This window comes from Nocardia gamkensis NBRC 108242, assembly GCF_001612985.1.
Lineage (GTDB): Bacteria > Actinomycetota > Actinomycetes > Mycobacteriales > Mycobacteriaceae > Nocardia > Nocardia gamkensis.
Genome location: NZ_BDBM01000065.1, coordinates 1 through 43,180 on the forward strand (window position 1 = coordinate 1; position 43,180 = coordinate 43,180).

The 43,180-nt window shown below is 68.6% G+C and carries 38 protein-coding genes; 25 read left to right on the forward strand and 13 right to left on the reverse strand.

Going from position 1 to position 43,180, the window contains the following annotated elements; translation table 11 throughout:
* The first annotated feature begins 126 nt into the window (after window positions 1-126).
* The 3 genes from NG1_RS31550 to NG1_RS31560 all read left to right on the forward strand — a co-directional run bounded on the left by NG1_RS31550 (window position 127) and on the right by NG1_RS31560 (window position 2,380).
* On the forward strand, window positions 127-438 hold the full coding sequence (locus NG1_RS31550; RefSeq protein ID WP_062977007.1) for a hypothetical protein: 312 nt from the start codon (window positions 127-129) through the stop codon (window positions 436-438).
* A 466-nt stretch (window positions 439-904) separates the two neighbouring features.
* Complete coding sequence (locus NG1_RS31555) at window positions 905-1,822, forward strand: hypothetical protein (RefSeq protein WP_062977009.1); 918 nt, start codon at window positions 905-907, stop codon at window positions 1,820-1,822.
* Between the two features lie 93 nt (window positions 1,823-1,915).
* Window positions 1,916-2,380, forward strand: a complete 465-nt coding sequence (locus tag NG1_RS31560; protein WP_062977011.1) for a hypothetical protein — start codon at window positions 1,916-1,918, stop codon at window positions 2,378-2,380.
* A gap of 150 nt (window positions 2,381-2,530) precedes the next feature.
* Here NG1_RS31560 and NG1_RS31565 read toward each other — a convergent pair whose 3' ends face one another.
* The 7 genes from NG1_RS31565 to NG1_RS31595 form a co-directional block, all read right to left on the reverse strand.
* Window positions 2,531-3,457 (reverse strand): hypothetical protein, encoded by a 927-nt coding sequence (locus NG1_RS31565; RefSeq protein ID WP_062977013.1) that lies wholly within the window; start codon window positions 3,455-3,457, stop codon window positions 2,531-2,533.
* A 71-nt stretch (window positions 3,458-3,528) separates the two neighbouring features.
* Window positions 3,529-4,965: a cutinase family protein gene (locus NG1_RS31570; RefSeq protein ID WP_062977015.1), complete on the reverse strand. Its 1,437-nt coding sequence runs from the start codon at window positions 4,963-4,965 to the stop codon at window positions 3,529-3,531.
* A 27-nt stretch (window positions 4,966-4,992) separates the two neighbouring features.
* Entirely contained in the window at window positions 4,993-5,994 is a 1,002-nt protein-coding gene (locus NG1_RS31575; protein WP_062977017.1) for a C40 family peptidase, read from the reverse strand.
* 7 nt (window positions 5,995-6,001) lie between these two features.
* Window positions 6,002-6,916 carry a replication-relaxation family protein gene (locus NG1_RS31580; protein ID WP_168434091.1) on the reverse strand — a complete coding sequence of 305 codons (915 nt, stop codon included), beginning with the start codon at window positions 6,914-6,916 and terminating at the stop codon, window positions 6,002-6,004.
* A gap of 83 nt (window positions 6,917-6,999) precedes the next feature.
* The gene (locus tag NG1_RS38895; protein WP_062977020.1) at window positions 7,000-9,504 is read right to left on the reverse strand and encodes a type IV secretory system conjugative DNA transfer family protein; all 2,505 of its coding nucleotides are present in this window, start codon (window positions 9,502-9,504) and stop codon (window positions 7,000-7,002) included.
* Complete coding sequence (locus NG1_RS31590; protein ID WP_062977022.1) at window positions 9,501-10,532, reverse strand: TRM11 family SAM-dependent methyltransferase; 1,032 nt, start codon at window positions 10,530-10,532, stop codon at window positions 9,501-9,503. The genes NG1_RS38895 and NG1_RS31590 overlap by 4 nt, the downstream gene beginning before the upstream one ends.
* A 49-nt stretch (window positions 10,533-10,581) precedes the next feature.
* Window positions 10,582-11,229: a hypothetical protein gene (locus NG1_RS31595; protein ID WP_062977024.1), complete on the reverse strand. Its 648-nt coding sequence runs from the start codon at window positions 11,227-11,229 to the stop codon at window positions 10,582-10,584.
* A gap of 474 nt (window positions 11,230-11,703) precedes the next feature.
* Here NG1_RS31595 and NG1_RS31600 point away from each other — a divergent pair, with 474 nt between their 5' ends.
* Window positions 11,704-12,639: a hypothetical protein gene (locus NG1_RS31600; protein ID WP_062977026.1), complete on the forward strand. Its 936-nt coding sequence runs from the start codon at window positions 11,704-11,706 to the stop codon at window positions 12,637-12,639.
* A complete protein-coding gene (locus tag NG1_RS31605; protein ID WP_245660139.1) occupies window positions 12,636-13,040 on the forward strand; it encodes a pilin in 405 nt (134 codons plus the stop codon). Before NG1_RS31600 ends, NG1_RS31605 begins: the two co-directional genes overlap by 4 nt.
* On the opposite strand, the gene NG1_RS31610 is transcribed toward NG1_RS31605, so the two are convergent.
* Window positions 13,027-13,398 carry a hypothetical protein gene (locus NG1_RS31610; RefSeq protein WP_062977028.1) on the reverse strand — a complete coding sequence of 124 codons (372 nt, stop codon included), beginning with the start codon at window positions 13,396-13,398 and terminating at the stop codon, window positions 13,027-13,029. The genes NG1_RS31605 and NG1_RS31610 overlap by 14 nt on opposite strands.
* A 10-nt stretch (window positions 13,399-13,408) precedes the next feature.
* Between NG1_RS31610 and NG1_RS31615 the strand changes: the two genes are divergently transcribed.
* The 6 genes from NG1_RS31615 to NG1_RS31630 all read left to right on the forward strand — a co-directional run bounded on the left by NG1_RS31615 (window position 13,409) and on the right by NG1_RS31630 (window position 20,800).
* Window positions 13,409-14,938, forward strand: coding sequence for a TrbL/VirB6 family protein (locus NG1_RS31615; protein ID WP_062977030.1), 1,530 nt, complete (start codon window positions 13,409-13,411; stop codon window positions 14,936-14,938).
* Window positions 14,935-17,883 (forward strand): PrgI family protein, encoded by a 2,949-nt coding sequence (locus NG1_RS31620; protein WP_084499344.1) that lies wholly within the window; start codon window positions 14,935-14,937, stop codon window positions 17,881-17,883. The genes NG1_RS31615 and NG1_RS31620 overlap by 4 nt, the downstream gene beginning before the upstream one ends.
* A 45-nt stretch (window positions 17,884-17,928) precedes the next feature.
* Window positions 17,929-18,081 (forward strand): hypothetical protein, encoded by a 153-nt coding sequence (locus NG1_RS37230; protein WP_157114355.1) that lies wholly within the window; start codon window positions 17,929-17,931, stop codon window positions 18,079-18,081.
* Between the two features lie 17 nt (window positions 18,082-18,098).
* Window positions 18,099-18,542, forward strand: coding sequence for a hypothetical protein (locus NG1_RS31625; RefSeq protein ID WP_157114356.1), 444 nt, complete (start codon window positions 18,099-18,101; stop codon window positions 18,540-18,542).
* A 667-nt stretch (window positions 18,543-19,209) separates the two neighbouring features.
* Window positions 19,210-19,440 carry a helix-turn-helix domain-containing protein gene (locus tag NG1_RS36120; RefSeq protein ID WP_084499347.1) on the forward strand — a complete coding sequence of 77 codons (231 nt, stop codon included), beginning with the start codon at window positions 19,210-19,212 and terminating at the stop codon, window positions 19,438-19,440.
* Between the two features lie 79 nt (window positions 19,441-19,519).
* The gene (locus NG1_RS31630) at window positions 19,520-20,800 is read left to right on the forward strand and encodes a site-specific integrase (RefSeq protein WP_157114357.1); all 1,281 of its coding nucleotides are present in this window, start codon (window positions 19,520-19,522) and stop codon (window positions 20,798-20,800) included.
* A gap of 254 nt (window positions 20,801-21,054) precedes the next feature.
* Here NG1_RS31630 and NG1_RS36125 read toward each other — a convergent pair whose 3' ends face one another.
* Complete coding sequence (locus NG1_RS36125) at window positions 21,055-21,525, reverse strand: putative phosphothreonine lyase domain-containing protein (protein ID WP_084499345.1); 471 nt, start codon at window positions 21,523-21,525, stop codon at window positions 21,055-21,057.
* 242 nt (window positions 21,526-21,767) lie between these two features.
* On the opposite strand from NG1_RS36125, the gene NG1_RS31640 reads away from it, so the two are divergent.
* From NG1_RS31640 to NG1_RS31680, 9 genes are all read left to right on the forward strand, one after another.
* Window positions 21,768-22,910 (forward strand): restriction endonuclease-related protein, encoded by a 1,143-nt coding sequence (locus tag NG1_RS31640; RefSeq protein WP_210750135.1) that lies wholly within the window; start codon window positions 21,768-21,770, stop codon window positions 22,908-22,910.
* Complete coding sequence (locus tag NG1_RS31645) at window positions 22,907-26,143, forward strand: ATP-dependent DNA helicase (protein ID WP_210750136.1); 3,237 nt, start codon at window positions 22,907-22,909, stop codon at window positions 26,141-26,143. The genes NG1_RS31640 and NG1_RS31645 overlap by 4 nt, the downstream gene beginning before the upstream one ends.
* Window positions 26,140-28,920, forward strand: a complete 2,781-nt coding sequence (locus NG1_RS31650) for an RNaseH domain-containing protein (RefSeq protein WP_062977038.1) — start codon at window positions 26,140-26,142, stop codon at window positions 28,918-28,920. The genes NG1_RS31645 and NG1_RS31650 overlap by 4 nt, the downstream gene beginning before the upstream one ends.
* A 533-nt stretch (window positions 28,921-29,453) precedes the next feature.
* Window positions 29,454-30,683, forward strand: coding sequence for a cysteine desulfurase family protein (locus NG1_RS31655; protein WP_062977040.1), 1,230 nt, complete (start codon window positions 29,454-29,456; stop codon window positions 30,681-30,683).
* Window positions 30,683-31,798, forward strand: a complete 1,116-nt coding sequence (gene mnmA / locus NG1_RS31660; RefSeq protein ID WP_062977042.1) for a tRNA 2-thiouridine(34) synthase MnmA — start codon at window positions 30,683-30,685, stop codon at window positions 31,796-31,798. The genes NG1_RS31655 and mnmA overlap by 1 nt, the downstream gene beginning before the upstream one ends.
* A 186-nt stretch (window positions 31,799-31,984) precedes the next feature.
* A complete protein-coding gene (locus NG1_RS31665; RefSeq protein ID WP_062977065.1) occupies window positions 31,985-33,022 on the forward strand; it encodes a methionine synthase in 1,038 nt (345 codons plus the stop codon).
* Between the two features lie 479 nt (window positions 33,023-33,501).
* Window positions 33,502-35,616, forward strand: coding sequence for an NAD-dependent DNA ligase LigA (gene ligA / locus NG1_RS31670; RefSeq protein ID WP_062977067.1), 2,115 nt, complete (start codon window positions 33,502-33,504; stop codon window positions 35,614-35,616).
* Between the two features lie 69 nt (window positions 35,617-35,685).
* Window positions 35,686-36,381, forward strand: a complete 696-nt coding sequence (locus NG1_RS31675) for an SDR family NAD(P)-dependent oxidoreductase (protein WP_062977044.1) — start codon at window positions 35,686-35,688, stop codon at window positions 36,379-36,381.
* The gene (locus NG1_RS31680) at window positions 36,378-37,427 is read left to right on the forward strand and encodes an S-adenosylmethionine:tRNA ribosyltransferase-isomerase (RefSeq protein ID WP_062977046.1); all 1,050 of its coding nucleotides are present in this window, start codon (window positions 36,378-36,380) and stop codon (window positions 37,425-37,427) included. The genes NG1_RS31675 and NG1_RS31680 overlap by 4 nt, the downstream gene beginning before the upstream one ends.
* Here NG1_RS31680 and NG1_RS31685 read toward each other — a convergent pair.
* From NG1_RS31685 to NG1_RS38900, 3 genes are all read right to left on the reverse strand, one after another.
* Window positions 37,414-37,743, reverse strand: coding sequence for a hypothetical protein (locus NG1_RS31685; protein ID WP_062977048.1), 330 nt, complete (start codon window positions 37,741-37,743; stop codon window positions 37,414-37,416). The two genes, NG1_RS31680 and NG1_RS31685, sit on opposite strands and share 14 nt — an antisense overlap.
* A 152-nt stretch (window positions 37,744-37,895) precedes the next feature.
* Window positions 37,896-38,240 (reverse strand): Uma2 family endonuclease, encoded by a 345-nt coding sequence (locus NG1_RS31690; RefSeq protein WP_062977050.1) that lies wholly within the window; start codon window positions 38,238-38,240, stop codon window positions 37,896-37,898.
* A 54-nt stretch (window positions 38,241-38,294) separates the two neighbouring features.
* The gene (locus NG1_RS38900) at window positions 38,295-38,423 is read right to left on the reverse strand and encodes a hypothetical protein (protein ID WP_281218376.1); all 129 of its coding nucleotides are present in this window, start codon (window positions 38,421-38,423) and stop codon (window positions 38,295-38,297) included.
* Window positions 38,424-38,648: 225 nt separating this feature from the next.
* Between NG1_RS38900 and NG1_RS31695 the strand changes: the two genes are divergently transcribed.
* The 3 genes from NG1_RS31695 to NG1_RS31705 all read left to right on the forward strand — a co-directional run bounded on the left by NG1_RS31695 (window position 38,649) and on the right by NG1_RS31705 (window position 41,152).
* Window positions 38,649-39,893 (forward strand): AAA family ATPase, encoded by a 1,245-nt coding sequence (locus NG1_RS31695; RefSeq protein ID WP_062977051.1) that lies wholly within the window; start codon window positions 38,649-38,651, stop codon window positions 39,891-39,893.
* 20 nt (window positions 39,894-39,913) lie between these two features.
* The gene (locus NG1_RS31700) at window positions 39,914-40,237 is read left to right on the forward strand and encodes a hypothetical protein (RefSeq protein ID WP_062977053.1); all 324 of its coding nucleotides are present in this window, start codon (window positions 39,914-39,916) and stop codon (window positions 40,235-40,237) included.
* Between the two features lie 387 nt (window positions 40,238-40,624).
* On the forward strand, window positions 40,625-41,152 hold the full coding sequence (locus NG1_RS31705) for a GNAT family N-acetyltransferase (RefSeq protein WP_062977069.1): 528 nt from the start codon (window positions 40,625-40,627) through the stop codon (window positions 41,150-41,152).
* A gap of 199 nt (window positions 41,153-41,351) precedes the next feature.
* On the opposite strand, the gene NG1_RS31710 is transcribed toward NG1_RS31705, so the two are convergent.
* Window positions 41,352-42,002 carry an ACT domain-containing protein gene (locus NG1_RS31710; RefSeq protein ID WP_062977055.1) on the reverse strand — a complete coding sequence of 217 codons (651 nt, stop codon included), beginning with the start codon at window positions 42,000-42,002 and terminating at the stop codon, window positions 41,352-41,354.
* A 311-nt stretch (window positions 42,003-42,313) separates the two neighbouring features.
* On the opposite strand from NG1_RS31710, the gene gatC reads away from it, so the two are divergent.
* Both gatC and NG1_RS31720 read left to right on the forward strand, forming a co-directional pair.
* Window positions 42,314-42,613, forward strand: a complete 300-nt coding sequence (gene gatC, locus NG1_RS31715) for an Asp-tRNA(Asn)/Glu-tRNA(Gln) amidotransferase subunit GatC (RefSeq protein WP_040868555.1) — start codon at window positions 42,314-42,316, stop codon at window positions 42,611-42,613.
* Window positions 42,610-43,180 (forward strand): amidase (locus NG1_RS31720; protein ID WP_245660140.1); only part of this gene is annotated, 571 nt, incomplete at its 3' end. The genes gatC and NG1_RS31720, both read left to right, overlap by 4 nt.

The following is a 43,180-nucleotide window of genomic DNA, read 5'->3' on the forward strand; positions in this document are numbered from 1 at the left end:
CGGGTGCCCCGGGCGCACACCGCGCCCGGGGCACCCGGACAGGGCCGCCACCGGGCCACCGGCACGGCCCAACCACCACCAACCCCCACCCCGCCCCGACCGGGGCGACAAACCAGAGGAGACACGATGACCGAGCCCGCGATCCCCACCACCGCCGCCCTCGAGCCGATCTACGTGATCGCCAACGCCATCACGGGCGATCAATTCATCATCTACGCCCCCGGCCCGCACGACGAGCGCGGCATGTACACCGTGGCCCACGTGACCGGCGGTACGGGTGGCTACGTCGCCCCCCGAATTCACCTCGTGCACCCCGACGACATCGCCGCCTACGCCACCGGTGCCGCCGACCTGGTGCGCCGGAGCGGGCGCGGGCACGGGGCGAGTGTGTGGCTCGACCGCACCACCGGCCCCCTGCACGAGCGCCTCACCCGATGAACCCGCCAGCGACACAACCGACCTCAACTCAGCCCACGAACAGCAGACCCTCATGCGCCTGATGAAGAACACCCAAGGTCACGACGAGGGCGGCGTAATCAAACCCGGAGCCAAACTCAGCGGCAACGCGGTAGCGGGCGCGACCCGCAACCGGCCGCGTGCTCCGGAGTGTGTCCTCGTCCGCTGTGGCACCGCGGCGAGGTCGCCGGCGTGAGTCCACCTGGTCTCGCGCAAATGAATAGTGGCGGGTCGAATTCCTCTCGTGCCGTTTCCATTCCAGAAATGGAAGAGAGGAATCCGGGGCCGGAACTATTTTCCACATTCCGCTTGACATCACACGCCCTATCGAGCGGTCATGGAAACCGGAACGGCACCGACCCCCTGGGGAATCGCCCCGATCGGTGCGCATTCCGCCCCATCCGGGACATCACCGAATTCACCAAACCCAATGTTGGAAGGAACCCCCATGTCGAAAAAGAAGAACGCCGCCGTGGCCACGGAAACGGCCGAACCCGCCCCGGAACACGGCACGCGGTCGGGCGTGGTGCCGGTGCTGTCCCGCGACAGCGACAGCGCGTTGTGGGCGGCGCTGCGGGCCCACCCCGGCAGTACCACCGCCGCACTGGGCGACATCGCCGGGATCGGACAGACCACCGCGCGGCGTCTGCTGACCCAGTGGGAAACCGCCGGGTGCGCACAGTCACACACCAACCCCGATTCGCCCCGGGCCGCCAAGACCTGGACCCAGGGCGCGGGCGCGCCCGCCACCATCGAACCCGACCCGGCCGCGCCCGTTGACCCGGTCCCCGCGCCTGCCGACCCGGCCCCGGCCGAACCGGCGACGCCGGAAACCGCGACACCGGACCTGGTTTCGCCCGTGCCGGTCACCCCGGCGGACCCGGAGTCCGTCACCCCGGCCGCCGACCCGGACCCGGCCGAACCCCCGACACCGGACCTGGTCTCGCCCGAGCCGGTCACCCCGGCCGAACTGGAACCCGTCACCCCGGCCGCCGACCCGACGCAGGAAGTGGCGGTCCCCGGCTCGGACGTGCCCGCCGACCCCGAACCCGACGCCACGGCGGAGACGGCGCTGGCGGCCCCTACGGGCGACGATTGCGCCGACCCGGCCCCTGTCACCCCGGCCGCTGACACGACAGCGGCGAACGCGGAGTCGACGGTGGAACGGCTGCCCGCCGGTGCGTTGCGGGGACAGGTCGATGACTTCCTGCGCGACAACCCCGGAAAGGAGTTCACCCCGCACCAGATCGGTAAGGAACTCGGGCGGTCCAGCGGTGCGGTGCACAACGCCCTGGTCACCCTGACCAAGAACGGGATCGCTCACCAGACCAGCACGGCCCCCAAGAGATTCACCCTCGCGTCCTGACAAAAGGGGCGATGCCGGAATCCCCGGAGGATCTAGCTCCGGGGAGTCCGACACCGCGCCTCTCAATGTATCCCCTGAGAAAGGTGTTCGATTATGTACTCCACTCCTACCCCCGCCATCCTGGCCTCGGCCCTGTATCGGGTGTTCGCCGCCTCTACCGAGGCCCCCGACAGCCTTGCGTTGTGGGTCGAGATCGCGGACGCGGCCGTGCGTGAGCTGAACATGCCCGTTCTGCCGTCGCTGGTGCCGTGGGTGCCGATCGTTCTGCGGTACCGGCTCAATCGGACCGAGGGCGAGTTCTTCCCGTTCACCGGTTCGGTGCGGATCATGACCGGGCCGCTGACCGGCACGCTGTACCCCGACCGCGACGCCGCCGCACGGGCGGTCGTCGCCGCGACCCCGGCCACGGTGACCGGGCGTGACGAGGGGGACACCAGTGACGGCGGCGACGGTGAGCAGACCGAGGCGGTGCCAGAGGGGCTGCCGTCGTGGCGGTTCCGCAACGGTGGTGCCCCGACCGTGTTCACCCCGCGCGCCGTGCCGCCGCTCGTCTCCTAGCCCGCCTACCGACTGAAACGGCCGGTGGTGCAGAGCAATTCGCTCGGCACCACCGGCCGTTTCCTGCGCGCTGTGCGGGACAGCACGGTGCGGCGGCTGCCGCCGTTCGTCGCGCGACCGCCGCCGCTGCCGACCAACGGCGGTTGTGGCCTAGACGGTGGGCACAGAAGTGTCGGTGTCCGTGGCGGCCCCCGTAGGCGGTGGCTGGGTACGGTACCGGTGGTACCAGTCCGTCAGATGATCGGTCTGGCCATGGAGGTAGCCGCATGCAGCGTTCGCGGCGACGTGTAGCAGGTCGCCCGCGAGCTGAATGGTTGCACTCCAGTCTTCGGGGTCCGTCCGGTAGTTCATCTTCAGGTATCCGCCCGCATCTACGGGCTCGACTGCCATTGTCAACGTGATGATATTAGGGTGAGAGCTCAGCGAGAGCGTGTCATAAAGACTTGCCACGTTGATCGCGCCGAACTTGGAAAGCAACCTCGTCTGCTGTCCGAAGGTTGGGTAGCTCTCGCCTGCGATCTGCCATGGAGGCAGGGGATGTTCAGCTGGGTCGTTCCACTCGACGTCTGTATCCGGGAACCGCAGTAGTAGTTGTTCGCGGATCGAATCCCGAATTTCCTTGGCGGCGCGCTGTTGCGGCTTTGATCCGTTCCTCGCCAGAAACCGAAGGCGTTGTGCTCCTGCAAGTCTGGCCATCCACCTCCGCGCCATGCGGGCTTCCGGTGCGATGTCGGGCTCGAGAAGCCACACGGCATGCGCGACATGTTCACAGATCGCGCGGGCAATCGGCCAGGGCGCGAGTGCCATCGCTCGGGAGTGCACAAGAGCGCGCAGCCCGTTGAGGTGCTGTGCTGCGGCGTCGATCATCTGCACCGCGTCGATACCCGCCCCGAGGCCCTCGGGCTTGTATGGCTTAGGGGAGCTGGCCTCTAGCGCCGCGTCGTCGTGCGAAGCCGGGGACCCCGGCCTCGCACCAGCCCCGAACTGCACATTCGTCAGATTCCACGTGGAGTAGAGGTCGCCCAGTTCCGAGCTCCAAAGCTCGAACAAGTCGTCGATGTCTCCGTCGAAGGGCATCAGTCCAGGATAATCACGGGTGACCGGGCCGACCACTAGGTTTTCTGCCTCCGATGCCCTCGTGGCGGCGGCTATTTCGTGCGGTCGATGGCCTGGAGGATCCAGTCAGTCAGCACGGGCGCGGCGGTGTCGTAGCCGGTGGCCGGAAACACGGCCGTGTCGCCGTTCTGCGGGGCCGCAGCACCTGTGCCGGTGGCGGTGCCCGCCCCGGCGGTGGTGGCGGTGTTGTAGGTCTGGGTCAGTGTGGGGAACTGGGTGCCGGTGAACGCGGTGGCGGTGGCCGAGAGGAGATCGGCGGCGATCGGTGCCAACCCCGTCAGGGCGAGGAAGGCGGCGACGGGGTCGCCGTTCGCAAGGGTTTCTGCGGCGGTCCAGGCGATCTCTTGGGCTCGGCCAACGTCGTTGGCGATGCGGGTGATGTCGAGACCGGCGAGGACACCGACGATCTCGGCGGCGATCGTGGCGACCCCGGTGCTGTCCAAGGGTGCGGCCAACTTCAGTGCGCGGGCCACGAGGCGCAGGTCGAGTCCGGCGGCCATCTGCACGAGCGGGTTGAACTGGTTGTTGAGGTCGCCGGAGACTCGGTGCAGGCCGGGCACGTCGCTGGTCGCGAGCAGGCTCGGCAGCTGGGCGAGGTCGGCCACGATCGCGGGCACGTTCGCGGTGAAGCTCGCCAGCCCGTTGAGCACGGTGACTACCGGGGCGAGAACCTGGGATGCGCTGAGCTGCCCGGTCGAGGTGGTCGTGGCCGGTGCGGTCGTTGTTGCGGTCGGCACCGTCGCCGAGGTCGTGGTCGAGGTCCGCGTCGGGGCTGGGGTGGATGTAGCCGGGATCGAGGTGGTGGTGCCGAGGGCGCGGCCCACCGCGGCGAGGACCGGCGACTCTTGCGCGGTGGTCGAGCAGTAGCTGTCGCCCTTGGCGCAGAGCGTACGGACCCGGTCGGTCAGCTCGCCGAAGCTCTGCGAGCGCGGCCCGGTGACGCCCTGCCCGGAGACCGGGGTGCCGAGCTGGGTGGTGGCGGGGTCGCGGCGCGGGTCGGAGACGAGTGCGACGGCCACGACGCGTGAGGCCGGGATCAGGCCCTTGTTGTTGCCGATGGTGGTGGCGAGGTCGCCGGTGACCTCGGCGCCCTGGCCGTAGCCGGCCAAAACGGCTCGCGTGTCCGAGCACAGCTCCGAGACCGCCGCGGTGAGTTCCCCTCCGCTCGCGGCCCCGGCACCTGTAGTCGGTGCGGCGAGTGTTCGGACCTCGATGTCGCTGCCGTAGCGGGCGGTGAGCGATTCCCCGAGCTGGGTGAGGACCCCGGGCGTGGTCTGGCCGGTGGCGATGGGGGTTGTCTCGTAGGTGCCCGGTACCAGCAGCGCGGTCCATCGCGGGCACTGTGCCGCGTTGCGGCCGGATGTCGGTTCTGCGGCGGCGACACCGGCCGTCACGGTGGTCGCGGTGATGGCCGCGCACAGCGCCATGTGGGCCGCGTGGTGCGCGATTCGAGTGTGGTTGTCGTGCATGAGTTTTCTCCGTTCGTGCAGGGGTGGTCAGCGGGCGGCGCGGGAGTCGTCGTGGGCGGGTGTGGGTCGGGTGGCGGTGTAGTAGTCGTCGCCTGACCAGCGGTAGGCCGAGATCTGGACGGGCTCGTTGAAGGTCGGCGCGTGCACCATCTGGCCGCCGCCGAGGTAGATACCGACGTGATGGACGTCGGCGGCGGTGCCGTAGAACACGAGATCCCCGGGGAGGAGCTGGTCCTCGGAAACCGGTGCGCCGGTATGGACCTGGTCGTAGGTGGTGCGGGGGATGGAGATCCCGGCGGCCCTGTAGGCGGCCTCGGTCAGTCCTGAGCAGTCCCAGCCCCCGTTCGCGTCGGGTCCGTTGCCGCCCCACACGTATGGGAGGCCGAGCTGGGCGCAGGCGAAGGAGATCACCTGCGCGGCAGTCGCACTCGGCGATGAGGCGGTGTGGCAGTCGCCGCCGGAGGTGTCGGTGGCGCGGTAGCGGGCGGCTTGGTCGAGGACTTGGTCGACGTACCAGTCGGCGTGGTTGTAGGCGAAGATCGCCGCGCGCAGGTCGCCGGGTGCGCCGGAGTCGCACAGATGGAAGGCGGCGGCGTGGATCGCGTCGGAGGGGTTGTAGCGCGAGGGCGTGCTCGCACCGCCAGCGGGCAGGGGATGCCGGGCGACGACTGAGTCGAAGGTCGCGGCGAGGAACTGCATCGGCCCGCCCGCCCCGGAGGCGTTCTCGCCCTCCGACACTCCCGGCAGCGTGGAGCGTCCGTGGTTGGTTTCGATCTTGCCGATCGCGGCGAGCACCGACCAGTCCAGGCCGGGGCAGTCCCCGGCAGCGGCCTGGTAGTGCACGAGCATCTGCGCCGGGATGTCTTGTTGGGCTTCGGTACTCGGGGACGAGCCGGTGCCGGTCGAGGCTCCCGGGGCGGGCGTGGTGAGTGCGTGGTCGAACACGACGACTGTGGTGACCACGGCCGCGATGACGACCGTGAGGAACACCAACCCCGCGAATCCCGCTCCGAGTGCCTTGACCAGCATCGCTACCTCACCAGTGCTCGGAGGCTGGAGGGCTCGGCGGCGGCGGGGGCAGGGCGACGGTTCCGCTCAGCGGTGCCCAGGTCGACTCCGGGTCGATGCTGTCTTCGGGTGGGGTCCGTCGCGGCCAGACGGTGCCGAGTTCGTGCAGGCGTCTGCGGCCGGAGTCGGTGTGCAACGGCAGCCACACCTGATCGGCCGGACTAGTCCCGAAGATCGAGCCGAGGAACTCGGCGGCGGCGGTAGCGACCGGCACCGCCTCGGGATCAGGCAACCGCTCCCAGGTCCGCCGCAGAGCCACACGAGCATTGACCTCCCGCGTGGTGGTCGGCACCCACAACAGGACCGGGACGATGACCCCGGTTGTTCGGGCAAGCTCGGCGAATCCGGTCAGCTTGGCCGCGACCCGGGGCAGGGAGGTGGTCCCGAGGTCGTATTCGAGGAAGAAGTCGAGCCGGTTCTGGCCGTGGGTGTAGCGGCCGTGGGCGTCGGGGCGGGCCAGGTCGCCCCAGAGTCGTTGGCAACGCGTCTGGGACCACCACCGCGACACCCGCGCACCGTTGGAGGGGTGGGTGGTGAGGGCGGTGAACCACTCGTTCACGCCGAGGGTGTGGGTCAGGTGCAGGCTGTGGGCGACCGAGAGCGTGGTTTGGTGGTTGTAGCCGAGCTCGCGCACGCTCACGCCTGCTTCCGCGGCGAGGATCGTTGCTCCGGCGGGGGCGAGGGTCCAGTGGTAGGGGGCGGTGCCACGGGTTCGCATGGGCCGGAACCGGTCCAGGACCCGGTAGGTGTGCAGGATCGCCAGGCGGCGACGGGCGATCTTGGCGGTCGGGAACGCCAGGTCGGCGAGCTGGTCGGTGGTCAGGACCCGGTGCTCGTAGACCATGCGCAGGATCCAGCGGTCGCGCCCGGTCAACGCACGCACCACCGAGCTCTTTTCCGGGCTGGTAGTCGGTGACCAAGCCGGGCGCGGCGTACGGGTATCGGCTTGCCTGTCGGGACGGGAAATCATCGGTGCGGGAGCCTTTCTCGGGGCGTGGCGGGGTCAGGACCGTGAGGAGTCGAGGGATCGGCGGTGAGGCGGGCCTGGGCGGCGGCGGCGATCTCGCGGGCGCGCCCGGGGATCGGCGGGGCGAGGGGCCGGGTGGTGAGGGTGAACGGGCGGGCGTTGCGGCCGTCGACCAGCAGGCGGGCGGCGGCGTGGAAGGCGTCGAGGTGGGACAGGTCGTGCTCGGACAACCACGGGTCGGTGTGGCGGGCCAGGTCGCGGGCGTCATCGGGGCTGACGGCGAAGACGATCTTGTTGCGGGCGTTGGCCGAGATGCCGTCGCGCAGCTCTCGGGAGAGTTGGCCGAGGTTCTGGTGTGCCAGCAGCAGCGACAGGCGCAGTCCTCGGGCTTCGGCGAGCATGTCCTCGATTGGGGTGGACAGGTTGAGGAAGTTTTGCGCCTCGTCGAGCACGAGGGCGGCGTCGGGCCTGTCGGCGGCGGGGACCCGTGCTCGCGCGGTCACCGCCTGCCATGTGCGGGCCACCAGCAGCGACCCGACCAGGCGTGAGGTTTCTTCTCCGAGTGAGCCTTTTGGGAGCCGGGCCAGGCAGATGCCCCCGTTGTCGAGGATGTCGGCGAACTCGACGGTCGAGGGGCCACCCGCGATCGCCGAGCGGACGAACGGTCTCAGCAGGAACGCGCGCAGTTTGTTCAACAGTGGCCCGGTGAGTTGCGCGCGCCCGGTGTCGGAAAGCTGCTCGTAGCTGTCCCAGAACCCGCGCAGGACCGGGTCTTTGGCGGTGCGGGTGACCCGGGCGCGGAACGCGGGCTCGGTGAGCAGGCGGGGCAGGTCGGCAAGGGTGGCGGTGCCGGGCTGGGCGCACAGGGTGAGCAGGCTGGCGCGCATGATGTCGTCGGTGCGCGGCCCCCACCACTGATGGAAGATCCGGTGAAACACCGTCACGAGGTTGTCGACGGCGAGATCCATTCCCGCGCGCCCGATCCGGCCGATATCGAGTGGGTTCACACACGGCGGCGGGGCGGCTGAGTCGGCGTCGAAGAGGACCACCCGCTCACTCATGCGCGACGGCAGCCGCGACAGGACGTCGGTGACGAGGTCGCCCTTGGGGTCGATCACGATCACCCCGCGCCCGGCGTCAGCGTCATCGAGAATCGTGCGCGCCAGCAGGGTGGACTTGCCGACGCCGGTGGGGCCGAGGATATGCAGGTGATGGCGGGCGTCGGAGATCTTGACTGCGACCGGGCGGCGAGTGCCGGTGTCCGCCATCCCGAGGGGTTTCGTGTGCTCGCCGCCGACAGGGATCCCCGGGGCAGGGGACAGGGCGCGTGCCCCGGCGCGCTGCAGGCCGGGTAGCCCGTCGTCGGTGGGCAGGTGAGCGATCGTGGCGAGTTCGGGCACCGACAGCACGTCCCCGCGCCCGAGACGCCGCTGCCGGATCAACCGCTGAAGGCGCAGGCGGCGACGACGCCGGTAGTAGTTGTGGTCGGTGCAGGCCCCGAACACCGTGGCGAGAGCGTCGGCGCGGCCACGGGCGACTGCTCGCGCCTGCACTCTCGGGTCGATGTCGTCGGGGTCGTCGGAGACCGGGATGGACGCGGCGTAGCGGATGACGGTTTCCCAGTGCGCGCCGCGTGCTTTGGCCGCTGCTGCGCGGGCGGCGGCACTGTACTCCAGGGAGGTCCGGCGGTCGGCGGGTCGCGCGCCTCCCACCCCAGCGGCGGTGTGGGAGACGCGGGCGGTGCTCGTGCCGGGAGTGAGCAGGTTGAGGGCCTCGCGCAGCAGTCCCGCCACGACGCCAGTCCGAGTGCCGGTGCTCGCCGCGGCGCGCGCGACGCGGCGGCCGGTGACCGGGCGGGCGAGGATCTGCACGCAGGCGGCCTGCCCGGGAGCGAGGTCGTCGGCGGCGGTGATCAGATTGCGCACCAGATCACCGGAGTGATCGGTACTCAACGGGAGTCCCTCACGGCGCCCGAGCCGCAACTCGCCCCCGGCCACGACCCGCCGCACGCCCTTCACCGAGATCGGTAGCGGGGGCCGGGCTGGTTCGAGGGTGTCGGTGTGCGCGCCGGGCCACGCCGAGGCGATGGCCCGTTCGATGAGACCGGGTGGGATTGCGCCGGGCACCCAGAGCCGGATCGCGGCCCCCTCCTCCGGGGTGACGGTGTACTCGAACCCGAGATGCGGCTGACCCAACAACGTTCGCGCCCAGGCAGGACGCAACTGCCCGATGAGGTGCGCCCAGAAAGCCAGCGCGCCTTTGGCATCGACCTCGGGTGGGGTGAGCACGGTGATCTGGCGAGCACGTGCACTCAGCCGGCGCCGACGCCACCGGGCCAGAAGCCGCACCGCGGCGAGCACCCCGAGCACGGCCATGACACCGACGAGCCCATCCCCAGTCGAGGCGATTCGTTCGGCGGCGTGGATCAGATCGGCCAGAGCTCGGCCGGGCGCGACAAGCGCCCGGCCCAGCCACCCCTCCTCGGGAGCTTGTGTGATGTTCACGCGGCCACCGATCCCGGGCCGGTAGCATCCGGGGTCGGCACGGTCGCCGACGTGCCGAAGGGGAATCGCCCGCTCGCGCGGCGGCGCTCGGACACGGCGGTGGTGGCCTCGGGCTTGCGCAGGATGACGACGTCCTCGTGAGCGATGAGGTGAATCGGCAGCCCGGACGCTCGCTGCTTGACGACGAAGTCGCGCTGGAAGAAGCTCGACCGGGCGACGAGTTCGCCCTCGGACAGGCGGCCCAGCAGTGCCACGCACCGCTCCACCGGCACGAGCCCGGCCAGTTCCCCGCAGGTGTAGAGGTGGCTGGGCAGGGGCACCAGCTCGGCGTGCTGACGCCACGGCCGCGCGGTGATCACGACATGTCCGCCGGGGGCGAGGTATTCGGCGGCCCCGGCGAGGATCTTGGTGAATCCTGAGAGCAGGCGGCCGAGTCCGACGTTGGCCAGGTTGCCTCGGTCGAGGACCTGGCCGTAGCGGTGGTTGGTCTTGAGGACCGGCTGCCGCCGGTTGGCGCGCACATGCCCGTGCAAGGAGTCGCCGTAGGGCGGGGAGGTGATGACCAGGCTCGCCTGGCCGCGCAGCTGTGCCGGGATCAGGTCACCCAGCTTGCGGGCGTCCCCGTGGTAGACATTCGCGTCGAGATCGATGCCCGCCTCGCGAGCGAGGCCGATGTTGGTGCGCGCCAGCTCCGCCCACCGAGACTCGTACTCCACGCCGACCGCGCGGCGTCCCAGATGCAGGGACTCGACGAGGGTGGTGCCGATCCCGCACATCGGGTCCAGAACCAGATCCCCCGGGCTCGTGTAGGTGGACACCGCGTGCTGGACGATGGCGGGGAACATCTTCGCGGGGTGGGCGGTGCTGTCGGGGTGGTAGCGGCCCCGCCGCTGCGCTGTCGGGGCATTCTGGGCAGTCGCCCACACCGACACCGGCCGAGCGGCCGGGCTGGTCTGTGCGGGGATCGCGGAGTCGACGTCGGCGGCGTCGGCGGCGTTGGCGGTGGCGGTGGCGGGATCGAGAGTCATGGAGGCGTCCTTCGCGTGAGAGTTCGGGTGGCGCAAGGGCTGTGTCGGCTCAGCCATGGGCGGGCTGGAGGAACACGAAGACGTCGGTGTGCGCGACGATGTGCGGCGCGGTCCCGGAGACGGCCGGGTCGGCGAGTGCGGCGGTGATGGTGGTGCCGCTGACGGGTGCGGCGATGATGTGCTGGAGGTAGAGCAGATCGGCGGCCTGGGCGGCAGCGACGACGGAACCGGCGGGGTCGTGCAGGACGCCGGAGACGCTGTGTCGGCAGCGGGAGAGAACGACCAGCAAACCGCCCATCGCCATCACTTCGGTCGCGAGCGAGGTGACGTGCTCGGCGGCGGCGATCGGGTCGAGGTGCTCGGCGAGCAGGCTGGCGATGAGCAGATCCACCGGCTCGGCGGGCCAGTTCCGGTCGGTGGGGGCGTCGATGCCGTGGCGGCCCAGATCACCGATCGCGGCGAGCGCTGCGGCGGTGTCGGGCTCGATGATCCGCAGCGCGCCCCGGGCGACGGGGGCAGGCCAGCCCAGCAGCATCACTCGCGAACCCGGTTCGGAGAATTCGGTGACCGTGTGGACCAAAGCCCGGTCGGGCCAGCGGTCGTCGGGATCGAGCGGCTCGGGACCGAGCGCCCACAGGGTCGAGGGGACCTGCACGGCGGCGGAGGTGGAACGGGGTCGGCGGGAACTGGCGGTCATAACGGCCTCCTGAGCGAGAGAGCGGTGTGTACTCGCTTACTTCCGCCAAAAAGCCGATTTCGGGACACGGCAATCAAAGAATTTTTCTGAGAATTTCCTGAGCCGGAAATTGCGGGCTGGGGCGCCGTTCGGCGCAAGGGTGTGGCCAAAAATTCTTCGATAAACTTTTCGGCCAGTTGCCCATGCGTCAGGAGGGCCTATCCACAGCCTATCTGAAACATATCCAAGTCATATCCTGGACCTATCCGCACATTCACATCCGTTGGTAGCAGGGCTGATCGTCGGTGGGTCGCTTCGGGTGGTGGAGGGGTGTCAGTCGGGTAGCGCGATATTCGCCAGCTCACCCATGATGTGACTTGGATATGTTTCGGATAGGTTCTGGATGTGGTTTGGATAGGGTTTGGATACGTTTCGGATAGAGGTGTTCGGTGTCCTTGTGAGGTCGAAAGTTTTGATCGAACAAGGAGATCTGTGGTGACGAATACGCACGTCGCGAAATATGGGGGGGCGGTCGAAAAGCCGGGCTCGCCGCTGGCCGTGGTGCGGTCCGGCTTCGAGAAGATCGCCGCCGAGGCGCTGCCCACCGATCCGCGCCCGGTGCCGACACCGGAGGCCGCCCCCGCCGGTCCGGTGCGGACGTGGGGGCAGCTACGCGAGCGGCTGTGGGATCCGGTGACACCGATGGATGAGGTCGACGCGATCTGGGTGTGGCTGCTCGAACGAGTCCGCGCCGAGGACGAGGACGCGATGTTGGTGTGCGCCGCACTGGCCGCACCGATGCTGTCGCGAACCGCACGCGAATACGCGACATCGAGTTACACCGCGCGCCACGACATCGAGTCCGAAGTGCTGACCGCCTTTCTGGGGCACCTCCCGCGCGTCGGCCTGGAAGAGCCGGGCGTGTGGCATCGGCTGCGGTGGCGTGCCTACCGCGCCATGCTCAAGGCGGCATACCAGCAGCAAGCCAGCGTGACGGTGGTCGCAGACCTCGATCGCGACCTCGCCCCGCTCGGTGAACGGGTGCAGGCGATCATGGCCGGGCCGGGCCACCCCGAGACAGTCCTGGCACACGCCGTGGCCGCTGGAGTCATCTCCGAAGAGGCGGCCGAACTCATCGCGGCCTCGCGATGGGAGGGGCGATCGCTGACCGCGCTGGCGGCCGAGCGCGGGGTGTCGCTGTGGAAGCTCCGCAAGGCGCGCCCCCGCGCCGAGCGCGCGCTGCTGGCCTGGCTGAGCGACCGCCGCCGGGACGTCGACCCGGAGCGGACGAGCACAGTCGAGGCCGAGGCGATCACCGCCCTCGCGCCGCCCGCCCGGTCACCGCGGCGAGGTCGCCGGCCGAACCGGCACCCTGCGGCACCGGCACCGGCGCAGGCGAGCACCGAGCACGGGCAGGAGGCGGCGGCATGAACGCCCACCGTAAACACTTCAGCCAGGCGCGGGCTTTGATTCGACAGCTGGTGCTGCGACGCCGGTGGCCGAGGATCCTCGCGGCGCTGGGCATCACCGTGGCGCTGCTGGTGCTCGTGGCCGGATCGGCGTCGGCCGCACCGCCGCACACGGAAGTACTGGCAATCGCCTCGTCGCTGGGTGAGGTGATCGACAACGCCCGCAACTGGATCGTGGGGATCCTCGCTGGGCTGGCGACCCTGTTCCTGACCATCGCCGGGGCCCGCTATCTGCTCGGCGGCGGCGATCCCAGCGAGATCGAAAAAGCCAAGACCGCCTTCCGCGCCGCCTGCCTCGGCTACGCGCTGGCGATGCTGGCACCGGTCATCGTCACCGTTCTCAAATCCCTCATCGGAGCCTGACCGTGAACACAACGGCACAGGCCCCACCCGCACCCGTCCCCGTCCAGCACTCACGAACCGCGCGCACCGCTGCCGCCGCCTCAGCGGCGGTGCTCGCCGCGGTCCTGATCGCCGTCACCGGCGCTACCGGTGCCTCCGCCCAGCCCCCGACACCGACCGTGCCGGTGACCCCGACACCGGCCACACCCGCCCCGACAACCACACCACCGACCACGACAACTCCGCCGAGCCGGTGGGTGACCCCGCCCTCCACCACCCCGAGCCCGGCCCCGCCCACCCCGACCACGCCCGGCACCACGACCCCGAAGCCGACGCCGGGGTCGGGGTCGGGGTCGGCCGAGTGCGGGGTCACCAACATCAACGGGTGCGTGGAGAACGCGATCGACGGGTTCTTCCAGCGGATCGTCGAGTCCGCGCTCAACCCCTTGCTCGAACTGCTGTCGGAAACCCTGCTCACCACACCGGAACCGGGGCAGATACCGCAGATCGGCGTGCTGTGGAACCAGTCGTGGCAGATCGTCACCGCCCTGTACGTGCTGGTGGTGATGGCGGCCGGGGTGCTGCTGATGGCGCGCGAGACCCTGCAGACCCAATGGTCGATCCGCGAACTCGCGCCCCGGCTGGTGGTCGGGTTCGTCACCGGGGCGTTGAGCATGATGATCGCCACGGCGGCAATCGGGTTCGCCAACGCCCTCGCAGGTGCGGTGGCCGGAGACGGTGTCGACTCCGCGTCGGCGGCCGATGCCCTGGCCGAGCTCGCGGTGACCAGCCAGAGCCACGGCTTTTTCCTGCTGCTGCATCTGGCGTTGGTGGTGATGCTGCTCGTGCTGCTCATCAGCTACGTCATCCGTGTCTCGATCACGATCGTGCTGATCGTGGCGGCACCGCTGGCGTTGATGTGTCACGCACTGCCCGGCCTCGACGGCGTTGCGCGGTGGTGGTGGCGTTCGTTCGCCGCCTGCCTGGCGATCCAGGTCGTGCAGTCACTGATCCTGGTGACCGTGCTGCGGGTGTTGCTCGCCCCGGGCGGATGGCACCTCTTCGGCCCGGACGCCAACGAGATCGCCGACCTCACCGTGGCTCTCGCGCTGATGTACGTGCTGATCAAGACCCCGTTCTGGCTGCTGTCGGTGCTCAACATCGGCCAAGGCCGCAGCTTCGTCGGATCGCTCGCGCGGGGCTTCATCGCCTACAAAACCCTCGGCCTGCTCAAAGGGGCCACGTCGAGCAGTGCCCAGACGGCCGCCTCGGCGGCACCGGCCCGGCGCGGCCCACGACCCGCCCGTGTCCCGCGCACGCCTCGCCCCGCCACCGGCAGCGCCGGACCTCCCGACCCGTATGCGCGGGCGCGCTCGACACGCGACGGACAGCTCATGCTGCCCCTGGGAGGAGTGCGCCGCGTCGCGCGGCAGCCGAGCCCGACACCGGCCGACTCGACCGGTACCACGCCGCCTCGCCCGCCCCGGACGCCGCGTGGACGGCAACTCGCGTTCGACTTCACCCCGCCGGACCCGTACCGGGGCATCCGGGCCGGGGCCGGAGGCCAGTACCCGCTCCCGATCCCGATGCGCCGGGTCCGGCCCACACCACCGCCACCGGCTCCGGTCCAGCCACCGGAACGCCCCCGCCCCCGGCGGCGGCCCGAACAGCTCGCCTTCGATTTCACCGAACCCACCCCGGCCGATCCTTACGCGCGGCTGCGGCCGACCCGTAGCGGCCAGTACCCGCTGCCGTTCCCGGTCACACGGGTCAAACCCGTTCCGCCGCCGCCGAACCCACCGCAGCCACCCGCGCCCGCCCCGGCGCGCCCAGCGGGGCGGCAGCTGCATCTGCCCATGCCCGATCTGCCCGTGCGCCGCCGAGCGCCACGCGCACCGAGAGGAGGCACCCTCCAGTGAGCACCATCGTGCGCATCCCCGCCGACGTCGACCGCTCCGACCGCATCCTGGGCCCCTTCACCGCCCGCCAGCTCGCCGTCCTCGCCACGGCGGCCCTACTGCTGTACTCGGCCTGGGCCGCGACCAGAACGGTCATCGCTCCGGCGGTGTTCGTCACCGTCGCGGCCCCAGTGTTCGTCGTGGTCGCGGTCGCCGTGCTCACCCGCCGCGACGGGCTGTCGGCCGACCTGCTGCTCGTGGCCGCGATCCGCCACCGCTACCGCCCACGGCACCTCGTCCGATCACACGGACGCACCCACGCCGAGACACCACGCTGGATCACCACCCGCACCAATCGATCCCGACCTCGCCCACCCGTCCCCACCGAGCTGTCCGCGAATCAGATACGCCTGCCCGAGTCGGTGTCCAACAGCGGCAGCGGTGCTGTCGGGGTGATCGACCTCGGCGCCGACGGGCTCGCCGTCATCGCGGTCGCCGGAACCCTCAACCTCTCGCTGCGCACCCCGGCCGAACAGGACAGCCTCGTCGGTCAGCTCGCGGGCTGGCTACACACCCTGCGACAGCCGGTGCAGATTCTGGTGCGCTCGGCGCGCCTGGACCTGACCGAGCACATCACCGGCCTGCACACCGCCGCCGCCCAGATGTCACCCGACCTCGCCGCCGCCGCGCTCGACCACGCCGATCACCTCGCCGAGCTGACCGCACGCGAGGACCCGGTCCACCGGCAGGTGCTGCTGATCTGGCGCGAACAGACCGAGACCCTGGCCGCCACCGGGCTGCGCGCCCGGCTGCCCGCCAGGAGCCGCGCCCGGCGGGCGTTGTCCGGTGGCGCTCGCCGAGCGGCCGAGTCCCGGTTGCTGCGGAGGATGAACGAGGCCGCCGATGTCCTTTCCCCACTGGGTATCTCGGTCACCGCACTCGATGACGTGGCGGCTACCGCCGTACTGACCAGCTGCACCAACCCGGAGGGCCTCGTCTCGGCCGCCGCCGACATCGCCGCCGCCGACGCGATCATCACCACCGATCCCCAAGTCCGGACACCCGACCCGTTCACCGGAGAGGGCCTCGACCGGTTCGCGCCGGAATCCCTCACCATCGGCACCCGACATCTGGAGATCGGCTCGGACTGGACCGCGACCCTCGCGGTCACCGGATACCCACGAGAAGTGACCGCCGGGTGGCTCGCGCCCCTTCTTTCACACTCCGGCCGGGTCGAGGTCGCGGTACATATCGAGCCCGTCGACCCGGCCACCGCCGCCACCCGGCTGCACCGCCAACAGGCACGCCTGGAGTCCTCCCGTATGCACGACCTCGGCCGAGGCCGCCTAACCGACCCGCAGGTCGACGTCGCGGTCGAAGACGCCGCCGACCTCTCGGCCCGCGTCGCCCGCGCCGAAGCGCGCCTGTTCCGGGTCGGGGTGTATCTCACCGTGCACGCCGCCTCGGAAAACGAACTGGCCGACGAGGTCGCCGCCGTGCGGGCGCTGGCCGCGAGCCTGCTCGTGGACACCTGCACCCTGTCCTACCGCGCCGCTCAAGCCTGGGCCACCGCCCTCCCACTCGGGCTCGATCTCATCCGGGTTCAACGGACCTTCGACACCACCGCCCTCGCCGCGGCGTTCCCTTTCGACTCCCCACAACTGCCCGCCGCCGACCCGGCCCAGGCCGCGCGCCCGCAGGGGGTGCTCTACGGCCGCGACGCCGCCTCGGGGCTGTTGTTTGTGGACCGGTTCGCCCCCGAAGCCCACAACCACAACCTCGTCATCCTCGGCCGCAGCGGCGCGGGCAAGTCCTACCTGGTCAAGACAGAGATCCTGCGCTCGCTGTATCGCGGCATCGAGCAGGTCGTCATCGATCCTGAAGACGAATACCGCCGCCTCGCCACAGCGGTCGGCGGCACCCACATCCGACTCGGCACGACCGAGGGGCGACTCAACCCGTTCGACCTGGAAATCCACACCCGCCCCGACGGACGCCGCACCGTCCCCACCGACGCCCTCACACGACGGAAGCTTCTCCTACACACCCTCATCCAAGTCCTGCTCGGCGACCAGAACCCCGCGCAACGGGCAGCATTGGACACGGCCTTGGCGGCGACCTACGCCGCTGTCGGGATCACCGAGGACCCCGCCACCTGGACCCGCCCCGCGCCGACGCTGAGCGGACTGCGTGACCAACTCGCACGCCTCGCCACACCGGCTGCCGGGGAGTTGGCCGCCGCGCTGCACCCGTTCGTCGGCGGCGGGGCCTACGCCGGATTGTTGGACAGGCCGACCACCACCGACCCCGCAGGCGGGCTGGTGGTGTTCTCCCTGCGGGAGCTGCCCGAGGAGCTGAAGACGATCGGGACCCTGCTGGTGCTGGACGCGACCTGGCGGCGGGTGTCGAGCCCGGCCGATCGGCGGCCCCGCATGATCACCGTGGACGAGGCGTGGCTGCTCATGCGCCAACCCGCCGCCGCCGAGTTCCTGTTCAAGGCAGCCAAGAGCTTCCGTAAACACTGGGCCGGACTCACCGTCGCCACCCAGGACAGCGCCGACGTCCTGTCCACCGAACTCGGTCGCGCGATCGTCTCCAACGCCGCCACCCAGATCCTGCTGCGCCAAGCCCCACAAGCCATCGACGAAGTCGCCGCCGCGTTCCGGCTCTCCGACGGCGAGCAACAATTCCTGCTCTCCGCGGCGCGCGGCAGCGGCCTGCTCGCGGTCGGGGGCACCGACCGGGCGGTGTTCGGGTCGCTGGCCTCACCCACCGAAAACGTGTTGATCACCACCGACCCCAGCGAACTCGCCACCACCGGAGACACCGACATCGACCTCGATCGGATGCCGTCGAGGGCCATACTCACCGAACCCGAACCTACTGAGGCCGCCACGGATCTCGGCGACTTCGACACCGACACTGACACCGGTGAAGAGGTGGTTCTCAACGGAGGTGTGGCATGAGCGGATTCGCCGCTGCCGCACCACCGGACGTCGTCTCGTCGCGGCATGACCATGCCCGACTACGTCGGCCCCGGTGGCGGCGTTCCTGCGACCTCGACCCGTGACTTGCAGGACCCGGCGCTGTCGCTGCCGCTGGCCGGGCACACTACCCGCCACCGCCTCGCCGCCCTGCCCCTCCCACCCGCCCGCGCCGCCTGACCGACCAGGGAGCCCCGATGTGTGCTGACCACGCCCCGATCCCGTTCAACGCCCGACAGCGCCGCACCCACCGCCCCGAACCCGACCAGCCGACCGGACCGACTTTTGGTGACGGGAAGGGCCGGATGTGGGTGGGGCCGACCAGTGAGCAGACCCGCCGTCTGGTTGCCGAAAGCCGGATACGGCAAGGGCTGCCACCCCAGATCGACAACCTGGCCGCGATCGAGTCTCTCGCGTTGTTCCTGCGCAACGCACTCAACACCCTCCCCCAGGATCCAGACGAGGACCAAGCCAACTACCGATCCCGGCGAACTCGCACGGCCGAAGATCACGATGGCACCGACGTCGATATCGATGCGCTGGCACCGCTAGGTGCGCCCACCGAACCCGTTATCTCTCCGACGATTCCGCGCCCACGGAAGTCCACTGCGATGAGGGCCAATTCGACCCTGGCGAGATGAAAGATACGAGGCTCTACAACGGTGCGACGTGAGCCCCATCCGCTATCTCTGGGCTGCCCAAACGCTGCGGAAACGGTGTCCTTGGGCGGAAGTAGTTGGCGAACCAGTCGTCTCCTCCGGTTGCTAGGAATAGGGCTCACACGATCCAGCCAATACGGGAAAGCACCCCCGATGCCGCAGGAGCGTGACACTCGTGAATCTGCACGTTCGATGACTGAACCGTCTACTGGCAACCGGGCAATCCGCAATTTGTCGCTGGTGAAGGCCGAAGAGATCAGCCGCCGTGGGGCCCTCGTTGCCCATCGATTAACGACGCGCCGGTGCAGCCCCCTGGATAGGGCGCTGGTCGCGGATCGGGCGTGGTCGGCCCCGGGGGTACGGAATCGGCCGATGCTGCGGCAGAAACGTTGGAGGAGAAGGCAGTTGGCGACTTGATAGTCGCGGAGCATTCATATGGTGCAGGGAAAGGATATTCATGGACGAGGAATTCTCGGACGAGACGGTCGTCATCTCACACTGGCACCCGCGGCGAAATAGGAGTCAGAGCTCCATAGTGGTGCTTGACAATTTGTTCCATATGGAGCGTTGATGGTTGGTATCCGAATATGCGGAGCATATATCGGTATTGATGTGAGGGGTTCGTGTCGAATTCAGATCGGGAGTGGGCATGGTAGATAGGTTTTCAAGTTGGCTGACGACTGACGATGTTGCGAGCCGATTGAAGATACCGCCGAAAACGCTGGCCAACTGGGCGTCGCTTGGCAAAGGTCCCCGCTTCGCCCGCATCGGCCGACATCGGCGATATCGGTTGGAGGACTTGATCGCCTGGGAGCAGGCGATGCTTGCGCAGGGTGGCGGCCATGATCCCCGCCAGATTGAGCATCGAGATGCCGCGTGACAGAGGCGGAACCATGAGCGACTTGTCGTATTCGAATTCATCCGGGTTGGTCGATAATCCTTCAGTGAGGAAATAGCCAGTGCCACAGCGCAAGCCTGTCCCTGCATTGCGGGCATTGAAATCTTACGACACCTGGCATCTCCGGGAACGAGACGCGAGTGGTCGAAAACTGAAATCATCCAGCCACGGTAAAGGCAAGCAGTGGAGAGGTGCATATCAAGACGGAATTCGACATGCTCCGCACACGCGCGGATTCGACACTTCCAAAGCGGCCGATGCGTGGGCGCAGGAACAAGTAGCCGCGATCAAAGCCGGGCAGCACATCACCAAAGAAGCATCGCGGGTCATGATGGACGCGTGGTGCTGGGAATGGCTAGATCTCCAGGCGATCGATCCAGGCACCTTCGGTGGCTACCGGAGCAAGATCAAGCTTATCCTTCAGTACCTCGACGGACTCGCGGTCCACGAAGTGCGTGAGCCGCATGTCCTGAAACTAATGACCGGCCTGCACCGCGCGGGTTATTCGTTCGACTACAGAGTCGATACCCATCGCCTGCTCACCCGGATCATGGCCGCAGCGAAACGAGCTGAACTGACCGTGGTGATGCCCTGCTCGACCGAGACCTACGCTAAACCGAACCGGGATCGCCCAAAGGTCCCCACATACTGCCCGACGATGACAGAGTTCTGGACCTTCTTCCACATGATGCCCGAAGAAACGCGCATCGCGGTCGCGCTCGGAGTCGGTGTCGGGCTTCGGCTGAGCGAAGCGCTCGGCGCGAACATCGAGGATCTGAACATCGAGGCTTGCACCTACCAGCCCGTGACCCAATACAAGCCATCCCGGCGAGTCGATGGGAAGAGGATCGGCGCGCACGACGGCCCTCTGAAGACCGACACATCCGGTACGGAGATCCCGGTCGACCCATGGGTCGTGGACTGGCTGGTGAGCCAGTTGGGCGGACGAACCACCGGCAAGTTCGTCAAGTTCGAAGCGAGTCGCTCGGGTGGTCGCATGTCCCAAAAAGCGTTGCGGAACCGTGTCTACGCCGCTGTATCGGCGCTCGGTGGGGAACCAGCGAAGCTAGTGCCCTGGGGTCCAGACGGAAAGATGCGCCAGCAGATGGGCTTTCACTCACTCCGGCATCTCTACGGCTCGCTGTTGGCCGACGGGGCCTACAGCCTGGCGGACGTGACCCGGCGCATGCGGCACCGGAACAACACCACCACTCTCGACATCTACACCCACCTGGTGGATGGACAGCGGGACGCGGCGCTGACTATCGGAGAAGCGCTACGGCGCGGGCTGCGGGACTACCGAAAGGCGGCAACTGGAATGCGTATTGTCGGCGAAACATAGCGGCCCGGCTGACATACTGCCAGAGCCGATCAGCGATTTCGGCAACCCAGCGCACACCTCGCGGTGCTGCCGGAGCAGGCCATCTGCATCTCGATGCTCGACTAATCGACGCAGCGATTAGTGAAGTCGAAGGATCCGCCGTCGATGCCCCAGGAGATGATGCGGAACAGCTTTTCGTCGGCGTGGTCAGAGCTGCTGGGAGAGTGCAGTCGTTGTTTCGTATTTGCGCTATCTCGAGTTGGCGAGCGCATTGCTCATCTGCTCAACGGCTTGGAGCGGGTGGTGATTCGATCGATGATGTCTGACGAGCCGGATGGGCTGACGTAGGTTCCGGCGTGGCGCCCGTAGATGCCGGTGGTTGTAGCTTCGTCGGTCTTGTATGTCAGCCGCCAGGTGATGCCGAGTGATCGGAGTCCACGCAGGACTCGTCGGACATCGTCCACATCTCGCCAGTCGGTGGTGTAGACGACGATGGGCCTACGTGTTGGATCCGTTTGGTGAGGGTTGGGGCGGGCTGTGGCGACCTTCGCGCCTGGTCCGAGTTTGCCGTCTTGAACGGCTTCTTTCACGATCTGCCAGTACTGATTGAGGTATCGAATTGGGACGAACACCAACCACTTTCCCGAAGTCGCCTCTCCGAGCTGAGGTCGTCCTTCAGCTCGGACGTGGATCCACCACTGGTCGGTTACTTCGGTTGGTAGGCGAACATTGTCTACTGGTGACACAGCAGGGTCTCCTTGCCTTGCCGACTGGTGCCCACTCTATGAACCGCCACCGACAAGTACTCGTTGTGGCTACTGGCAGCCACCGGACACGAAGTGCCAAATGTCTGGACCTGGCACCTCTGCGGTCGACCCGCCTTCGGCCTTGGCGCGAAGGTGCCGTTTGCGCCGAGAGCGTCACATAAGACAATTAACCATGGTTGAGCGCTGACGAGATTGTCGGTGGTCGTCTCTATGGTGCCGGTATGTCTTCGACCGTGACCGAGGTTGATCAGCGCCGCCGCGATCAGGCGATCACTGCCTGCTGCCTGGCTGCCGCTGCCCTCGGAGATCCTGATCTGACGCCCCGCAGGCAGGGGCGTGCGTTGATGAGTTGCCTGGGGGTTCTGGCCTCGACATATCCGGTGGGGCAAGCTCCGACCATGGCGCAGTTCCGCAGCGGCCTCTCTCGCCCGTTGCGGCAGTTGCTCCCCGATGGTGTCGACTCGATCGGAGTCGGTGATCTGGTACTGCTCGACGGAATGGGGCAGTTCAGTGACGAGGCCCGCGACCTATGTGTCGAGCACCTAGTGCCCTCGGTGGCGTTGGAAGAGCACTGGCCGTGGGCCAGGGTCGCCATGGAGCAGGAGGAGCGGCGCATCTACGAGGTGCTGCGACGGTTGCCGGCGAAGGACTACACCCGAGCCCGCGAGCTGCTTGTCGATGAGCCTTCCGGAGACCTGCGCGATTTGCGCCGTACCTGGGACGCGATGTGGGGACGGTTCGAGCACTACGAGCGCATCGTGGAATGGGCATGGTGCCAGATTCGCGGATGGTGGTTCGCGTGTCCGACTTGCCGTTGGCCGATGCGCGTGGTCGGCGCAGGTGCGGTTGTGGAGGTGCGTTGTGAGGCACACGCGCGCAATGGCATCACCTACACCTGCCACACCGACGGACCTACCGACCGCGCTCCCGTCCTTCAACCCGCAGGCCCACACGCGAGCGAGGTCAAGGCTCGACCGGCTACCCCAGAGTCGCGCGCGGTGTCACGGGTGATCTGGCGTTATGTGACCCTGCCGGGCATCTTGGAGTGCGACCTGCGTGACCACGCCCGTGCGGCTGGCGCGAAAGTTGATATGTGGCCTCACAAAGATCGCTACGATCTGCGAATCACACTGAAGCGGAAGGTGTGGAGGGTTGATGCCAAGGCGTGGGCGTCCCCAGTCGCACTCGGAGAGGCGCTACGCGAGACGGAACCGGCCGAGCCCGGATTGATCATCGTGATTCCGGACCACCAACGCAGTAGCCGCGACCTCCTGGCCGCCATGTTGCGCGGTACTGGCTACCGGGTCATGACGGCGACCGACCTGAAGAACGATGTCGACAAGTCCGCGGGGGTACAGCGGTGACCAGTCTGCGCCAGTTGGCTACGCAGATCGCATGTGCGTTCTCTGAGGAGTTCTTCGGGTTCCCTGGCGCCGACGGCCGCACCGTCGTCCCACTGGACCAAGCGGGTCTGATCGCCTCGGGCAGGATGGATCTGTGGTCGGACTGGCCCGACCAGCCCGAGAACACCCAGCGGCTGGTGGGACAGTTCCTGCGACTCCGCCACAACGAGCTCGGCTCGCCCCGGCGGTTCCTCGAAGCAGCCCGCAAGCTGCGCCACGATCAGAACAGTCCTTACCAGGTGCCCGACGAGATTCCCGACAACGCGGTCACCTGCGTGATCGCCCGGCACGGCCAGCACCCACTTGAACTCGCGCAGCGTCTGCTCGAGGAGGCCGAAACAAAGTATCTACAGGGCCGGCGTCCGCTACCGGTGGCCGGACCCGGCAAGTACAGCTTCGGCTGGCATGGCGAGTCCACAGTCGAGCTGCCGATCACCGTGCACGGGGCCACGGTCGCCCCTGTTGTGCTGGACACAGCCGGGAAGGTGGATGACGTCAAAGTCAGCCCGGCCGAGCTCAAGGCACTGGCAAACCATCTGGCTCAGGTTTCGGGAACCTCGCCCTGGCAGAGCGGCATTATCGAGGAGCTGTTCGACAAGCTGCGCGACGTCGATGACTTGCCTGTGACCGAGTTGCTGCTGCGAGCTGGTGGCATCCGGTTGCTCAACGCGCCTACCGGAGTCGGTAAGAGCGTGCTGACCCGGTTGCTGGCAGTCCATTTGGCACGGCAGGGCGTTCCCGTGGCGATCGTGGTGGGCACTATCCACGACGCCCTTAGCGCCGCCGAGCAGATCGCTGATGAGGAGGACACCGCGCGGCGCCTGACCGCGAGTATCGAGCACGACCTCGCCGTCCTGGGCACGCCCGCTCGGTGTGTAGCCCTGGTGTCTCCGCGGCGGCTGGACGAAAAGGCTACTCAGGCGGCCGAACGCGGTGAGTGGGATCGCTTCGACCAGCTGGGTTATGGCTGCGTTCTGCCCGCCCTCACCGTCGACGGCCCGCCGCCTGCCGCACCGGACGAGCCTTGCACCTCCCTGCGTGCTCTGCCTGAGCCCGACCAGGAAGAGACCAGCCCTGACAAGAAGGGTAGGCAGGCCAAGGCTGATGCAGACCAGCGGTACGCCTGTCCCATGCTGAGCGCGTGCGGGCGACATCGAGGGTTCCACAATGCCGCCGCGGCCGACATCATCGTCACCAACCACCACAACCTGATCCACGGCACGGTGCCGATACCTGTACGAGTCGACGGCATCGACCACAGCCGTATGCCGGTGCTGGAGTTCTTGATGCGTCGCTGTCCGGTGCTGATCATCGACGAGATCGACCTGTTGCAGAGCAACATGTTCGACGCCGGTGCCCGGCAACTGGTGCTCGCAGCCAGCGGCGGGCGACAAGAGCTGCCCCTGGCCCAGCTCGACACCCAACGCACGATGCTGATGCCCGCTGAGGACCGTGAAGTTTTTCCAGCCCTGTCTCGCACCCGATTCCTGGCTGACCAGTTCCTCAACTACGTACTGGAACAGGACCTTTGGTTGGAGGCAGACCTCGACCGCCCAGGCTCCGGCTGGCATGTCCCCGGCGCCAACGACCGCATGCTGCTCCAAGCCCTGTTCGGTGTCGAGGACGCTATCGACGGGATCGCACCGGAAATTTACGAGCAGTTCAACGCCTTGTTCCCAGATACTCGCGAGGTCAACGGCGGAACGCCGCCGCGCAAGATGCGCAAGGTCGCCACTCTGCTGCGCGCGGTCGTCAGCAACGACACCGGCCAGGACCGGATTCGCGAGGTCACGCACAGCCTGCACCGCACGCTGGCCCGACGAGTGCGGGATAAGGATCTGCGCCGCGCCGTGGTCAATGCCCTGCTCGTGCGGACATGGCTTGGCGCGCTCCACCAATCGCTGACTCGGCTGACCTTTGCGGTCAGCTCACCAGGCACTGAGCTTCCCGCGGCACGCGTGCTCGCAGACAAGCTCGGCAACTTCGTCCAGCACGCCACGATCCCCTATGGCCCGCTCGGGTATCTGCTGTTCGGGTTCCGCGTGGACAAGGTGTCCGACCCCTACCCGCAGGGCAAGCTGTCGGTGCAGGCCATCGCCGGCGACCCGCACACCACCATTGCGCAGCTGGGCGGCACGGTGGCCTTGGCCACCGCGGGTGTGCAACGGATCGTCTTGGGCTTGTCTGCCACGGCGTTTTTCCCCGGCGCCGCCCGTGAGCACATCAAGGCCGAAGTCACCTACGCCATGACCGACGCGGCGCCCGGGGCGTTCACCACCCGAGCGGGCAAGGCGCTCGACGAGGAGTTCCAGGCCATCCACATCGGTGGCCGCTCCGAGTCCCAGAAGCCTGACGCGATCCGGGAACTCGGCAAGACCCTGTGGGATCAGCACCTGGACAGACACCTACGCAAGCTTGCCGAGACCGCGCCCGATCGGGAACTGTGCATGCTGGTCGGCAACTCCTACAAACATGCCGCGCTGCTCGGTGCGGGGATCGCCTCACACGTCGGCGACCCGAGCTGGGTTGCCGTTGTCGTGCCGAAAGACCATCGCTCTTCTGCCGTGGCGTTGCCGTCCGGGGTGGTGCGTGTGACGGTGGAGGATCTGGAGGCACTGCCGCGCGAGTATCCGAATGTCAAGGTCTGCATCGCGCCGTTGAGTTTGGTGGCGCGTGGTCTCAACATCCTGGTACCCGGTGACCAGCGCTCCGCGCTGGCATCGGTCTGGGTGTGCGTGCGTCCACCGACTCAACTGACCGACTCGGCCGAGATGTTCGCCAGCGTCAACTCCCATGCGCTCAACATCGGCATCCCTGGTCCGGACCCCGCAGCCGTACTGAACGAGCAACGTCAGGCCGCGTTCTCACGGCTCTACCACATCCTGGCCAGCGATCCCCGATTCAGCAGGCTCAGCCGCGTGCTCAAAGCCGAAGCCGTAGCGGGGATGCTCGTCGACCTGATCCAGCTCGCCGGACGCGCTCGCCGAGGCGGCACTCCGGTCGAACTCTACCTGGTCGACGGTGCTTTCCACGACGCCAAGTTCGGCAGCGACCTGCCGGGCCTGCTGCGCTTCTACTACGACAACCTGACCCCAGCCAGCCAGCGTGCACTGAGCCGAATCTACGGCTCCACACTGGTGTCCTGGCTCGACTTCGCCGGGATTGACCACACTTCCGAGGACGACAACCGATGACCATGGGCGATGACAAGCTGCACTTGCTGGCCTACCCGCTGACCGCAGAACTGCACGGGGTGGTGCGTGTCTACCGCTTCCCGGAACGAGCCCGCGACGTTTGGAGCGACTTGCTCGATCGCTACCGCGACATCACCGGTTCCCACGGAAACTTGCCCTACGCGGGCTTGGCCACCGCGCTACGCGCCATCGGCCGCACCAGCGTCAACCTATTTCCGACCAGCCGCAGCAACCCACCTCGGCAAATGATCAGTCGTCGCAGCCTGGACAGCCGCGACATCCACGACGCCGTGGTCCTGTGGGAACAGGCTCTGCTCAGGGTGCCCGAGGACGAGATGAGCTTTTCCTACGCCAGCGAACTGGCGGAACTCCTCGCCAGCATCGAGCCCGATGAGGTCGTGTTGGGCAACGAGATCAAGCGGGTGGGTGACCAGCCCGATGCGGCCTATTGGGTGTACGACGCGGCCACCTGGGAAGTGGCCCAACAACTGGCCGACCGAACGTGGAAGATCGACGACCGTGAAATCGCCCTGCGGGCAGACACCCAGGGAAACCTGCTGGTCTGGAACAAGGACCTGCTGTGGACCGGCCAGTGGGACAACGACGAGAACAACCCGTCCTATGCCGCGCTTCGCGTGCAACTAACGATGAAGACGCTGCCCTGGATGCGCGACCCGGTCGTTGTCGTCGACCCCTCGGTGTCCAGGCTCAGTCGCTGGCTCAACTCATCCCGCACTGCCTGGCTGGCCCAGCGCTCGACACAGGATCCGCTGCTCACGCTCGCCGTCGAAGGCCGCGGCCCAGCGACCCGGATCGAACGCACCAGCGACATCGCCCTCACGGTGTGGGCACGCCTGGGCGGCGAGACCCTGATCCGGCCAGAAGATCGCAACCTGACCGGCGAACCCGGCAGACTGCGTGCACTGGTCCCGAAGTCCGTACGCTTCCCGATCGGCCGCGGCGTCGGCATGCACACCATCCGTGAACTCAGCAGTCACCTCTCCACGGTCCTGGATACGCCCAACATCATCGCCCGCAACGTAGCTGGCCACAGATTCCCCAAGGGCACGCGCCGACAAGTGACAGCGGGCCGGGACACCGACCTGCTCGACGAATCCGCCCTGCCCACAATCATTGAAGCATCAGGCTGCCGACGCCTACGGATCCTCGTCCTCTACCGCCACCAGCACACCCGGACCCGGCTCCAGCGCCTGCTGGCCTACCACTTCAACCGCCCCGACCTCGCCGACATCGGCATGCCAGAGGACGAACCGACACTGATCGGCGACCACGTCGAAATCATCTTCCACCAGGCCGCCGCATTGCTGGCCCACGGCGACCACTCCGGCCGAGCTGAGCTCTTGGCTGCGGTGCCTCACCTCGACGTAACCGGCGACACACGGATCGTGGCGCTGTGCGAGACCGAGTACGACGCGCGCGCATGGGCCGCGCAACGCAAGCAGTCCCGTCGACCCGACAGTACGGTGGACGACCCTGATTTGACCGACGCCAAGCACCCTCTCAACCGAATGCTTGCCCAGCACCACGTACTTGCCCAGTTCATCACCACCAGGCCCTCGCCCAAATCAGACACCGAGCTGGCGGCGAAGACGAGCGAAGGGAACGTTAACGACGGTACCCAGTTCGGCAACAACGAGACCGCTCCCAGCGAGGAGAATGACCTGCTGACCAAGCTGGGACTCAGCCTGAAGAAGGATCATCCGGGTCACAACGCAGTCGCCGACATGCTGCGAGCCGCTGGTCTGATCCATCCTCGACTCAGCCGAGCGCTTGCCTACGGCCGCTACGGTTTGAGGGAGCCTGTCGCGTTCGTCGGCCTTCACATCCGGGAACAGCGAGGGGCACGTTGGACTTCGGCGGGACCGCGCCTGAGCTGGTCGCTGGTGGCGCTCATCCCCGACGGAGACCACTGGCACACCAAGGCATATCAACCCAAACGACACCCGCGTGGGGGAACAACTGGCTGGCAGGACTACTTCGCCGCGAACACTGCCTTTCGCTCGCACTCGCTGCCGGAAGGTAAACGCCAAGACCTCTCGCTCGTCGACAGCATTGACACCGCACTCGGCCAACTCCAAGACCACCTCGACACAGCCACCGGCTACGTCCTCCTGGTTTCTGGAGACAGCTCCCGCGCCCTGTGGCCGCTCCTCGCCAACAAAAACCTCGACCTGCGTCCGGACTCAGCAGGCCGGATCAACGACCGGCCTGCGCTCCCAGGGTGCAGCCCCTCCAGTGGTCATCGCCCGCGGGCCATCGTTCGCGTGACCTCCGGCTCCCGTGACCTCCCCCGGCCGGTCGAGTTGCACGTTGGCGTAGACGAGAGACAGGCGGAAGGAAGCGTCCAGAAGGAGCCTCACATCAAGAAGACCACCGAGGGTCTCTACCAGCTCGACGGGGCCCAGAACACATGGATCCTGTCCAACATCCCGCGCCAGTTCACAGGCGGGCGTCGGTACAGCCGGGCGGGAGAGCACAGCAGCCGTTGGGCCGCCGACAACGAAGCTGGCCAACACACCTGGTATGCCCACACAACCACCGAGATCGTCGTGGTCGGCGCAGACACCGACCCGATTCGCTACGCCATCGCCGCCGCACGGCTCTGCGACCACGCCGTCTCATGGGACGGCCGCACCAGCTACCCGGCGCCCATCCACCTCGCGGCCAAAATGGATAAAGACCACCCCGACTATCGCCGCACCATCGACCCCGACGATGAGGTAGACCTCGACGAACTCAAAGACGGCGTCGTCTAATCTGAGGCCGGTGGGTGACTGGTCTGTCGCCAGCTAATTCTCGTTCTGGAATGGTCGGCGGATTCGCCCACCGCCGGGCTCACGGTTGGTGGGCACTCAGATGTGAGCCGGGCTTGCTTGTCCGTCGGCGTACCTCTGGAAGGGGTCACCCGCGCGGCGTGCAACGCCGCAGACTGGGCCGTGGCTTGGCCAGACGCGGAAGAAACTAGCCATGGGGTACCCCCGTTCCCCGTTCACGTTCGCATAGGCAGCGGGGACGCTGCGGCGTGCCAGAAGTCCATACGGGGTCGCGGCTGACGCGACGCGGCTTGGCGGATGAGACGCGATACGTGCCGTGCAAGAACGACGCCACGACATTCGACGTATTCGTCTCAGCTGGTCACGGACAGAAGGACGAGGCGCCGATCGGGTCGCGGGAATACCGATTAGTGATACACGTGTTGAGGATCCTGGGTAAATCGTAGAAAAATCGTAGAAAGCAGGGGTGTACCCGAAAAATGCCCAGGTCAGCGGTGGTATAGGCTTTGTCGGTCATGAAGTCGGCTTTTTCGGGTCCGGTCAACGGTGCTGCGCCCCACACGGTCTACCTCGATCACGCGGCCACCACACCGATGCTGCCCGCGGCCATCGAGGCGATGACGGCTGCCCTGCGCACCACGGGCAATGCCTCATCCCTGCACGGCTCGGGGCGCGCCGCCCGGCGACTGCTCGAAGAGGCGCGCGAGTCGATCGCCGCCGACCTGGGCGCCCGGCCCTCGGAGGTCATCTTCACCTCCGGCGGCACCGAGAGCGACAACCTGGCGGTGAAGGGCATCTTCTGGGCGCGCCGCGACGCCGATCCGCGCCGCAACCGGATCATCGCCAGTTCGATCGAGCACCACGCGGTGATCGATGCGGTGGAGTGGCTGGAGCGGCACGAGGGCGCCGAGGTCACCTGGCTCCCGGTGGACGCAGAAGGGATGGTCGCGCCCGGCGCGCTGCGCGCCGCGTTCGCCGCGCATCCCGACGACGTCGCGCTGGTCACCGTTATGTGGGCGAACAACGAGGTCGGCGCCATCCAGCCGATCACCGAGCTGGCCGCCGTGGCAGCGGAATTCGGCGTGCCGATGCACAGCGACGCGGTGCAGGCGGCGGCGCAACTGCCCATCGATTTCGGCGCGAGCGGCCTTTCCGCCGCCAGCTTCGCCGGGCACAAGGTGGGCGGACCGCACGGCGCCGGGGTGCTGCTGCTGGGCAGGCAGGTGCCGTGCGTGCCGCTGCTGCACGGCGGCGGCCACGAGCGCGACCTGCGGTCGGGGACCTCGGACACCGCGTCCGCGATCGGGCTGGCCGCGGCGCTGCGCCAGACCGCGGTCGAACTGCCCGTCCGCACGGCCGAACTCGTCGCTCTGCGGGACGCGTTGATCGATGGGATCCGCGCCACAGCGCCCGACGCGGTGCTCAACGGCCCGGCGGACGAACGGCGTCTGCCCGGCAACGTGCACGTCACATTTCCCGGTTGCGAAGGGGATTCGCTGCTGATGCTGCTGGACGCGACGGGGATCGAATGCTCGACCGGTTCGGCGTGCACCGCGGGCGTCGCCACGCCCAGTCACGTGCTGATCGCCATGGGCGTCGAGCCGTGGCAGGCGCGCGGCTCGCTGCGCTTCTCGTTGGGGCACACCTCGACGCGCGCCGACGTGGACGCAGTGCTGAAAGTATTGCCGCAGGTGGTGGAGCGGGCCAAGGCCGCGGGCCTGGCCGGTGCGAAAGGAGGTGTCTGATGCGGGTACTCGCCGCGATGAGCGGTGGTGTGGATTCGGCCGTGGCGGCGGCGCGTGCCGTCGACGCCGGTCACGAGGTGGTCGGCGTGCATCTGGCGCTGTCGGCGACACCGGGCACGCTGCGCACCGGATCGCGCGGCTGCTGCTCGAAGGAGGACGCCGGTGACGCCCGGCGCGCCGCCGACGTGCTGGGCATCCCGTTCTACGTCTGGGATTTCGCCGACCGCTTCAAAGAAGACGTCATCGACGATTTCGTCGCGGCCTACGCGGCGGGTGAGACACCCAATCCGTGCCTGCGCTGCAACGAGAAGATCAAGTTCTCCGCCCTGGCCGACCGCGCGGTGGCGCTCGGCTTCGACGCCGTGGTCACCGGGCACTACGCACGGCTGGAGGACGGCGTGCTGCGCCGCGCCGTCGACGCCGACAAGGACCAGTCCTATGTGCTGGCGGTGCTGACCGCGCAGCAGCTTTCGCGCGCGATGTTCCCGGTGGGCGACACCCCCAAGCCGCGGATTCGCGCCGAGGCGGCCGAGCGCGGCCTGGCCGTCGCGAACAAGCCGGACAGCCACGACATCTGCTTCATCCCCTCCGGCGACACCCGTGCGTTCCTCGGCGCGAAGATCGGCATCCGGCCCGGCGCGGTCGTCGACGCCGACGGTCAGGTGCTCGCGCGGCACGAAGGCGTGCACGGATTCACCATCGGCCAGCGCAAGGGATTGGGATTGCCGGGTCCGGCCGCCGACGGCAAACCGCGATACGTCACCGGCATCGATCCCGATTCCGGCACGGTGCACGTCGGCTCGGCCGAGGACCTGCGGGTCCGCACGATCGAGGCGGAGCGGGCGATCTGGACCTCCGGTTCCGCGCCCGCGGGCCCGATCGAGTGCGTGGCGCAGGTACGCGCGCACGGCGGCACCGCGCCCGCGGTCGCCGAGTCGGTCGATGACGGACTGATCGTGCGGCTGCGTGAGCCGCTGACCGGCGTCGCGCGTGGCCAGGCGGTGGTGCTCTACCGTCCGGACCCGCAGGGCGACGAGGTGATCGGCAGCGGGACCATCTCCGGTACCGTGCGGGAACCCGTCGCGAGCGAAACGGGGGCCGAGGCGGCGCGGTGATCCGGCCCGCCCGGCGCGGCCTCCGGCGCCGTCCTCTCCCTCGCAGCCCCTTGTGGTGCGGGGACCGAAAGACCCTGTAGCTGTTGCGGACGACGGAATCCCGGAATAGCGGAATCGAACGGACGGAGTACGGCGACAGTGGACGAGACCGGCACGGATGACGTGACGCGAGACGGCGGGACGGACGTGGCGACCGAGCCGGTGCGCCTGCGGGGCGGAATCGCCACGGGCGTCGGCTCCTGGCCGGGCACCGACCCGCGCGAGGCCGCCGCGACGATCGTCGGTGAACTCGGCGAGCTACCGCATTTGGTGGAATTGCCCGCTCGCGGCGCGGGCGCGGACCTGATCGGGCGGGTCTCCGCGCTGCTGGTGGACCTGCGATTCGACACAACGCCCAGGGGCTACCGGCTCGCGCCACGCCCGGGTGCGGTCTCGCGGCGAGCCCATGACCTGCTGCGGACCGATCTGGACGCGCTCGAGGAAGCGTGGGAGAACGCGGGTTTGCCCGGCCGCGGCCATCCGGTGAAGGTGCAGGCGGCGGGCCCGCTGACGTTGGCCGCGCAGGTCGAGCTGCCCGGCGGTCATCGCGTGCTCACCGATTCCGGCGCGGTGCGTGACCTCGCGGAATCCTTGGCCGAGGGGCTGGCGCAGCACGTGGCGGAGGTGCGCAAGCGGCTCGGCGCGCGGGTCGTCTTGCAGTTGGACGAGCCGTCGCTGTCGGCGGTGCTGGACGGATCGCTGCGCGGGGTGAGTGTGCTGAACACCGTGCGCGCGCTGCCCGAGCCGGAAGCGCTGGCCCTGCTCGACGCGGTGATCACCGCCCAGTCCGCGCCGGTGCTGGTGCACAGCTGCGCAGAGCCGCCCGCGCTGGGCCTGTTGCGCCGCAGCGCCGCCGACGCGATCGGTTTCGACCTGAGTGCGATCGGCACCGAGCAGCTCGACGACATCGGGGAGGCACTGGAAGCGGGCAAGCAACTGATGCTCGGCGTCGTCCCGACCGGGGTACCGGCCACCGAGGTCACCTGGCGGACCTTCGCCGAGCCGGGCGTGCGGCTGATCGATCGGCTCGGCTTCGGCCGCCGCACTCTCGCGCAACGGGTGGCGGTCGGTCCGGCCTGCGGTCTGGCGGGCGCCCCGCTGGAGTGGAGCCAGCGGGCGCTGCGCCTGGCCACGGACGTCGCGCGCGCGTATGCCGAGGAGCCGGAAGAACTTTCGTTCTCCTGACAATCGGCGGCCGCGCGCGGAGACGCGACGCCTGCGGCCCGGTGAACGGCTCGCTCGAATCCAGGGGGGCCTTGCCCGAGCGTGCTGCCTCGAAACATGTCCGCGGCAGGTCGTGATTACGGTCGCGGCAGGGTTGCGCGCCCCCTGTCCTGGTTCGGCGCCTGCGGCGGGTCGGTGCTCGGCTGGTCGCGTGCCGCGCTTGCAGTCCTTTAGCGTGGGGCCGCGCCGCTGCGGACGCCGTCGTAACCGCCGCCGAGTGGTTCGTGTCGGTGGGCGATCGGCTGGCCGATCACCGCGATCGGCAACGTCGTCCGGTGTAGGTGCCGCGGACGGTATGCCGCCGCTACGTGACACCGCCGCCTCATGGTGACGCGGCGCTCGCGTCGGGAAACGGACCGGCCGGAATCCGTGCCGTCGAGTGCGACGACGTGCGCGAACACGGCGATGTGCTGTCGGTGCCCTCCGCTAATGTGCGTTGGGTGAGTGACAGCGACAGCGCGGCGGCCCCGGCGTCGGCAGAGCAGCGGGTGGAGTGGCAGCGACTCGCGGACGAGGTGCGCGAGCATCAGTTCCGCTACTACGTCCGGGACGCGCCGATCATCTCCGACGGCGAGTTCGACGCGATGTTGCGGCGGTTGCAGGCCATGGAGGACGAACATCCGGACCTGCGCACGCCGGATTCGCCGACCCAGCTCGTCGGCGGCGGCTTCGCGACCGACTTCACCGCCGTCGACCACCTCGAGCGGATGCTGTCGCTGGACAACGTGTTCGACGTCGACGAGCTGCGCGCCTGGGCCGCGCGGGTGGAGGCGGAGACCGGGCCGGACCTGCACTACCTGTGCGAAGTGAAGATCGACGGCGTCGCGCTGAACCTGGTCTATCAGAACGGGCGGCTGGTCCGCGGCGCCACCCGAGGCGACGGACGCACCGGCGAAGACGTGACGCTCAACGCGCGCACCATCGACGACATCCCCGGCGAGCTGAACACCACCGAGGAATTCCCGATCCCGCGGTTGCTGGAGGTCCGCGGCGAGGTGTACTTCCGGCTGGAGGATTTCGAGACGCTCAACGCCGCCATCGTGGCCGAGGGCAAGCCGCCCTACGCCAACCCGCGCAACACCGCCGCCGGGTCGCTGCGGCAGAAGGATCCGTCGGTCACCGCGCGGCGCAGGCTGCGGATGATCTGCCACGGCTTCGGCCGGATCGAGGGCTACACGCCGACCTCGCAGTACGAGGCCTACCGCGCGCTCGCCGCGTGGGGTCTGCCGGTGTCCGAGCACACCAGGCGGGTGCAGGGCATCGACGCGGTGATCGAACGGGTCGCCTACTGGGGCGAGCACCGGCACGACATCGAGCACGAGATCGACGGCCAGGTGATCAAGGTCGACGAGACGGCGCTGCAACGCCGCCTCGGCTCCACCTCACGCGCCCCGCGCTGGGCGATCGCCTACAAGTACCCGCCCGAGGAGGCGACGACCAAGCTGCTGAACATCCAGGTGAACGTGGGCCGCACCGGCCGGGTGACGCCGTTCGCGGTGATGGAGCCGGTGTCCATCGCGGGATCCACGGTCGCGATGGCCACCCTGCACAACGCCGCCGAGGTCAAGCGCAAGGGCGTGCTGATCGGCGACACGGTCACCATCCGCAAGGCGGGCGACGTGATCCCCGAGGTGCTGGGGCCGGTGGTGGACGCGCGTCCCGAAGACGCGCGCGAATTCGTCATGCCGACGCACTGCCCCGAGTGCGGTACCGAACTGCGCCCGGAGAAGGAGGGCGACGCCGACATCCGCTGCCCGAACCAGCAGTTCTGCCCGGCACAGTTGCGCGAGCGCGTCTATCACGTGGCCGGCCGCGGCGCCTTCGACATCGAGGCCCTCGGGTACGAAGGCGCGATCGATCTGCTGAAGTCCGGCGCCATCACCGACGAGGGCGACCTCTTCGACCTGGACGAGGCGGCACTGCTGACCACCTCGCTCTACGCCAACAAGAACGGCAGCCTCTCCGCCAACGGCAAGCGGCTGCTGGAGAACCTGGCCGTGGCCAAGGACCGGCCGCTGTGGCGGGTGCTGGTCGGCCTATCCATCCGGCACGTCGGGCCCACCGCGGCGCGGGCGCTGGCCGCGGAATTCGGCAGCCTGGATCGTATCGAGCAGGCGTCGGGCGAAGAACTGGCCGCGGCCGACGGCGTGGGCCCGACCATCGCGGCCGCGGTGGCGGAGTGGTTCACGGTGGACTGGCACCGCGCCGTGGTGGCGAAATGGCGGGCAGCGGGTGTGCGGATGGAGGATGAACGCGACGAATCCATCGAGCGCAACCTGGAGGGCCTGTCCATCGTGGTGACCGGCTCGTTGCAGGGCTTCACCCGCGACGGCGCCAAGGAGGCGATCCTGATGCGCGGCGGCAAGGCCGCCAGCTCGGTGTCGAAGAAGACCGCGTTCGTGGTGATCGGTGACGCACCCGGATCCAAGGCCGCCAAAGCGGAGGAACTCGGTGTGCCGATCCTCGACGAGGAGGGGTTCCGGCGGCTGCTGGAGGGCGGCCCCGTAGCGGTCGCGCCGGAGACGGCCGCGGAGGATGCCGAAGCCGAGGAGTGATCGGCGCTTGACCTGAAGGACCATTGAGGTATGAGGATCGACTGGTAGGCGACTACCAGGAGGTCCATCATGTCTCGTCCTACCGCACTGGTCACCGGCGCGTCGGCCGGATTCGGCGCGGCCCTCGCGCGGGCGCTGATCGAACAGGGGTGGCGGGTGCTGGGGACCGCGCGTCGTGCCGACCGGTTGACGCGGGTGGCCGCCGAACTCGGACCGGAATTCCGCGCGATCCCCGGTGACGTCACCGATCCCGCGGATCGCGCGCGGCTGGCGGATGCCGCGCGCGCTGCGGGTGAACTGGGCTTGGTGGTGAACAACGCCAGCCGCCTCGGTCCGAGTCCGCTGCCTCGCCTCGCGGACTATCCGCTCGAGGAATTCGAGCGCGTACTTCGCACGAATGTGCTGTCGCCACTGGCGATTCTGCAATTCACGCTGCCGCTGCTGCGCCCGGGCGGCGCCGTGGTGAACATCAGTTCCGACGCCGCGTCGGAGCCGTATCCCGAATGGGGCGGATACGGGTCGTCGAAGGCGGCGCTCGACCAGCTCACCGCCATCCTCGGCGCGGAGCACCCGGACCTGTCGATCTACGCGTTCGACCCGGGTGACATGCGCACCGAGATGCATCAGGCGGCGTTTCCCGGCGCCGATATCTCCGACCGGCCGGAGCCCGCGACGGTGGTACCCGCGCTGCTGCGGCTGCTCGCGGAGAGACCCCGGAGCGGGCGGTATGCCGCAGCGGATTTCGTGGCCGGACGGGCGTCATGACGGTGCGCACCACCCTGCCGTCCTTCGACCTGTCCCCGGAACGCAATGCCGCCGTCCCGCCCGAGGCGCGGGGAATCGCGCGCGACGACGTCCGCCTGCTCGTCGCCGATGGGGAACTGACCCACGGCATGTTCCGTGAGCTACCGGACCGGCTGCGCCCCGGCGATCTCGTGGTGGTGAACAACTCGGCGACGATGTCCTCGGCCCTCGACGCCGCGCTGGAGGGCGAGCCGGTGGTGCTGCACTTCTCCACCTGGCTGGACGACTGCCGCTGGGTGATCGAGGTCCGGACGACGCGGCGCACTCCCTATCCGGCGCAGCGGCTCTCGTCCGGGACCGTGCTGCGACTGCCGGGCGCCACGGCCACGCTGGGCACGCCCTGGCTGCCCGGCGGACGACGTCTCTGGAGCGCGGACGTCACCACCGACGTGCCTCGGTTACTGGCCGCGTACGGCAGACCGATCACGTATTCGTATGTGCCGCAACGATGGTCGGCCTCCTACTACACGACGGTCTTCGGCCGGGTGCCGGGCAGCGCGGAAATGCCCAGTGCGGCACGCCCTTTCACCGAGCATCTGGTGCTGGATCTGATCGCCGCGGGTGTCGCTCTCGCGCCGATCACCCTGCACACCGGGGTCTCCTCGCCGGAGGCGGGGGAACCGCCGAGCCCCGAGCGGTTCGTCGTGCCGCCCGCCACGGCGCGGCTGGTGAATGCCACGAAAGCCGCGGGTGGACGCGTGGTCGCGGTCGGTACCACGGTGACGCGGGCGCTGGAAACCGCCGCCGACGCCTCGGGCCTGGTGCACGCCTCGCGCGGATGGACGGACGTGGTGCTCGGAGTGGATCGCCCGGCCCGGGTGGTGGACGGCCTGATCACAGGCTGGCACGCGCCCGGCGCGTCACACCTGGACCTCCTGGTCGCGGTGGCGGGGGAGGAAACCGTCGCCGCGGCCTACACCGCAGCCGTGGACACCGGCTATCTGTGGCACGAGTTCGGCGACAGCGCGCTGCTGTTCGGTCCGGGCGGTCGACTCAGCCGACCGTGACCGTGGCGCCCAGCTGACCCGCGATGTCGAATCGTCCGCAGCGGCCGCCGCTCAGGTCGAGCTTTTGGGTGATCAGCTTGCCGCGGCGATTCTTGAACGTCGCTTCGGCGGACACGTCGGCGCTCGCGGTCGAGCACACCTTCGACACCACGCCGGGCGGGTCGTAGCTGACCGTCCCGCCGCCCTGGCAGGTGTTCGTGCTGTTGGCCAGGAACACACGCGCGGAGCCTTCCGGGCACGGCGCGTCCGCCACCGCCTCCGGCGCCACGACCAGCGAGCACAGCGCGAGCGCGGCGACGACGGAGCTTCGAACCACTACACGACGAACCGTCGATCCCATCGTTACCCTCATCCCATCGAACAACTTCGGCAGTACCCCACGGCGAAACCGCAGCGTGCAGGCATGCTAACCCGCTATCGCACCTGCTGTCCCGGTGACGGTTGCCGGGCTACGGGGAGAACAGCAGGTCATCGACGGCCAAGTAGATCCGCATAGCGGACGGGAATGCGTTCGCCGGGACGGTACCTGGTACGAGTGCGGTATCCCTGAGGCGTCGGCTCGGTGTGTTCGTAGATCACGTCTTTGGTGACGACCCAATAGGTCGGATATCCGGCGCGGCTGTACAGGTCCGCCTTGCGGTTGAGATCCTGTACCACTGTTTCGTCCGAAACCTCCACTACCAGGACGACATCCGAAGCTGCCCACACAGACAGCTCGGCGCCGATCACATCGACGGGCTCGGCGCCCGAGCGAAGTGCCCAGCAGTCGGGATCGGGCAATGACTCACCGGTGGGTAGCGTCGCGTTGGTCACCTCGACGCCGACCCGTGGCAGCTGACCGACGATCCGGCCGACCGCAAACCCGTGCTAGTCCCCGATAACCACCGGCCATACCTCCCCCTCGACGAGTTCGACGCGATGGTCGAACGCGCCCGCCTCCCACGCGCGCAGGAACTCGCTGCGCGTCCAGCGGTAGGCGATCGAAGCCTCGGTCATGCGCTTCAGGGTACCGTGCCGCCGGCCGCCGATCTAAGGATCACAAACCAGTTCGACCAGGTAGCGATCTCGATAGGGCTTCGGAGTCGGAGGGTGTTCGAGTCCGCGGCGAATAGAGGTGTGAGCTGGTGCGCGTGTACCCCGCCGGAGGAATGATCCGGCGCGGATCGCGGAGGCCACGGGGCTGATGTCGCCTCGCCGGGGCGCGGACGGAAGTATGGCGGCATGCTGCGCAGTTTTCAGGTGACCAATCACAGATCGCTGGCCGATGAGCAGGAGCTGCGGTTGACCAAGGGGAGCGGTCCGGTGGCCGTGCCGGTGACCGCTGTGCACGGCGGCGCCGCTGCGGGAAAGACGAACCTGATCGACGCGCTCGGGCAGATGCGTGACGCGGTGCTGCACTCGGTGACCGGGTGGGATCCGTACGCGGGTCCGGTGCGTGCCCCGCATCTCGGATTCCCGGAGCGGCCCTCGGAATTCGTGGCGGCGTTCGTCGCCGAAGGCGTGCCGTATACCTATGGTTTCCGGCTGGACAACGCCGATGTGACGGCCGAATGGCTGCATACCCACCCGCGCTCGCGCAAGCGAATCGTGTTCGAGCGCAGCGGCGAACAGATCAAGATCGGCCCGATGTTCGAAGCGGCGCGGTACGGGATCACCGCGCTGGCACCGCTGGTCCGTCCGAACGCCCTGCTGCTCAGCCTCGCGGGCCAGATGTACTCCGACGCGCTGGTGCCCGCCTACCGATGGTTCGAGTCCATGCTCGAGGTGCAGCGCGGTCCCGCCGAACCCGACGCCATCGCCCACCGGCTGGGCAGCCACATCTCCCGCTCCCCGGACAACGCGGTGCGGCTGCTGATGCTGCTGCGTACGGCCGAGCTGGGCATCACCGATCTGCTCGTCGCCGAGCCCGACCCCCGGTACGCCGATTACCTGCGCGAACTGGACGCCGACATCACCGGCCTCGGCAAACAGATCGACCTGTGCGCCACCTCGCCCGGCTATGCCGACCAGTTGCTGCGCGACAACGGCCTGACCGCCGTGCTGCTCGAGCGCGAGCTGACCAACCTGAAGGCCGCGCGCGACGCCCTGTACGCGCGGATGGTGGCACGGCGCGGGGTCGGCCTGAACCTCGTGCACGACGGCATCGACACCCCGTTCGGTATCGCCGACGAATCCTCCGCCACGCTGTCGTTGCTGCGGGTGCTGCCCGCCATGCTCGACGCGCTGGACGCTGGCCGCGTGCTCGCCGTCGACGACATCGGCGCGTGCCTGTCGGCCGAGGAGACCGATCGGCTGATCCAGCTGTTCCAGAACCCGGAGACGAATGCCCGTGGCGCTCAACTGATCTTCACCACCGACAATCGGACGCTGATCGATCGGGGCAACGGGCGCTCGCAACGCACCCGCATGTCGGTCTGGCAGGTCCGGCGCACCGGCCGGGGCACCAGCGAGCTCGCCCCGGTGTGACGCGCACCTAGCATGGGGACATGCTGGAGTTCGTCGCGCTGGTGACCCTGACCGCGGTGCTCGTGTCGCTGATCGTGTTCGCGATCCGCGGCAGGCGGGGCTATCAACCGGCGAACCCGGAGGAGGGGACGCTCTACATCACCGGTGTGAGCCCGCGCCCCGATGTTCCCGGCGAGCAGTACGTGACCATCACCGGGAACCTGACCGGTCCCTCGGTAGCCGGCAAGGTCGTGTACGGCCGCTTCGTGTGGGACACGAGTTCCTGGCCGGAGACCGGCGATCTGCTCCCCGTCGTCTATCCGCCGGGCAAGCCCGATCGCTGGCAGATCGCGCGGTCCGGCTGAGCGTCCTCCGCGCACCCCGCCACGCCGCACACGGGGCAGCGCGGTCGCGCGAGGTGGACGTGCCGCAGCCCGCGTGATGCGGAACCGGAGATACCGGCTACGGATCCGCGGGACGCCGATGCGGCCCGGCGGGAGGGGTACGCCGCAGTCGAGTCGCTACGACAGCCAGGCGGCGACCGGTGAGCACACGGCGGCGCGGATGGCTCGGTCCCACGACGATGGCGGCGTCCGTCCTTCTCGCCCGGACCGGGTACGGCGGCGACGAAGCGGAACTCACCGAGGTGGGAGCGCCGGGCATCGCGGCTGTGCCGCCGCGGTGCCCGTGCACCCTCGCAGCAGGACGGGCGTGCCGTAGTCCACGTCATGGTCGGTGGCATCATGCCGGGTATGGATGTGAGGGACGCGGCGGGCGTACTCGTCCGGGAGGCGCGGCCGGACGAGTACGACGCGGTCGGCGAGCTGACGGTGGAGGTCTACGTCGGTGAGGGCTTCGTGCAGGCGGGCAGCTGGTACGCGGGCGAGCTGGCCGACACCGCCCGCCGTGCCGGCTCGGCCCGGATCCTGGTCGCCACGCACGCGCGCCGGATCGTCGGCTCGCTCACGGTCGCACCGGCGGGCAATCCGTACGCGGAGATCGCGCTGCCGGGTGAAGTGGAGTTCCGCATGCTCGCCGTCGCGAAGACCGCGCGCGGACTCGGTGCGGGAACGGCTCTGGTGCGCACGGTGCTCGACGAGGCTCGCGCGGAAGGGCGCGCCGCGGTCGCTCTCACCACCATGCCCGCCATGGTCGACGCCCGCCGGATATACGACCGCTTCGGCTTCCGTCCCGTGCCGAGCCGCAACTGGCGCACCAGCGCGGGAGAGTTGCTGCACGTGCTGCGGCTACCGCTCGACCCTTCCGGCGAATCCGTCTGAGGAATTATCGATTTCGGGCCGCGGAGGCAGCGTTCGGCCGTGTCGGGCAGCGGCTGTGCCCCGGGCGTGCTGTCCGGCGGACCGATCCTGCCCGACTCGACTGGGTGGCATCCACCGCGCCGGGACCGGAACGAGGTAGGCGGCGAGAGTTCGCATCGGTGTACGCGCGCGGCGCGAAACCCGCGGCGCTGCTACGGAATCAGCCGAGGACGGTAGCGACGATCCCGGAGAGGTAACCCAGCCGGGCCACCTCGGACGGCCGGAAGTCGGGGCCGCCCGGCCGGCCGAGCAGCAGCACCTTGCCGGTGTTGCCTAGCGGAGCGGCGGCCAGTTTGGTGTCCATGTCGCGCCAGATCTCCGGCACCCAGTCGGCTTCGGGATCGAGCACCGAGGGCTTCTCCAGCGGCATCCACGGCGCCGAACCCGCTTGCGTCTGCGGCGCGCTCGGGCTGCCCACCACCCGGTAGGCGCCCTGCGGCCCGATGTCGATGATCGTGCTCCAGCCCACCCGCAGTACCCGCGGCACACCGTCCACCAGTACTTGCATCCGGTCGTCGCGAGCGCTGGCGACCTGATCGATGAGTTCGAGCTCACGATGGGTGTCGAGCACGCCGGAGTACGGGCGGATCGAGTCCACGTGCACGTCGCCGATCGATTCGGCGGCGGTGATGAGGGTGTCGGGGAGCGCTCCGGAGGGCACCTCGACGACCAGATCGTCGACGGCGTAGCCGGCGCCGCGCTCGACCACATCCAGCGAGAGGATGTCGGCGCCGACGGAGCCGAGTGCGAGAGCGAGAGAGCCGAGGCTTCCCGGTCGATCCGGAAGTTGCACGCGGAGCAGATACGACACGTGCGTTTCCTTTCTTAGAGCGGCCGAGGCTCTGAACGAATACCCGGGTCACGCAATACTTACACCCCTTACGGCCGGTTATCGAGTCGAAGACCCGCCAGTGACGCACGCCACTCGGCGAATTCGCGCCAAAGCGGCGTGTCGGGCTAGTCCGATCGGACGTGTCGCGGGCGGGAAGGGGTTGCCGGGCGCCGTCCGCGCCGCCGCGCCGAAGAAGCGCGGGTGCCGGATGGTGACCTGGTCGCCGGTGGCTAGGCTGTGTGGGTTGAGCACAGTCGATAGTTGATACCGAAGCCGAAAGGGGTCCCGCGGTGCCCGCCATCTCCCGCGACGAGGTCGCACACCTCGCCCGGCTGTCCCGGCTCGCGCTGTCCGATGCCGAACTGGATCAGTTCGCCGGACAGCTGGATTCGATCCTGAGCCACGTGCGGACCATCTCCGAGGTCACCGCCGCCGACGTCCCGGCCACGGCGTCGCCGAACCCGGCGACCAACGTGACCCGGCCCGACGAGGTCGTGCCCGGCCTGACCCCGCGCGAGGCGCTGTCCGGCGCGCCCGCGGTGGAAGAGCAGCGGTTCATGGTGCCGCAGATCCTGGGAGAGGGCGAATGAACGCAGCGTCGCATGGCCGGGAGACGGGTGGGTCCGACCTGACCACGCTGTCCGCGGCCGAGCTGGCCGCCAAGATCCACGGCCGCGAGCTGTCGTCGGTGGAGGTCACCCGAGCGCACCTGGACCGGATCGCCGAGGTCGACGGCGAGTACCACGCCTTCCTGCACGTCGCGGGGGAGCAGGCGCTCGAGGCCGCGGCCGCGGTGGACGCCGCGATCGGTTCGGGCGTCGCGCCCGCCTCGCCGCTGGCCGGAGTTCCCTTGGCGCTCAAGGACGTGTTCACCACCACGGACATGCCGACCACCTGTGCGTCGAAGATCCTCGAGGGCTGGGTCTCGCCCTACGACGCGACGGTCACCAGGCGGCTGCGCGAGGCGGGCATCCCGATCCTCGGCAAGACCAACATGGACGAGTTCGCCATGGGCTCCTCCACCGAGAACTCCGCCTACGGCCCGACCCGCAACCCGTGGGACACCACCCGCATCCCGGGCGGTTCGGGCGGCGGCTCCGCGGCGGCGCTGGCCTCGAACCAGGCGCCGCTGGCCATCGGCACCGACACCGGCGGGT

Excerpts from the sequence above, each read along its gene's own strand:
- NG1_RS31550 (WP_062977007.1), top strand. The coding sequence starts at position 127 with ATGACCGAGCCCGCGATCCCCACCACCGCCGCCCTCGAGCCGATCTAC.
- NG1_RS31695 (WP_062977051.1), top strand. The coding sequence starts at position 38,649 with ATGCTGCGCAGTTTTCAGGTGACCAATCACAGATCGCTGGCCGATGAG.
- NG1_RS31575 (WP_062977017.1), bottom strand. The coding sequence starts at position 5,994 with ATGCTGGTCAAGGCACTCGGAGCGGGATTCGCGGGGTTGGTGTTCCTC.
- mnmA (WP_062977042.1), top strand. The coding sequence starts at position 30,683 with ATGCGGGTACTCGCCGCGATGAGCGGTGGTGTGGATTCGGCCGTGGCG.
- NG1_RS31595 (WP_062977024.1), bottom strand. The coding sequence starts at position 11,229 with ATGACCGCCAGTTCCCGCCGACCCCGTTCCACCTCCGCCGCCGTGCAG.
- NG1_RS31565 (WP_062977013.1), bottom strand. The coding sequence starts at position 3,457 with ATGCCCTTCGACGGAGACATCGACGACTTGTTCGAGCTTTGGAGCTCG.
- NG1_RS31675 (WP_062977044.1), top strand. The coding sequence starts at position 35,686 with ATGTCTCGTCCTACCGCACTGGTCACCGGCGCGTCGGCCGGATTCGGC.
- NG1_RS31560 (WP_062977011.1), top strand. The coding sequence starts at position 1,916 with ATGTACTCCACTCCTACCCCCGCCATCCTGGCCTCGGCCCTGTATCGG.
- NG1_RS31700 (WP_062977053.1), top strand. The coding sequence starts at position 39,914 with ATGCTGGAGTTCGTCGCGCTGGTGACCCTGACCGCGGTGCTCGTGTCG.
- NG1_RS31680 (WP_062977046.1), top strand. The coding sequence starts at position 36,378 with ATGACGGTGCGCACCACCCTGCCGTCCTTCGACCTGTCCCCGGAACGC.
- NG1_RS31655 (WP_062977040.1), top strand. The coding sequence starts at position 29,454 with ATGAAGTCGGCTTTTTCGGGTCCGGTCAACGGTGCTGCGCCCCACACG.
- NG1_RS31610 (WP_062977028.1), bottom strand. The coding sequence starts at position 13,398 with ATGTTGGTGACCCCGCACTCGGCCGACCCCGACCCCGACCCCGGCGTC.
- NG1_RS36120 (WP_084499347.1), top strand. The coding sequence starts at position 19,210 with ATGGTAGATAGGTTTTCAAGTTGGCTGACGACTGACGATGTTGCGAGC.
- NG1_RS31640 (WP_210750135.1), top strand. The coding sequence starts at position 21,768 with ATGTCTTCGACCGTGACCGAGGTTGATCAGCGCCGCCGCGATCAGGCG.
- NG1_RS38900 (WP_281218376.1), bottom strand. The coding sequence starts at position 38,423 with ATGACCGAGGCTTCGATCGCCTACCGCTGGACGCGCAGCGAGTTCCTG.
- NG1_RS31590 (WP_062977022.1), bottom strand. The coding sequence starts at position 10,532 with ATGACTCTCGATCCCGCCACCGCCACCGCCAACGCCGCCGACGCCGCC.
- NG1_RS31625 (WP_157114356.1), top strand. The coding sequence starts at position 18,099 with ATGTGTGCTGACCACGCCCCGATCCCGTTCAACGCCCGACAGCGCCGC.
- NG1_RS31555 (WP_062977009.1), top strand. The coding sequence starts at position 905 with ATGTCGAAAAAGAAGAACGCCGCCGTGGCCACGGAAACGGCCGAACCC.
- NG1_RS37230 (WP_157114355.1), top strand. The coding sequence starts at position 17,929 with ATGACCATGCCCGACTACGTCGGCCCCGGTGGCGGCGTTCCTGCGACC.
- NG1_RS31705 (WP_062977069.1), top strand. The coding sequence starts at position 40,625 with ATGGATGTGAGGGACGCGGCGGGCGTACTCGTCCGGGAGGCGCGGCCG.
- NG1_RS31570 (WP_062977015.1), bottom strand. The coding sequence starts at position 4,965 with ATGCACGACAACCACACTCGAATCGCGCACCACGCGGCCCACATGGCG.
- NG1_RS31650 (WP_062977038.1), top strand. The coding sequence starts at position 26,140 with ATGACCATGGGCGATGACAAGCTGCACTTGCTGGCCTACCCGCTGACC.
- NG1_RS31605 (WP_245660139.1), top strand. The coding sequence starts at position 12,636 with ATGAACGCCCACCGTAAACACTTCAGCCAGGCGCGGGCTTTGATTCGA.